Here is a 57671-nt window from a genome sequence, read left to right as displayed (position 1 = left end):
TTTTATTATAAAAGTTTCTATCGTCATCAACTTCTATCAATATTTTTGTCGAAACATTTATATACTTAAAATTTAGTTCGATATAATTTTATTTACTACGATACTGTTCGAAAAAACAAAAAGAAGGATGTTGTATAAGTCAAAGTTTGACTTATACAACATCCTTCTTTCAAAACTATTTATAGCATATTGATTAATATTTCAGGTCTTCCCCAATTCATTTCTTCACAAACGAATCTAAGTTTTTCTTCATCCATTGTGTGTAATCCTTCTTCTAGTGAACATGAAATTGGCACTTCACAGTGAATTTGTGCTAATTGTAATGAAATATTTAAGTTCTCTAAATCACTTTCAATCTTTGTACGCTGCGCTTTCGTTAATGATGCTACATTTTCTAGTACAGTTGCTACTGTTCCGTGCTCTTGAATCAGTTTATACGCTGTTTTTTCCCCGATACCTTTTACACCTGGGTAATTATCGCTCGTATCTCCCATGAATGCTTTCGCATGCACGATTTGCCAAGGCTCCACACCTTTTTCTTCCATGATCTTCTCTGGTGTATAATATTCGTAATTTCCAATTCCTTTGCGCAAGAGCATAACTGTAACGTTCTTATCAACAAGCTGAAGTAAATCCGTATCGCCTGTTAAAATATATACTTCTGCTTCATTGCAGTATTGTTTTGCAAGCGTACCGATACAATCATCCGCTTCATACCCTTTCATACCGATAACTGGAATAGACAATTTCGCAGTCATTTCTTGTACTAAATCAAATTGCGGAATTAATTCTTCAGGCGGCGCTGCACGATTCGCTTTATAATTTGAGAACGATTCTGTTCTAAATGTCGTACTACCCATATCCCAGCATGTTACGATATGTGTCGGTTCAATTGCTTGCATAGCTGTTAATAAATGTTTCATATAACCATGAATCCCGTTTGTAGGGGTACCATCTTGTCGTTTCATAAATTGTCCGTAGACGCTTGTTGCGTAAAAAGCACGAAATAATAGTGCCATACCATCAACTAATAATACTTTTTTCATAATCCCTCTCCTACTACAAAAAATAATAACCTCACGTCATCACGTAAGGTTATATAAATAGATTACCATTCTACGTTTTTTCAACTTTGTCTATTATACATTGTTTTTGTATATTTAGCATCATTTACACATTAAGACATTCTACTACAACAAGTATGAAGAATTCCTGAATACGTATTTTTCCCAGTCGAAACAACTACAGCCTTTGCATTTCCGCCAACAATATACGTCCCTTTGAAACATACATTTTCAAGTTCAAGTGGATTATAATCTTTCATTCGTTTTAAAGGAATAAACCTTTTGCGCTCAAGGTGATAGCAGCTTTCAAATTTCTCAATATTTGTATCTTTTCCTGTTAGCACAGATTCATTTACTAATAAATCATTCGCGTAAATGATACGTACATCCGCTGGTACTATATCACCTTCTGAAAGAAAAATCATGTCACCAGGAACAAGCTCTTGTACTGGCAAATTCATCATTTTTAATTCACCGTTTAACCCTGTTACACTAGAACACTCTACTCGAGACACAGTAATTTTCTCACATTGTGATCCATCACGCACATGTTGTTTTGAAAAACCTGGAATCATTCCACTTAGCTTCATCATTACTTCCGCAATACGCGCTCTTTTTGAAGTTAATTCATTTCGGCCGTATACTTGAATACGTTTTTGTGCCTCTTTCATAGATAATCCATCTCTTGTTGTTTTAAAATATGCAAATACAGATTTTACATCTCTCGTTGCGATTTCAATTAATAAATCTTTATTTTTTTGAAGCATTGTTTGTTCTTTCATTGATTTTTTACTTAATTTATATGACGTGTTACCCACAGTTTTGTTTGCATATAACATATTATCGTCTCCTCCTGTACAACATAGGAAGAAACGCTTTGTTTCTCAATTTATCCACTTTACCGTAACAGTGTCTAGCGCTTAAACATGCATATAAACGCTACATTATGATAAATATAGAGGGAGGAACAAGTCGTTTCCTGCCTACATCATATATTTTTGATTTGAAGTATATGGGTAACGGAACCGAGTCAGAATTTGACATGCTCCTCACCTCCTCGTTTAATTTTATAGTTTATTCTATGAAGTTACTCATAGCTTTGTAACAAAAAGACCCTTACTCCGAAAAGAGTAAAGGTCATGACATACACAAATAAACGATTCCTAATACAATTAGAAATCTACGGACCTCTCCCTCGCCGAGTTTTAGCACTGTATAGCATAGGTACATTACCAGCTACGTTAAGAAAAACCTTAATTCGATCATTCCTGTTGACCCATTGGCGTCTCTCGACATTTTTGGGCAGTAGCATTTCTCTATACAGGAGCCTCACCTAACAGAGACTTATTTTTATTACATAGAAAATGTTACTCTTATTTAAAATAGATGTCAACAGTAGCCTACAATTTTTTCAAAAGGTATGGCGAACTAACGTGTATAAAATAAAAAACTTCACGTTGTGACGTAAAGTTTTTAATAAGTTATACAACCAGCAATTACAATCCCAATGGAAAGCGATAAAAACATAAGAAAAAGACCGACTGCTTGATTATCTTCTTCGAGACTTTTGTTTATATTAAAGCGTGGTGTAAGCCACTCAGCTAAATAATAAACGATAATTTGAGCCAAAATACCAACTGCTCCCCACGAAACCATATCAAGAAGTGAAATAGAATTAGCTGCTGTCGAATATAAAACAATAGCTAACCCAAGTAATCGCCCTCCAAGTACATAGCTTACCGCCTTATTTCCTTGAGCCATTAACTTAAATTCTTTTACTTTCGTTGTCACTTCCATCAGGAAAAGACCAATGCATAAAAGTCCAAGTGTTACTGCTAAATATAATAAAAAATTAATCATATACTTTCCTCCTTTTTATCCCTACTGGTAAATAGTACGATTCATTCCCCGTAATTTTTTCCCCAGCGCGAATGCCGATACTACTCGCTTTTCCAGCAATTAAAAACGAACCAAACACATACGACAGTTTTTCCGTCCCTTTCTCTGTTTCCAAGGATACGACTGGAAGTTCTGTATACTTTTGAAATATTGGCAGTGACGCTTTATACGTTTGGTGTACATTTTGAATCATAATATTTTCGTCCTTATCGCGAACGGTAATTGTGTCCCCTTCTCTACCAAATGAAGGTTTTTGAACGAAAGAACTTTTTCCTAAAAATAAATCTGGTTCTAAATATGTAGGTAACATATATTCTTTAATCCACTGTTGTTCCTCATTTGTATAAAAAGCATCTTCTTCTGCTAGCCCCCAAATGAGACACTGAATTGATTTTGGCTGAAGTAAAAATGCCGATATAGGATTAACAATAAAAAGCTTCCCTTCTTTTACAAGTTGCAACAGTTCCACACCTACCAAATCTCCTGTTTCAGGATCTTGGTCCTCAATTAAATCTTCTATTGGATATGTTTGGCGATACAAAACATCAATCGGTACTCCATCGCTATCGACTAAAGCATCTTTTGTAATTCTAAGTTCTGTCATTGGCACTACTTTATTTTCAACATGGCATAACTGACTCAAATACATAGTCGTATTCCAATCCTCAATATGTTCATGATGTGCTGTAAAAACAACATTTGGGTTGTCTATTCCCTTTATCGCTTCCATAACAGCTTTTGTAACACCAGAAGATAGTAATCGTTCTCGCCCCAAGTTCGGATCATCATAGCCTTGCTTTTCACAAACTTTTCCATTCATTCGAAAGCATTCCATAATAAAAGTTGGTGTATCACTATTAAACTCAAGCATTTTAATTCGGTTATCACCTGTTAAAACGAAATCAAAACGCGAAATAACAGATTCAGGATATAATCCTTTCATTCTAATGAAGGATAAGCTCGCAGGAGGAAATCCAAGTTCAAGAAGCTGTTCGTCACTTAAATGACGTAAAAGTCTAGCAGTCTTGAAAAATATTTTCCCCATTCGTTCAGTTGCTACTTGTAATTGTTTCCTAGTCTCATTTGTTATCGAGAAAACATGAAATAAACTATACTCACATTCATATAAATCCGACCAGAAATCCGGATATATCGAATAAAACTCTTTTCGATCCCTTATGTATTGCGACATATGTTAGCCCCCAAATCCTCCCTTTGAACCGCTTCCAATTCCCCCTTTAAATTCCGCAGACGATTGATACGATTTAAACGCCGATGAATTTTTAAAAGTGGATTTATTTTGATAGTATCGCCCACCATAGAAATAATGTCCACGATAACCTGAACTACTATCATCACACTGCCATACCCCAAGTTCATCATCCCAATCCCAATCTGAACAACTATTATCATTCGGTTTTGGGGGAAGATCTTGTGCGCAGCCAAATAAGGTGCCAGTCATTAAAGACGTTACAACACCACTTACTAGCCATTTCGTTTTTTTCACCTTCGCACTCCCCTTTTTAAATTCTATTCCTATTATATAGGATGGCATGATAAAGTAGAAGAAAAAGGAAAAAGAGGGATAAAATGCGCTTAGAATATCGACTTAATGATGAAACGAAAGGGTATCCTGCTTTATGGAACTACGCAAATATTTCTAATCCTGAAATCATCGCACGCATGACTTGTGAATACTTTATAAAAGATAAAAATACATATGTTGTTACTGCAACTTCAGTAGATCCAGACGGCACAGCAGTTATATATATTCAACAAGAAACCTTTTCTAACGATCCTTCAGATCCTACTTACTTCCACATCGGTTTTGAAATTAGAGAGCTAAAGGATACGAGTTCAAACTTGATTGAAAGTAAAGATGTATGGAACTATGAAGAAATTTTGCCATCTCTTCATTCAGATATTATATATATTAAGCGCGACGGCACGCATATGGAGTTCACTTTAGATTCAAGAGAGATTGATGAAGACAGAAAGTGCTATATTTATTATGGAAACTTCACAGGTGAATCGAGATAAAGTGAAACTTTAATCAGTGGGGGTTTTCTTCATCCCCCACTGATTATTACCCCTCACCAATCGGACTTTTATGGGCAGCCCGCCCCCCCACCTAACTTCTTTGCTTTCGCTAAATTTTGAGGTGAGGGTCTTACTGCCCATTAAAGCGAGATAACATGGATATATTTATGCAACAAAAAAACCTTACGTATAAAACGCAAGGTTTTTATTTAGCCCCACATATGCCGTTCTCTCTAGATGTCCATAAACCTGCTCTCACAGGTGGATGCTCTCACAAATGTTTGTAACGTCCTTCTTAAAAAGATGGCATGTTAGCTACATTTAAATATTGAACTTCCATATTAAACTTATTGGTTTAAGACATACATAAGCTACGTACACCGTAGGAATTTTATATAATGTTAGTTGAAATAAGACCCCCGCACGTGCCGCTCCTCGTAAATGTCCAAAAACCCGCTACTCGCAGGTGGATGCCCTCACAGTTACCGTACATCTTCCTCCACAAGGAAGGCTTGATGATGGTCGCTAAATATTGAGCTTCCGTATAACTAACATCGGTTTTAGACATAAATAAGTTACGTACACCGCAGGATGTATTATTTACTTGTCGTTATATTATCACATTGTTTCCAATGTGTAAAATACAAAGTTTTTCGAGCAATTTCTTGCTTGTGACCTTATTTTAATACAAATTATTTTTGCATGCAAGTGATTAATCTTCTTCTTTTGCAATTTGATTTTCTGGATAAGAAATCCAATCACTCCAGCTACCTGCATACAATTTAACATTCTGGAATCCAGCTAATTTCAATGCAAGAATATTTGGACATGCTGTAACGCCAGAACCACAATATACAATTGTTTCCTTATCTTTCGAAAGATTTTGGAATCGTTCTTGTTGCCCAGCTTCATTCTTAAATTGTCCTGATTGGACAATTCCATCCTTCCAAAAATAATTTACTGCTGTCGGAATATGCCCTGCTTTTGGATCAACTAATTCCTCTACACCTGCATATCGTTTTGGCTCTCTAGAATCAATTAACGTAACATCTGCACCTGCATGAATATTCTCTCTGACCGTTTCCATCGTTACAACCATATGAGCTTGTACATTTGCTTTGAATGTTTTTCGTATAGCAACAGGAATTTCCGTTGTTATCGGTAGTCCATTCTCTTTCCAAGCTGGAAATCCGCCATCTAATATATATACTTTCTCATGTCCTACATAGTTTAATAACCACCAGAGACGAGAAGCATTTGCACCCGCTTGACTGTCATATGCAATTACTGTCGTATGTTCGTCAATACCAGCTTGCGAAAGCTTGTCTGCAAATTCCTCAATATTCGGCAATGGATGGCGACCACCATGTTCTGTTACAGGACTAGATAAATCTAAATTTAAATCAAAATATAACGCATGAGGAATATGTTCTTCCTCATACTTTTCTCTACCCCAATTAGGATTCGCTAAATCAAAACGACAATCGATTATACGGACATTCTCATCTTCTATATGCTCTCGTAACCATTCGACTGTAACTATCATCTTTAACGACCTTCTTTCTCTTGCAAACGACTTACATACTCCATAACCATTTCTTCTGTAACATATTTACGCTGCAAGGTAACACCATTTTTTGCAAGAGCATTAATTTGCTTTGTTACAACATTAATGACATCAACCGAAAATTCTTTCCCATTTGACGCAAGAGATACGGCTGCTTCAATAGCTGCTTCACGCTGCGCATCTAATTGTAAACATGCTTTTACACTTTCATTTTGTTTACGAGAATGTGCTGTAATTGCTTTATGTACTTCCATCTTCTCTTCCCCCTAAATAAGTTATACGTTCTGATTCAATTCCATTGCAAGCCGAATCATATCACGGCATACAATCCCATTTTCAATAATCTCTTCTTCATAATGCTTCGAAAAGTAATCAAAATCAATAGAAAAAATACGAAATCCACATTTTTGATATAAAGCAAGTTGTGAAACACTAGAATTGCCTGTACCAATTTCAAGCTTTGACATACCATATCCTTTAGCAGTTTCTATGGCATGACTCACTAGCTTCTTTCCAATCCCATTTCCTTGCAAATGCTCTACAACCGCAATATTCATAATTTCCATCGTCTTCGGCCTTGTTTCCAAAAGAACATATACACCGATAACTCTCTCCTCTTGCTTAGCTACATATGTTAAGCCTCTTTGTACATATGAATCAATTTGCTGCTCACTTGGATCAGCAAGCAATAATAAAGGTTTCGGTATAGCTTCTTGCGAAATATACTCTATTACTACATTCATAAAAAATTCCCCTTTCTCTATTGTTCTAATCCCTCCTTGTCTACCATAAGTAATAGAAAGGAGGGATTCACCATGGACAACAATGAGAAAAAGTGCAACGTCATCTCTATTGATGGAAAGAAGAAGAAAAGCGACACGTATTCCTATCCAAAATTAGTAGTAGAAAACAAAACATATGAATTTTCTTCATTCGTCTTATGCGGTGAAACACCAGACGGCAGACGACTCGTTCTTACTCATATGATTTCTACCGATGAATTTGCTGGGTTTGTCAAATCTTTAGATACAGTACTGCAAAAGAAAATTGAACGAATCTTTTTCTCATAACGACTAGATCACATAAATTTCTTTTTCAATCTCCACTAACTGCTTTCGCAATTGTTCTTTACTTTGTTCATATAGTGATACATCAATCGTTTCAGCCAATGCAAATAATATACTTTCATAATAGTTCATCACATCTTGCTGCATCACTTTTTGGAATAAGTTCCATTTCATATCCCATTCTTGCTCATAATGATGAACAAATAAATCTTTTTCATCAGCTACATAGTTTGATACGAAAGGCTCTAATACAACTTTAGCCTCTTCTTGCATGGAAGCTTTATCATTTTTTTCAAAAAAGCTTTTTTCATTTTTAAAATGTGCCAATGCTTTTTTGAAATCTTTTATTTCAACTGAAGGGAACGGTTCTTTATGTGTAATATCTTTATATTCATAATCCACTGTTCCATTCATAGAAATTGATTCATTTTCTACTTTACAGTTCACCACAATTTCATTCTTTGCACGTTTCATCGCTTCATCTATCCATTTTTCAAGACGTAATGATGTCGCACGCATTTCTTGTAATAAATCATGCTGAATAAATGCTACTAATTCCATAACGCACTGTTGCAACTGCACTTTCACATTTCCATCCGTTCGCAGCGATGCTGGATTAATAAATTCAGTAAACACATCGTTATAGCGTAGGAATAGACGCTGGTGCACGTAATACAGCAATTCTTTCACTTCATTTTGCATCGCCTGCTCTTCAGCAAGCACACTATATGATGAAATAATATGAAGTAGTTGATCACGCTCTGCTTCATATTTTTTCGTTTGCTTCTCTTTCTCTTCATTCCCTTGTTTTGCACCATTTATCATATTTACTAAAAGCTGATCTGCTCCTTGCAATGCACCATATAAAGCATGAACAGATACGAGCATTAAATCTCTCATCATAAAGGATGTAAATGATTCCTCGAACTTAGCAATCCCAGAGTTTTGTAAAATACCGTACTTCTCTTTTTCAATATTCTTTCCTTGTTTCTCTTCAAGCGCACATAAACTTGAAATTGCGAATAAACGTGGATTTCTAATACCGTATTGCAATAGCTGATCTGCTATATACCCTTTTACCATTTCAAGTTCTTCTTCAGACTCTGCTAAATCGGCCGCATTAATTAAGAAGAACATTTTATCAAGAGCAAACGTATCCTTTACACGACCAAGCTGAATTAAGAATTCACGGTCAGCACGAGAGAACACATGATTATAATACGTTACAAATAAAATAGCATCTGCGTTTTTAATATACTGGAACGCAACATCCGTATGGCGGGCATTAATGGAATCCGCTCCAGGTGTGTCTACAAGCGCTACTCCTTGCCTTGTTAAAGCACAATCATAATACAGCTCCATGTACTCGACAAAACATGATTTTTCTTCATTCGCTACATAATCAGAAAACTCTTCTAATGTAACTTGTACTTGCTCTCCTAAATGAGCAGAAACCGTACCATACCCTTTTTGTACCGCTCGTAAAAAGCTAAATGTTGTTTTTTGCTTCCCAGTTGGTGAAGGATATTTCATAACTTTATCAATTTGTGCTAACGCTTCATCTAACGTAGTAATCTCATAATGAAACAGCTTATAAACAGCTTTCATATCTTCTAATAGAGCTTGCTTTGATTTAAATTGCACGATTACTGTTCCGTGTGGTTTTTCCTCTGTAACTGGCAAAATTTGATTAATCGTTGCCGTCGTCGGATTTGGTGACACAGGAAGTACCTTCTCACCAAGCAATGCATTGGCAAATGATGATTTCCCAGCACTAAAAGCTCCGAATAACGCTACTGTAAATTGTTTCGTTTCCACACGACGCCTTTTTTCTATTACCTCTTGCTGTACGTGTTTCAGCGCTGGCAATGGCTCTAATATCGTTTCAGCTTTCTTCACTTGCTCTAATATACGCTGAATATTTAAAGCTGCCGTTCCTTTTATCTCTTCCTCACGAGCCATTACGTTACTGTTTACGCTTTCCTGTTCTTGTAGTGTGAATTTCTCACTAACAATTTGTGTTTTACTTTGCAATATCTCCTCTATTTGCAATCCTTCTGGTGTAGCAATACGCTCGTGCCAAACATTTTGCAAATAACTTTCATATGCCTCCAAATTGTTACTGTATTGCAACTTCGTTTCTTTTGCTGTTTGCAACATCGTATATTTTTCTATCTCTTCTTCAATACGAGTAACTTCTTCCTTCACCTTTTGCTTTAAAACCACTGCACTTTTATCAAAAATTTGCCGTGCTTTTGTAAAATAACGTTTCTTCAGTTCATTCGCTACATCCGCTGTATAAAGAAGTAAGTAATCACCTGTGAAACCTGCACCTTGTTTAATGACTTCAGCTAACATTTCTGGTCCAAAAGCAATTTCTAATGCATATATGTCTTTCCCAATTTCCTCTGTAAACAATCCTTCTTCTTTTAAGAAGGCAACAATAAATTCTTTCACATGGAAATCAAGTTGCGTTTCAACAGTCTTTTGCAAGGCAGAATAAAAATCATCTAAACGTCTCTGTTTTTCTTGCTCCGTCTTTCCTTTCGCAAATAGCAAACCGACCTTAAACTTAGTTAATTTCGTTTCTAAATACGCATTTGCCAATTCTCTCATTTCAAATGGCATTAAATACGCGTTATCTAATATAGCTTGTAATCCTTTTATAAATTCGTTTCTCACATGAGATTCTTTACTAGCCTCGCGATGTTTAGTTTCCGTTAGCTCTTCTTTCTTTTCAACTATCTCTGAAATGGAAAGCGGTGATGCTAATTCTTCCTCATATTTCAAAAGAGCTTTTTCATTTTCAGAAAGAATATACGAGAAATGTTCCCCCATTAAATATTCTGTTTCTCGCTCCATTCCATCTCTTACATACTGCTCTTTTTCTTTCATAATAGAAGTAATTAATGTTTCTAAGCTTCCAATTTCATTATGTGTATGGTTCATCATTCGTAATGAAGTATAATACACTCCATCTACTTCAATATCCCAGTTAGAGAACGATTGTTTTACACTATCTTTATAATCCTCAAACGATAATTCATTTTCTTTATGTTTATCTATTTGATTTACAACGAGATAAACCGTTTTATTACGTTGTTTCAATTCTTTAACAAATTGTAAATTCACTTCCGATTGGACGTGATTATAATCCATCATATAAAAAATTACGTCTGCTAGATGCAGCGTTGATTCTGTCGCTAGTTGGTGGGCATCATCTGTTGAATCAATCCCTGGTGTATCAACTAACATAACACCTTCAGGAATTGGCGCATCATTCCGATAAATATGAACACCAATTACCTCATCACCGTCTTTACAAATTTGTTTTAACTCTTCAGCTGAATATGCACCGTCATACTCGTACTGTTCTCCAGATTTAACTGTTACAACAACACGATCCATCCCTTTTTCAATTTTGACAACGTTAGCACTTGTCGGAATTGGACTTGTCGGTAATAACTGCGCTTTATATAGATGATTCATCATCGTTGATTTCCCTGCAGAGAAGTGACCGCAGAACGCTATCATAAGCTGCTCTTGTTTATATTTTTGAATCACCTCAAACAACTTTAAACTATTCTCTGCATCGCCGTGTTTTTGCCACTCTTCATAAAAACAAACAAGTTTTTTCATACCGTTTGTCTGTACTATGTTTGTCATCCCCTTGTTCCCCTTTATCCAAGATGTATATACTATACCCGCTATTTGCGAGCTCGTAATCAGTGAGAGTTACCCCTGCCCATTGATTACAGTTTCACTTTACTATCATACTAAATTTTCAGCATATTCTCATTAAAAATAAAAAATCCCTTTCATTCTTTTTACAAATGAAAGGGATTTTATGTCATATTACTCATTTTGCTGTTCCTACTCCATTTAAAACATACTTTGCAATAACTGCATATACAGCGACTGTACCTGCTACTAATGCATATACCATACTCATGCACCAACCTTTTTTGATAATGATTATCACTTTTGAATACATTTTATCATTAAAGAGAATCATTATCAACACTTTTCATAAAGAAAGCCCCTTATAAGAAGGAGCTTTACTGCCTGTTTTGAAGAAGGTTAAAACTTGTTGTGCACTCTTATTATATCTCATACTACGCAACTTAATAGTTAAAAAAAATGGAAATCTACCCTATACCCTCCATCTTACATTTTGTATAATAAAAGGGAATTAATTAACAAGGAGGAAAATAATGACACAAAATATTTCACAAGGCGAGAGGATACACTCCATCGATATTATTAGAGGAATAGCTGTACTAGGTATTTTTCTTGTTAACTGGCCTGTTATCGCTGGGATTGACTCACGTGATCTTTCAGGAGTTTATGAGGGGCTAGGTAGCTATATCCGTCTGTTCTACGATATGTTTATTCAAACAAAGTTTTATACTATCTTTTCGTTTTTATTTGGCCTAGGCTTTTATATTTTTATGACTCGTGCTGAAGCGAAAACCGATCGTCCAAAAACTTTATTTGTTCGTCGCTTACTTATTTTATTATTATTTGGTTTCTTACATTACGTTCTTTTATGGGACGGAGACATTTTACATACGTATGCAATCGCTGGATTTTTCTTATTTTTATTTTATAAGAGAGAACCGCGTACCATTTTAATATGGGCAATCGTTTTATTAAGTATTTTTCAGTTTCTTATGCTAATTGCTAGTATTGGTATTGCCTTCATGCCAAAGGAGGAACTTGGGTTATCCTTACCAATCATGCCACTTGAAGACTGGGTGTCACAAATACAAAATCGTTTCCATGCATTTTATGCTGATGGAATTGGACTAAACGTATTCATGCTCCCAGAAACAGTTGGGCTATTTTTACTTGGTTTATATGCCGGTAAAAAGGATATTTTCCGCCGTACGAAAGAGTTAGATCCAAAGCTTAAAAAATGGCAAATTATTATGTTCATTTTAACATTGCCAATGTGGTTCTTCATGGTCCGTTATTTCTTATCAAAACCATCTTATGAACCAATTTATATGCAGGCCTTTACAATGTTTAGCGGAAAGACATTATTCATCTTCTACATTTTCACGCTTATGCGTTTATTACAAAAAGAAAAATGGCAAACATTATTACGTCCGTTCCAATACGTTGGTAGAATGGCGTTAACAAATTACATCTCGCATACAATTGTTACGTTACTTGTATTCGGACTATTGTTCAAAAATGATTATCTTGCTCCATTATGGGTAGGACCACTATTCTGCATCGGTTTCTACACGTTACAAATCTTTATTAGCCGCTGGTGGCTGTCACGTTATCAATACGGGCCACTTGAGTACATTTGGCGTCTTGGTACGTACGGGAAAATGATGCCACTTAAAAAGAAAAGCAAGGTCTCATAACGAGACCTTGCTTTTTTTACGCTTCTCTTACTGCACTTTGTATAGAAACTGGCTCTTCTTTTACTTTCGCTTTACGCTGCGGCACCATATTAAATACAATATTTAAAAGTACTGCTGACGCACTTCCAAGTACAATTCCGTTATCTGTTAAAATACGAATATTTTCAGGAAGTTGTGAGAATAAAGTAGGAACGACTGTAACTCCAAGCCCAATCCCAACAGAACATGCAACGATTAATAAATTTTCTTGTCTTCCAAAATCAACACTACTTAACATTTTAATACCATATGCCATTACCATACCGAACATTGCTAACATTGCACCGCCAAGTACTGATTTCGGAATGATTGTTGTAATAGCTGCGATTTTTGGAATGAACCCAAGAACGATTAACATACCACCACAAGTATAAATAATAACGCGATTTCTTACTCCAGTTAATTGAACAAGTCCTACGTTTTGAGAATATGTTGTATATGGGAACGCGTTAAAAATACCACCTAACACCATCGCTAATCCTTCTGCACGATACCCTTTTGTTAATTCTTTTTCACCGATTTTTTTATTACAAATATCAGATAATGCAAAATAAACACCTGTTGCTTCTACAATCCCTACGCAAGCAACTAAAATCATCGTAATAATTGGCGTCAATTCAAATGTTGGTGTACCGAAGTAAAATGGCTCAATACCATGGAACCAATCAGCCTCTCCAACCGCTTGCAAGCTTACTTTCCCCATAAATGCTGCAACGATTGTACCAAATAAAAGACCTAGTAAAATAGAGATTGAACGGATAAATCCGTCAAAGAAACGATACATAATGATAATAAATAGTAACACACCAAATGCTAATGCTAAATTTTCTAGACTACCGAAATCCTTGCTTCCTACTCCTCCAGCCATATCATTAATTGCTGCTGGAACAAGTGTAACTCCAATTACGGTAACGACAGATCCTGTTACAACTGGTGGAAACAGTTTTACAAGCTTTCCAAATAATTTCGCAAAAATAACTACGAATAACCCCGCAGCAATAATTGCTCCATAAATAGAAGACACGCCGTATTGTTTTCCGATTGCAATCATCGGCCCAACCGCTGTAAATGTACAACCAAGTACAACTGGGAGTCCAATACCGAAAAAGCGATTTGATAATGCTTGTAAAATTGTCGCAACGCCGCACATTAATAAATCAATTGAGACTAAATATGTTAACTCTTTTTGATTTAAACCAAGTCCACCGCCCACAATAAGCGGGACGATAATTGCACCAGCATACATAGCAAGCATATGCTGCATACCAAGCGATGCGATTTTAAATGGATGTTGCTTCATCGCTTATTTCACCTCCGCAGTTTCATGCTGTACAAATGTAACTGTGCCGTTATCAAGTGATGCAATTTCTGCTAGTGACTCAACACGAACTCCTTGTTCACGAAGCTTCTTTCCTCCATCTTGAAATGCTTTTTCAATAACAATACCAATACCTGCAATACTTGCTCCTGCTTGCTCTACTAAACTCATTAAACCTAAAGCAGCCTGACCGTTTGCTAAAAAGTCATCGATAATTAAAACGCGATCAGTTTCATCGATATGATTTCGAGATAATGAAATTTCATTCGTTTCTTGTTTCGTAAATGAGTATACGTTTGCAACGTACATATTATCTTGTAACGTTAACGATTTACGTTTTCTTGCAAAGATTACTTTTACACCAAGCTCTAATGCAGCCATAACTGCTGGTGCAATGCCTGAAGATTCAATCGTCACGATTTTTGTAATGTTCTCTTCTTTAAAACGTTTAGCAAATTCTTTTCCGATCTCTTGCATAAGTACTGGGTCAATTTGATGATTTAAAAATGCATCTACCTTTAATACGTCACCAGATAAAACCTTTCCTTCGTTCAAAATCTTTTCTTGTAATACTTTCATGTTTGTTCCCCCTCTTATGCAATAAAAAACTCCAAAAGCCGCCACCACTCGTTACAAGTGAGAGACGCGCTTTTGGAGTTTCGCAAAAAAGAATGCTAAACAAGCAAATATATTCGTCCTCACTCATAGTCAAAGTATTTACGGTACTTCGGTAGAAACTTGCAGGCCATATCCCCGCGATTATATGAGTGTAGCTAACTATTTATTTTATAGAAGGATTATAACGCACTTTTTAATTTTCGGAAAGCATTTATTAAAAAAACACGTACAAATTTTATAAAAACACTATTTTCGTTCGAGTTTTGCAAACTCTTACATTTCTTATTAAAGCTTCGTTAAAATGATCGGACCATCTTTCGTAATCGCAATTGTATGCTCATATTGAGCTGATAATTTACCGTCCATCGTTCTTGCAGTCCATCCATTTAAATCTACTTTAGAATAGCGCATACCTACATTTACAATGGGCTCAATTGTAATGACCATTCCTTCTTGTAGCTCAGGTCCTTGCCCTTGTTTACCAAAATGAAAAATTGCTGGTTCTTCATGAATCTCTTTACCGATCCCGTGCCCTGTAAAGTCTCTTGCAACAGAAAAACCTTCATTTGCTACATAACTTTCAATTGCATAGCCAATGTCCCCTACATGATTACCGATTACCGCCTGGTCAATCCCTTTATACAAAGCATTCTCTGCTACTACTAATAACCTTTCTGCTTCATCAGAAACTTTTCCAACTCTATACGTCCAAGCAGAATCTGAAAGACCACCATTTAAGTTTACTACCATGTCAATTGTTACAATATCACCCTCAGTTAAAGGAATATCATCCGGAAACCCATGACACATTTCATCGTTTACAGATGCACATATCGCATATGAATACCCGTTGTAACCTTTCTGCTGAGATATTGCACCATGCTTTTCTAAATACGCTTCAACAAACGTATCAATTTCTTTTGTCGTAATACCTGGTTTCATCATTTTCGCAATTTCCCTATGACATGAAGCAAGTAATTTCCCAGATTCGTGCATCAAATCTATTTCATTTTTCGTTTTAATTGTAACCATGCTATCTCTCCTTGCTAAACTACTATTTGCTACTAATACAAATCCTCTTCCAAAACTTCCGAATTATAAATCCAAACATCATTTCCCCTATTTTCTGAATGTAAATTTTTATTTCATTCGTTTTTTAGGTATTACATCTAGTATTTTTTATTGATGTTTATTTATAAACAAAGTATATTGTAACTATACTATTAAAAGGAGGATTGTTAAAGATGATGCACGCAGGAAGACTACGTCAGCAAACTTTGAACAATAAGTAACTTAATATGTTCAAAGGCTCTGTTTTCATAAAGCAGAGTAAACGGGATTAGTCTGCACATTTTTAATAATCTTCAACGGAAGAGTACACTTTCCACATGAAGAAAGGGAGATATACGTCTGTCTTTTTTTCGTATATTTTTTCATACAAAGAGAGGCGTTTATTCATTATATCCTCGTTTACTCTTAACCACAGACAGAAGTCCGTCTGTGGTTTTTTTATGATTACATTTTCTTATATCTCGCTACTTTAATCATATTGATGTAGTTAGAAACAATTAGTAACAGAAAACATTAAAATTAGAATAAACATTTGGAGGAAATGAAAATGAATACACTTAAAGTTAAACAATTAGCAAATAAGGAAGGCCTAAATATATTAGAAGATTCAATAGTAATTAATGAATCTGGCGTTGACTTTCAAGTAGCACACGTTAAAGAACAAAATGGGGATAAATGGATACTAAGAATTCCTCGTAGACCAGAATCTATGAGACATGCCCAACGAGAAAAAAAAGCATTAGAACTCATGAAAAAACATGTAGAATTCCAAGTTCCTGATTGGTCTATATTCTCTGAGGAACTAATCGCTTATAAACAACTAAGTGGCGTTCCTGCCGCTACTATCGATATAGAACGACAAGAATATGTATGGAACTTTAATGAAAAGAATGTACCAACTGAATACAATATTTCATTAGGAAAAGTTCTAGCGAATTTACACTCATTACCTCAGCAAAAATTTAACAATATAGGTGTTGAATTGCTTACTGCTAACGAAGTAAGAACTTCTATGAAACAAAGGATGAATCGAGTGAAGAAACAATACGATATCAATCAAAACTTATGGGATCGTTGGCAAGCATGGCTAGCTGAAGACTCTTTTTGGCCATCTCATGTAGGAGTAAAGCATGGGGATATACATCCAGGTCATATCCTGATTGATAATAAAAATAATGTAACGGGCTTAATCGATTGGACAGAAGTAGGGATTGCTGATGTTTCAATCGATTTCACATCTCATTATCTGCTCTTTGGGAAAGATGGACTAACAAATTTAATTCACTCTTATGACAACGCTGGCGGTAAAACTTGGTCAAAAATGGATGAACATATTATCGAACTTCTAACAACGAGTGGTATCACTGTTGCTGAATACGCTCAAGTGTCAGGTTTGAAAGACATGCATGAAATAGCTGTACACATGCTAGCAACTGAAAGTTAATGAAGTTACAAACAAAACAGAAGAAGATTCTTCTGTTTTGTTATTTTTTACATATATAACTCATTCTCAAAAACTCAAAACAACTACCATTCGTCTTCTGGACAAACGTTCCAATTGCTTCAAATCCTGCTCTTTTATACACTTTTATTGCTCTCTCATTAAATGTCGCTACTGATAATGTTATATAATTGCAACCATATTGTTCTCTACTAAAATCTAGTCCAGCGTTTATGAACTGTAATCCTAATCGATTTCCAGTTATATCGGGTTTCATTCCAAGACCTATATCAACCGCTCCATCATTTATTTTACAAACAGTTAAAAAACCAATGAGAGCGCCATTTTCCTTCACAGAAAATGTATGATTTCCTCTACTGTCTCCCGCTAAAAACTCAGCTAAATCTCCTTCATCTGCCTCTATATCGTAAAAGGAATATTTCCCTTCATAATGCCAGTTATATGCAATTTCTTCTGCTTCTTCTTGCGTCATTACTGTATATGTATAAGTCATTCTTCTATCCCCTTTAAAAAAAGAGCTGCAAGTAAGCAGCTCTTTTTTATAACTCATAAATTTCTTTATACTTCGCTTCTAAATAATCCGCTAAGTAGTTTGCATTTAACCCTTCACCTGTCACATCTTTTAAAATTTCAAGTGGCTTTTTCGTTTTACCGTATTGGTGAATATTTTCTGTTAACCATTCACGAATTGGCGTTACGTTTCCTTCTTCTAATAATGCATCAAAGTTCGGAATGTCTTTTAACATTCTTTGCTTAAATTGCGCTGCATACATATAACCAAGAGCATAAGATGGGAAGTATCCAAATGAACCACCAGCCCAGTGAACATCTTGCAATACACCTTGTGCATTGTTTTCCGGACGAATTCCTAAATATGCTTCCATCTTATCATTCCAAGCCGCTGGCAAATCCTTCACTTGTAATGTACCATCAAATAATTCTTTCTCAAGTTCATAACGAACCATAACGTGAAGCGGATACGTAAGCTCATCTGCTTCTATACGAATGAATGATGGCTTCGATTCGTTAATCGCATCATAAAACTCGTCTACTGATATATCATTGAATTGGCCATCGCTATACTCTTTTAATAAATCATAATTTTTCTTCCAGAATGATTTATTACGACCGATAAAGTTCTCAAAGAATAATGATTGTGACTCATGAATCCCCATAGATGTTCCACTACATAGCGGTGTACCTTCAAATTTCTCAGCAATATTTTGTTCATATACAGCATGACCACATTCATGAATTGTTCCAAACACAGCCATACGGAAATCTTTTTCGTCATAGCGTGTCGTAATACGAACATCCCCTCTATTTAATGTAATCTCAAATGGATGTACCGTTTCGTCAAGACGACCTGCTTCAAAGTCATAATTTAATTGCTTTAATAGCTCTAATGTAAAGTTTTTTTGTTTTTCTTTTGAAAAATGTTCTGATAAAGCACTTGTCTTTAATCTCTTTTGTGACTCCGATATTTCTTTTACGAGCGGAACAATACGCTCACGAAGCTGACCAAATACGTGATCTAACACTTCTACTGTAATACCCGGCTCATACATATCTAATAATGTATTATATTTATATGTTTCGTAACCCCAATATGTAATGAATTTCTTTTTAAATTCAACTATTTGTTCTAAATACGGACGGAACATTTCGAAATCAGATTTTTCGCGAGCTTCTTCCCACACACTTTCCGCTTTCGCTTCTAATTTCACATACGCTTCATATTCCGCTTGTGGAATTTTTTTATTTCTATCATATTCTTTACGACACTCTTCAACCATTTTCTGCGTCGTTTCAGGAATTTTATCTTCACGTATTAAAGCTTCAAGTTCTGTTAAATAGTTCCCCATCTCATCTGAAGTCGACATTACAAATACTTCTGATGAAAGCATACCAATTACTTCTGAACGCTGGTCTACACCTTTTTTAGGCGCACCTGTTCTTAAGTCCCAAAACATTAAGCTTAATGCTTCTCCGTAATTTTGTATCTTCTTCACATATGTTAAAAATTGTTTTTCTACTTCATATGTAGCTACTGTCATCGTATAAAACCTCCCTTTCCTACCTCGAAACTTAATTCGACATGGAAATCTAAATTCCTTTTATAATAGAAAAAAAGCTTGGCAAGCGCCAAGCTTTCTCCTTATAATTCTTTACCTTCTACTGGTAGTACGTTTTTCACCGCTTCTACCACTTTCTCATCTTCTGTATTAGATAAGAAGATTGATATAGCACCTTTATCGTCGCTCGTACGAATTAAACGTCCAATCCCTTGACGAAGACGTAAAATCATATATGGTACATCTACATCCCAGAACGGATCATTTACATGTTTACGCTTCGCTTCAAACACAGGATCGTTTGGAGGGAATGGTAATGACCAAATGATAACATGTGATAACGATGAACCAGGAATATCTAAACCTTCCCATAAATGAACGGCACAAAGTACAGTCTCTTCTTCATTTTGGAAACGAGAAACGAGCTGACTAATTTCTTGATCCCCTTCATATAGGAACGGAACGGACATTTGTTCTTTACTTACATATTCTTTAAACGCTGCAAGTTCTTGTGTTGTACGGAATAATACAAGTGTACGTCCATTTGTTTTCTGTATATTTTCAAGTGTATATTGACACTTTCTTTCCCATTCATTTTCTTTCGTATGCGATAGTAAGTTTACTGCCATTTGCTCCTCATAATCAAACGGTGAGGCAACTGAGAATGATAAGTAATCTTTTACCCCTAGGCTATTTGCTGTAAATGCGAATGAATCGTTATTAGATAATGTAGCAGACGAGAAAATATACGGGATTTTCTTCGAGAATACTTTCTCTTGTAATACTTCTTCTACCGCACGTGGCATAATCACTAACGTGAAGGCTCCATCACCTTCTTCACCCCATGTAATTACATTTTTCTCGTGCATGAACAGACGAAGTGAATGTTCTAATACATCTAAATGTTCATCAACGATATTTAAGTCATACGTGTTTACTGTATGCATTTCACTTTCAAATACTAATGCATCACCGACTTCACCAATTTTCGCATAAAGTCGCTTCGCTTCAGCAGTTACTTTTTCTGTCACAGTAATTTCTAAACGATCAGAACCGGCAATTTCTTTTTTATTTTCTTGTAACACATCAAAGAATCGCTCTGTTTGCCAAATTGTTTCTTCTACTAAATGCGCAAACTCTTCACGAATATCGTTTTGCAACAATCTCGTTAAAAGTTGCTCCATCATCGTTTGCTTTAAACGATACGTTAAAGCTTTTTGAGCTGCATATTCTACAAGATGTCCTTCATCGAATACCACGCAGCTACTTTCTGGTAATAACGGAATTTGTCCTTCACGTTTACGAGCATCATACGTCCAAATATGATCCATATAGAAATCTTGAGAACAAATAATTAAATCTGCTGCTTTACGATAATGTTCACGCGAAAGAGTTTGACCACAACGATGACGAGAATCACAAGTGAAGCAATCTTGGAAGTAATCCCAATTTACTTTTGACCATTCCTCATCATTTAAAAGCGGAAATTCTTTTCTGTCACCGTAGTGAGTAAAGTTTTGCATCGTACCATGGTCGAATACAAACTGCGGTAATTCGTAGTATACATCTTCAATTACTTCTGGAGCTCGTCCACTCATAACATCTTCAAGTTTACGTAAACATAAATAATTATCCATTGATTTCGCAAGTCTAACATCAACAGATAGTCCTAATGCTTCAGATAACTTAGCAATGTCCCCTTCTTCTTTCACAAGCTGCTCAATTAACGTTTCATCAGCACAAGCGATAATAGCTGGTTTTCCAGTATAACGTGCATAGCAAATTGCATATAGAAGATATACAATTGTTTTCCCTGTTCCTACACCCGCTTCTGCGAACATTACTTTCTTTTCTTGGAAAGCACGTTCTAATTGAAACGCCATAAAAATTTGTTCATCACGCTCTTCAAAACCTTTTTCCGGAAGGATGTCGTAAAACACATCTCCAATCCACTCATTCAACTTATCATAAAAATTATCTTGTTTCCCTACTTCAAATGGTAATCTCTTCTCAGTAAACATCCTTAGCCTCCAACCAAAAAGTTTTTCTATAAAAAGATATAGCAACTGCTACTCATATGTGTGCAGCCACTTTCCCCTGTTGCCATACATAGAAATACACGAAAAAAAATTTTCCTTTCGAAAAAGGAAAATTTTCTTCTATATTAATGACTTTAAATACCGTTTATCAATCGCTGTTTCATGCGAAAGAGCTGACAAATATTCATCTTGTGCTTTTTGTATTTCATCTACAATCACACCTTGACTATCCACTTCTTTTCCGAGCTCGTCATACGTACGGTGAATAGCTTTTTGAATCATTGATAATTGGAAACTATCCATACCACTTCCTCCTTTACGCACTACATAATAGCCAGTATATGCGTGCTGGAGGAGTTTTATACTACGAGTTACGCGGTGGACGTTTTCCGAAGTATTGGTAGTAATCTGTACGGATAAATCCATTAAACAGTTTACGTTTCTTCGATGCATCTTTTCCGTAACACTTTTCAAATGCTTCGTAACTTGTTAATACATACGCTGACCATGTGTCTAATGGGCGGAATACTTGTCCCATTTCTTTGTACAATTGTTCAACGAGTGCTTTTTCACTTAAACGTTCTCCGTATGGAGGATTCGTTACAACATATCCATAATCCTCTTTTGTCGTGAAATCTTTTACTTGCATTTGTTTAAATGTGATCAAATCACCTAAACCTACTTCTTCAGCGTTATCTTGAGCAACTCGAATCATACGATGATCGATATCTGATCCAATGATTTGTAGTGGTTGATTGTAATTCGCTAAATCTTCAGCTTCTTGACGAGCTTCACGCCAGTTTTGTTTACCAATCCAGCCCCACTCATCTGATGCGAAGCCACGGTTAAATCCTGGTGCAATATTTTGGCCAATTAATGCTGCTTCAATCGGAATTGTACCTGATCCACAGAAAGGATCCACGAAAGGACGATCTGGCTTCCAGTTTGTTAACTTAATTAAAGACGCAGCCAATGTTTCTTTTAATGGCGCTTCCCCTTGATCCATACGGTATCCACGTTTATGAAGTCCAACACCACTTGCATCAATTGTTAACGTCGCAATATCTTTGAGCATTGCGATCTCAATACGGAATAACGGACCATCTTCTTCAAACCAAGTTGTACGTTTATATGTTGTTTTTAATTTTTCAACGACAGCTTTTTTAACGATACGTTGGCAATCCGAAACACTGAACAACTCAGATTTTAATGATTTACCGATTACTGGGAACTCTCCGTTCTCTGGAATATAATCTCCCCAGTTTAATGCTTTCGTTTTTTCAAACAGCTCATCAAATGTTGTCGCTTTGAATTCGCCAACTTTAATTTTCACACGGTCCGCAGTACGTAACCATAAGTTCGTGCGACAAATCGCCTTTTCATCTGCTTCAAATGTTACTTTGCTGTTTTCCACTTGGCATTCATAACCAAGATCACGAACTTCTCGGGCAACTAATGCTTCAATACCCATTGCCGCTGTTGCGATTAAAGTAACTTTTCCCATTTGCATTCACCTCTTATGTATAGTCAAACAATGATTAATAGCAATTTGTCCTATTAATCATTACATTTTACGAAAAATTTTCTCATTAACCATTTTAACTCATAATTTATAACTTCATACAAATAAAAAGCCCTCCTCTAACAAAGGAGAGCTGAGTTATTTCATAGTTGGTTCATAACGTTCTGTAAGCCATGTTCTGTTCCTTTGTACTGCAAACGGCCCACGCCTCGTACTCCGGTGGCAATCATCTATCTACAGGTTATACAACCTGTCCTTTCCCATCGTTCATTTCCTTGGAAAAGATTCCCCTACCATTATTTGGGTTTCTCGCTCGTGGGGTTTACCTCGTTCCACTCCTATCATTTCTTCAAGGACTTCGTCACTGTGGCACTTTAAAGGTAGTCAAACCATATCCGAAAGGACTTAGGTTTTTTCCCTGCCGTTAAACCAGCCTCACAGCCAGAATACCCTAGCTTATGAATTGGCTAGGCACGAACACTACAGCCATCTCAGGCCGTGCGAGCATGGACTTTCCTCTACAACGTTGGCGTTGCAGCGATTACCCAAACGTTATGACATCCATTAGTATAGTGGAAACAAAAAGATTTTGCAATGTTTTTTTCTATGTAAAATGCTTTAACCTTTTTACCACTAGAAATTATTCGTATAACTTACTTCCAAATACAGCTTTTTCTAAATTAGATAGACGTTTTAAAATGTCCGTATTCGTGTTGTTATATACAGGTTGTGCAACTGGTGTTTGTACAACTGGTTGTTGTGGCACTTGCGTTGCTACTAGTTTTTGTTCCTCTAATTCACGCTTTAAACGAGCGTTTTGTTGCTTTAATTGGTCAAACTCCTTGTGGAAAGCTTCATAGTCTTTAATGATCATATCAAGGAACTTGTCTACTTCTTCTTGTTGATAACCTCTCATGCCTGTTTTAAATTCTTTTTCTAAAATATCTTTCGCTGTTAATTTAATTTTATCCGAAATCATTTTCTTCACCTCAAATTTTTGCCAAAACTTTCATTACCTAAATTTTTTCAGAAACAATGCCTTTTGTCAATCATATATACGAGTACTATATTACATATTACTCAGCATTATTCCACTGTTCCTCTTCTATTATATCTTGTAAATCGGAAAAAAGAATAAAATAACTGTGATAATTTTCTATTTCTCCTTTTTTCTTTGCTGCTTCTACAATATATTTAGGACTCCCTGGTTTTTCTTCATCATATACAGCTAAAAGTGCATCACTTTTTTCAATAAAAAATTGATTTTTTAATTTAAATTGCTCTGGGCTTTCGTACTTCCGTTTCGTAATACTATCAATATGGTCTGCTTGAGAGAGAATAAATTCATAATATTCACGGTTGTCTTCTTTCCAGCTTTCTTCTTGTTCTAAAAACGGAGTAAATACCGCTAATTTTAAATCCGGATATTCTACTTGAATGTCAAAAACAACTTCAGCAGCCCATAATTCGACCCCTAACTGTCCACTTATTATCACCCATTCCAAACCTTCTTCTACAAAAGTAGTTAATTTTCGGTGCAATGCTTTTTTTATACATTCCACCCCTGGATGATCATTTTTAAATATACCAAGTTCAAATGGCTTATATCCCGTTACAGCAATAACTTTCATATCAACACTCCAATTACAAAAAAAGAACTAGCATTTCGCTAGTTCTAACATATCATTTACTTTTTAAACATTCCACCAACGTTTGGTCCAATATTTGGACCGAATGGTGATACGTTTGGTCCAATATTCGGTCCGAATGGTGATACGTTCGGTCCAATATTCGGTCCGAATGGTGATACGTTCGGTCCAAACGGAGATACATTTGGTCCTGGACCAAATGGAGATACGTGATGTCCATGGTGTCCATGACCACATGGTCCACATCCGCCGCCAAATCCTGGATCAACCGGGTCTACAACATTTACATTCGAGTTTGTTTGTGGGAAGAAGTTTTGGTTTTTAATTTGTTGATGGTGTACATGTGTTGTATGTGTCGGGAAAATATGTGGCACCACCGTTGTTGAAAAAGAATGTGTTACACACTGTTTCGTCGGATGAATGACAGGAGCAGTTGTACAGATAGGTCCTACAGGCTTATGCCCTCCAAAACAAGGATGACAATGATGCATAGTTTTTTCTCTCCTCTCTCGTTAAAAAAATCTGATTACACTTTACAATATGAGAAAAGAGGGAAAGCCGCTTGTTATATATACCCATTTATTCCAAGGAAATTTGTCTAGTCCCCACTTCCTATACAATACTTTTTATAGACAACCATCCAAAATTACTTACCAAAAAAACCTCCAACTTGCTTTACAATACCTGTCACTTGATTCATCGCATTCATCATTTGTCCAGCTGTATTCATCATTTTATTTACATCATAGTTACCATCTGACGTTTTAAATTGAGAAACAAAACTAGAAAATTGACTCGGTTGCTGTTGTTGTTTTTGTTTATTCTGCGTCGGATACGGTTGCTTTGGTGGATAAAACATCGCTTGTTGATTTCCATAGGGAGATGGTGGTGGCATATAGTATTGTGAATTCATATAAGGTTGCTGTTGTTGATCCATATAGGGCTGCTGTTGTGGATTCATATAAGGTTGCTGCTGCTGTTGTTGCGGTTGGTTCATAAACGACACTTCAAATGGCTGGTAATAATTTTGATTTCCATAATGAGGCTCGAAAGGATACATATTATACCGTAAATATGTATCTGTATTATATTGGTACATATTTTGCTGTGCATACGGATTAGATTGCTGGTATACGTTAGATTGTTGAAACATGCATTCTCTCCTCCTTCACATAAGTTTCTACATATATAATATGTACTTGTAAAATAATTTGTGTGACGGAGTATCTGTCTATTTTTGTCGGAAGTTTAAATTTTTAAAAAATTAAAAAAGAAAACCCTTCCATGCTATGATAATGAAGAAGAAGATTCTCATGGGGGAGGAATCAACATGGTATTAGGGGATTTAAAACAAGCGTTTTCTCAAAAAAAGGGGTATTACACAGAGAATGTAAATGAACTGTTAGACTTTGCGAGACATTGGTATCTCGAAGGAAAAATATGCATTTCAGATTACCGAACATTAATAAAAGAATTAGAAATAAACGGTGCAACAAAACCTACAACAATGACAGAAGCATAAAAAAACAAGAGGGCTTTCCCTCTTGTTACTTACATTGCTCAATTATATTTTGCAAAGTATACGAAATAGCTTGATGTGTTTCAAAGAATCGCTTACCTTTACCTTTATTTACAAAACATTGCAACACATTTGTCTGTAAATTATCGTACACTTGATCAATTTGCTGTACATGTATATACTTCGGTTTTTCTTCCTTAATCCATTTATAAGCTAATTCTTTCCACACCTTTAATTCCTCATCTACCATATCAACAAATGGTTTCATATCCTTATAAAAGTCGTATTCAATCATTTCTCTTTTTTTCTCATTTGCTTCATTATTATGCTGCATAAGTTTTTCTGAAGACTGTATTAATGCTTCATACTTCATTTCATTCCCACCTTATTATGCACTCACTACAACGTTTTGAAATGCCTTCACCCAATTCCCTTTTTCTTCGTGATGCACTAATTTATTTTCCATATGCTCAATATGCATTTCTGTTATTTCTATCTTATTACATATTTTTTCACTCTTATCCTTCAATGCATGATTCATTCTAATCCCTATATTCATTTCCAGCAAATCGAGAGAACTTAACATTTGATCCATTGTTTTCATTACATCTTCCTTCTGAACCATCGCCATATACAAAACGCCCCCTTCTTTGCTTTTCCTTTGTCATGTAATTTCGCCGAATGATTCCTCACTCCTGCCCACATGACAAAACTAGTTGTTATTCGTCAAAGAAATCATTTTGTATGTCATCAATAGAAATGGTAACAATACAAAAAGGAGGTGTATGAAAATGGCAAAGAACAAAAACGAAAAAAAGAAAAAACAAAACAAACAAAATAAGCCCGAGACTGGCAATCCAAAGTTAGATGGCCCAAACTTCCCTGCTACATAAAGTGAAACTTTAATCAGTGGGGTTTCGTTCATCCTCCACCAATTGTGCTTTTACAAAAAAGCTAATTTCTGAAGCATCCTTAATCTCTTATGTTCATTACGTTTTGAGATTAAATTTCTCGCACACATGGCAGGATTACTTTACATTAAGAAGTCCCGTCTTCATAAATGAAGACGGGACTTCTTTTCTATTATATCACGAACTCACCCATCCTTTTAACAAAACGATTTACAATAGAAGCAACATAGATTTGCTCCCTCTTTCTTTTATACCATTTTGTTATATCAACTTCCCCCTTATACTCTTCCAGTAAAAACAACTCATTTATTTCCGTATCTCTACAAAACCAATCTCTCATGCTTATTTCCTTATGTGCAACGACAGGATAAACCTCTCTAAGGGCTGGGGTACAAGATTTTCTAACTTCTCTTACATAGCATTCATAGTCTGCTCTTGATCCTGTGTGTATAGTTTGCAATGCAAACCTATGGAATAAACTTTTATAATTCGGATGAAACAGTAAATCCGCTAATTTCTTCCCTAGTTCTATACGCTTTTGTAACGTTTCAAATTGATATACTGAAAACCCATACATTCCCCCTTCAACGGTTGGAAAAATAACAGCACTTATATGAAGCATTTCTTGCAATTTAAAAAATGCAGTATGAAATACATGTTTTTTAAAATATGCATTCTCAATAACTGGTTTTTGAATTTTATTTTGCTCATTTATAATAAGCGCTGTCATGAGCCTATCTCGATCTTTTTTCTCCCAAAAATAACTCCATTCTTTTTCCATAAAAATTGATACGTTGAAATATTGTAACAAATGGAATAGCGGTACCTGTCTCCTCTTACTTTCTTCGTATAACAATAGCTGAGGAAATGCATCTAAAAAAATAATCCAATTCGCTTCTTCATAAGTCAGAAACAAATGTTTTTTTACTGTTTGAGGTAAAACAGTAGCATAATACCTCCCTTTTAAATCAGTCATATTCCATCCCGCATTTCTCGAGACCATACTTGCTAAAAAAGCCCACCTAATTTCACTATTTCTCACATAATATTCTTGATAGGACTGTGTTCGAGAAATGTTGTCCATATTAGCTATTTCTATTTCCCTCTTCATGTTGTAAACGATTGTTTTTTCTTCTTTTGTACAAACCATATTTTTACGATATTGTTCAATTTTTTTATAATCATTCCATGTAAACATGAGCTAGTCATCATACCTTTCTTCAAAAAGGTCACATCTTTTTTCATTTTTTGTTATAATCACCTTTGTAAGTAATTCTTAACAAGTTGGGAGTGGACACACTATGACCATTCGTTACCCAAATGGAAAACGGTACAATCAAGCTTCACAACCTCATAAAACACCAATTAAAAAACATACTTATAGTAATAGAGGTATGTCCCTTGAAGAGGAATTAAATGAAACAAATGAATATTACTTAACCCATAATATTGCATGTGTACATAAAAAACCTACACCTCTTCAAATTGTAAAAGTAGATTACCCCGCTCGAAGTGCTGCAGTGGTAAAAGAAGCGTATTTTAAACAACCTTCTACAACAGATTACAACGGTGTATATAAAGGGAAATACATCGATTTTGAAGCGAAAGAAACAAAAAATAAAACCAGCTTTCCACTTCAGAACTTCCACCTCCATCAAATTGAACATATGAAGCAAGTAATCGCTCATAATGGGATTGCATTTGTTATTATTAAATTTACACTTTTTGATGAACTTTATTTATTAGATGCAAAACATATTATTGCATTTTGGAATCGTCAAAATACTGGTGGACGAAAATCGATTACGAAAGAAGAAATAGAAGAGCATGGATCTTTATTATCATGCGGTTATCACCCTCGGATTGATTATATCCGTGTACTAGACACGGTTTATTTTTCGTGATAGAGTCATCACTAAGGCTCTTTTTTCGACTTTTGGGGGAGAGAATGAAAGGTAGGAGAAAGTATAATGTCAGATAATTATCGTTCTCGTACAGAACGAAATCATGTAAAAAATCAAAAGGAAGAAACAAATAAAGAGAAAAAACCAAAGAAAAAAGGCTCCTTTTTTAAAAAATTCCTTATAGGTTGTCTACTTCTTGGTATCGTTGGTCTTGTAGCTGGCGTTTCCGCTTTCTTTGTTATGGTGAAGGACGCTCCAAAATTAGACAAATCAAAACTTGTCAATCCTTTATCAACAAAGTTTCTTGATAAGAATGGGAATTTTTTCTATGAATACGGTGCTGAAAAACGAACCCACGTTACGTATGATCAAATTCCAAAGGTAGTTGAAAGTGCATTCCTTGCAACTGAGGATTCACGTTTCTATGATCATAATGGAATTGATTTTAAACGAACTACAAAAGCAGTTATGGAAAATGTCACTGGAGGATTCGGATCTCAAGGTGGTAGTACGATTACACAACAAGTAGTCAAAAACTATTTTCTAACGATGGACAAAACTGCAAAGAGAAAAGTACAAGAATGGTACCTATCTTACAAATTAGAGCAACAATACTCTAAGCATGAGATTTTAGAAATGTACTTAAATAAGATTAACTTAGGTAACCGTTCATACGGTATTGCAACAGCAGCCAAAAAATATTATGACAAAGATTTAAAAGACTTACAGTTACATGAAGCTGCAATGCTTGCAGGTTTACCCCAAGGTCCTAATATTTATGATCCAACAAAAAAAGACAACGTTGAACGAGCTACCCAACGTCGTAACGTCGTATTATCATTAATGAATCGACATGGTTATATAACAAAAGATGAAATGAATAATGCAATGAAAATCCCTGTAACTGAGGGTCTTCAACCGGCTTCAGAAGTAACTGAGATGAAGTATCAAGCATTTTTAGATGCTGTTGTAAAAGAAGTTGAAAAAGAATATCCGGATATAAATATCGGTTCAGATGGTTTAACGATCCATACAACACTTGATCAAGATGCTCAAGATTACGCAGATAAAATTATGGATGGCAATCTTATTAAGTATCCGAACGATCAATTCCAAGGATCATTCGTATTTATGGATACACAGTCTGGAGAAGTTCGAGCAATTGGAGCTGGGCGTAAAGAAAGTAAGTCTACTTTCAAAGGTCATAATATGGCCATTGATTTAAAACGCCAAGTTGGTTCAACAATGAAACCAATTTTCGACTACGGTCCAGCAATTGAGAATTTACAATGGTCTACATACCATCAATTAAATGACTCAGAGTATACGTATTCCAATGGTAAAAAAATACGAAATGCAACAAATAGTTACAAAGGTGACGTTTCACTACGTGAAGCTTTGAAAAAATCATTAAACATTCCGGCTTTAAAAACAGCCCAAGCGGTTGGTCTTCCTAAATCACAAGCGTTTGCTGAAGACTTAGGCATGACATTTAAAGACGGCAAAACATATGAATCAACAGCAATTGGTAGTAACGATAGTTCTCCTTTACAAATAGCAGGGGCGTATGCCGCATTCGGTAATGACGGTGTGTATAATAAGCCTCACTTCGTAAAAGAAGTCATCTTCCCAGACGGGAAAAAGAAAAGCTTTAAACCGAAAGAACAACGTGCAATGCACGACTATACAGCTTACATGGTGACTGACGTTCTTCGTGACGTAGTAAAACCTGGTTCTGGTGGTACAGGTCCAACAGCATACGTTTCAGGTATAGACGTAGCAGGTAAAACAGGTACACAAAACTTTGATGAAGACGTTATTAAAAAATATGGTATTCCAGCTGATGCAAACAGAGATAGCTGGTTCGCTGGATATTCACCGCAATATACAATGGCTGTTTGGACTGGTTACGAAAAGGATGGTCCAGAAAATTACATTGGCGATCGCTCTACTAGAATTGCGCAACAAATGTTCCAAGTAATGATGAGCAAATTCGCTACAGATAAATCTCGTTTCGAACGCCCTTCTTCTGTACAAGAATTATATGGTGAATTGTACGTAAAAGGTGCTAAGAAAGATGCGGTTAAACAAATTAAAGTAGATGCACCTAGTGGTCTTAATGTCGCTTTCGATGGCGCTAGCACAGTTACACTAAACTGGTCTGGACCAGCAGAAGTTGATGCGTATGCAGCAAGCTATAAAGCAACTGATGGTTCAAGTGGTAGCCTATCAATAAGTGGTACGAAAGCTACTCTTAGTGGTATTAAACCAGGCGTTACTTACAGCTTCTCTGTAGTAGCGAAAAAAGGTAATGGAACAAGCCCTGCAGTTGGTGCATCCTTCACTGCACCTGGCGGAACTCCAGACCCGAAGAAAGCTGATGAAGAGGCTAAGAAGAAAGCTGACGAAGAGGCTAAGAAGAAGGCTGACGAAGAAGCTAAGAAAAAAGCTGATGAGGAAACTCAGAAAAAAGCTAATGAAGATAAACTAAAACAAGAAGAAGTTCAGAAAAAGGCTGCTGAAGAACAGCGTAAACAACAAGAGCAACAACAGCAACAAGAACAACAACGTAAACAACAAGAAGAAGCTCAGAAAAAGGCTGCTGACGAAGAAGCCGCTAGAAAGAAAGCCGAAGAAGAAGCTGCTAGAAAGAAAGCTGAAGAAGAGGCTGCTAGAAAGAAAGCTGAAGAAGAACAACACAACCAACAAGAACAACAACAAAATACCGGAGGAGATACACCTCACGCAGACGGAAATGTTGTTACAACAGAGTCTTAATGCAAAAAAGAAGTCCTTTCTCTTAACGAGAAAAGGACTTCTTTTTTGTTATCATTTTCTTTACATATAGCTTTTCTATTTCAATGTACAACTGCGCTAACTGAATGTAGGAATGATAATTATTCGGTTTCTTTATAATGAACGAATATCGCTCCATAAAATTAACTGGTTGTACTTCTAAATTACTCGTATAAGCTTCTAGTTCATTCAAACTATGAACAGGTTGCTCATTTAGCCAATATACAATCGATAACAAATGTGCCGCAAAAAGAATCATTGGACCTTCAGCTTCTTGCTTATTTCTGTTTCGAAATAATATAGCAATGTCTTCATGCTTACTTTTCCACACTTTCAACAGTATAGGAATACTATTTCCAATTTCACTCCACGGCTCATCTTGTCTTTCCATATCATATATAAAGTAAGTATTTTGTATGATTTCTTCAAAAGATTGTTCTGTATGATATGCAACCGAATTTATACTTTCTTTAAAAAATGGTAAGCACCGAAATTCTTTCGGTATTTCTATCACTCGCTCCATCCTTTATTTCCCCTTCATTCGCTTCTTTCCTTCACGACATACTTCTAGTAATCGGCACTCTTCACATTGTGGTCGCTGTGCTTTACAGTGATAACGTCCAAAGAAAATCATACGGTGGTGTGTAACTCCCCACTCATTCATTGGAATTTTCTTCATCAGTGTCTTTTCCACTTCTAACACAGAATCTTTCCATCTACAAATCGCTAACCGTTTACTAACTCTCTCTACATGCGTATCAACAGCAATCGCTGGAATTCCAAATGCAACCGAAACAACTACATTCGCTGTCTTTCTTCCTACTCCTGGTAACTTCGTCAGCTCGTCACGGTCTTCTGGAACTTTCCCATTATAATCATCTAGCAACATTCGGCACAATTTTTGAATGTTTTTCGCCTTATTTCTAAACAATCCAATGGAACGTATATCTTGTTGTAATTCTTCTAAAGACACACTTAAATAATCTTCTGGTGTTTTATATTTTTGAAATAAATTTTTCGTCACTTTATTTACAAGTGCATCTGTACATTGTGCAGATAATGCCACCGCAATTACTAATTCAAACGGATTATCATGAATTAATTCACAATGTGCTTCTGGATACATATCCGCCATTGTATCTAAACAATAGCGAATTTGCGTTTTATTTAACATATACTTCCTCCTACATTACTGCTCCAACCAATTATAAAAAGGCACTTTCCCAGTAAATTTCGTCTCTTGTTTTGTCGTTTGCTGCGTTCGTTGCTGATTTTCTCTAAATTTTCGTCCTTGGTTTTGGGCTTGATCTACTGTTTTAATACCATTCTTTTTCCACTCAAATAAAATACGATCAATATATCGAAAATTAAGCTTACCACTCATTACAGCTTCCCTGAGGGCCGCTTGAATTAAATTCGGATGGTGTTGATCTTGATCTTCCCACATACCCAACGTTTCACATTCAAACGGAGAAAGTGGTCTTCCAAATTCTTTTTCAAATACTGTATATAAATTTACTTGCAGTTGTTTTATTTCTTTTTGTTCTTCCTCTACTGATTCATTCATTAAGAAATGTAATATTTTTTCCCACAGCGGTTGTAAAGAATAACTTTCACACATCATTGCTTCTGATTTTTGTCCACCTTCTAGTGATAAAAAACCTTTTTGAATCAATGCCTGAATGACTTCCATACATTTCATTTCAGTAATCGTCATCCGTTCTGAAATCTCTGACGGAGTCGGAAACGAATTGCCCGATTCTAAAAATGTGTGTACATGAAGTACAACCATAAATTCCATTTCATTTAACCCTAATTTTTTATAATGCATCATAAGTAATTTTGGAATTGCAATGCTTCCCTGCTCAAACCACTGTAACATCATTTTCTTTTTCATCACCAAACACCTCGTTCTCTAGTATAACACACCTTTTACTATTTCTTTTTGCCACAATTCGTCAAAAAAACCTCCCTATTATGTAGGAAGGTTTTTTGTATTGCGTTAATAAAATATACAATTAAGCTTGCACTTTACTTTTCATAAACGTATGAATGCGTTCTAATGCTTTCTCTACTTGTTCAAGAGATGTCGCATATGATAAACGAACGTTATTTGGCGCACCGAATCCTGTACCTGGTACAAGAGCCACTTTTTCCTCTTCTAATAGAGCTTTTGCCCAATCATCAACATTTTCGTATCCTGATAAAACTACAGCTTCTTTTACATTAGGGAATAAGTAAAATGCACCTTGTGGTTTAATACAAGTAAAGCCAGGGATTTGAATTAATTTATCATAAATAATGTTTAATCTCTCTTCAAATGCTTGACGCATTGTTTCTACAGGTTCTTGTGAGCCTGCATATGCTGCAATGGCACCGTATTGAGCGATTGACGTAGGGTTTGACGTACTATGACTCGCCAAGTTCGTCATCGCTTTAATAAGCTGCTTATTTCCTGCTGCATATCCAATACGCCATCCTGTCATAGAATGAGATTTAGATACACCATTAATAATAAGTGTTTGTTCTTTTAATGCATTAGAAAGCTGGGCAATCGAAGTATATTCTGCTCCACCATAAATTAATTTTTCATAAATTTCATCTGAAACGATTAATATATCATGCTCTAAACATACTTCTCCAAGCTGTTGTAATTCCTCTTTGCTATAAATCATTCCTGTTGGATTGCTCGGTGAATTAATAATAACTGCTTTCGTTTTCTCTGTAATTGCCTCACGTAGCTGCTTCGCTGTAATTTTGTACTCATTGTCTTCCATGCCTTCTACGTAAACTGGCTTACCTCCAGCGAGCTTTACTTGTTCAGGATAACTTACCCAGTAAGGCGTTGGGATGATAACTTCATCTCCTTCATCAAGTAATACTTGGAATAATGTATATAATGCATGCTTTGCACCGTTACATACAATAATTTCAGATGGATCATACGCAATTCCTTGATCACGTGTAAACTTTTTCACAATTTCTTGTTTTAACGTTTGTAATCCACCTGTTGGTGTATACTTCGTATGTCCTTCTAACATCGCTTTATGTGCAGCATCCATAATATGTTCTGGCGTATTAAAGTCAGGTTCTCCTGCCCCTAATCCAATTACATCATGACCTTCTGCTTTTAATGCTTGTGCCTTTGCTGTAATTTCTAAAGTTGCAGATGGTGTTAAAGCAGCTACTCGCTTTGCTAATTTCATTTGTAGTTCCCCCTACATCTATTTTTCAATGCTGTAGTGACCAGCATAATCCCCATTTTGAAACTCTAAATAATAATACGTATAACGATCTTCCTGATCAATATATGTAATTTCCCACAACGGAATATCGTTTTGAGCACCTAATTTTACTTTTATAATTTCTTTTGGCTTTGGCTTCGGCTCATCGCCTTTTCCTGTAGCTTGTTCAGCCAACTTTTGCAAAGCTTCTTTTTCAGGAATACCTTCACTCTTTTTCTTCACAAGGACATTCCCTTTTTTATTCGGCACCCAAACAATAATTTGTTCTCCTTTTTCGTCTACACCTTGTACGACCGTATATGAAGAATTTCCGTTATAATAATCAACAGATTTTACTTTTGTAAGCTTTGCCTTTTCTTTTGCAATTTCTACAGATTTTTCCTCTTTAGAGATTTTCTTTTCCATTGCTTTATTATAAACATACGCCCCATATATTCCGCTAGCAACGATTACGATAACGATTGCAAAGATCCACTTTTTCATTGTATCACTACGTTCTGTATATCGTAAATACAGCTGTTTCTTTGTCTTTTTCGTCTAATGCTAATCCGAACATGAGGTCCTGCTCTTTTAACGTACGATTCAAACTATCAACGACTTTATACAAGTCAGACGAATATTTAAGACGCGTCGTTGATAGGACTTCGATTTTCTTATCCATGAAAAAACTCCTCCGTTACACAAAAATTTCTAATTATAGAAGAACGCAATGCGGTTACAATAAGAGTACATTCTTTACAACCCCTGCTTCATCACCCATCTATTATAGCAGGACATGTACTGCAAAAAAAGGTTTCAAGTCGAAAACCAATACATTTTGTATACAAGAAGTAAGAAAAATAAAATTCCTCCTACCCACATTTTTTACGCCTGAAGTTTAAATGTACTTCAGGCGTATTTTTCTTCCAATTTTATTCAGTTGGCCGTTCTTTTAATTGTTCTAACAATTCTTCTAAAGGGCCTTCATAAAGCGGAACAGTTGGGATTGATTGTAAAAAACGTTTCCCATAAGAAGCGCTTGTCAAACGACGATCTAATACAAATACCGTTCCGGTATCTGTACTTGTTCTAATCAGACGACCAAACCCTTGTTTGAAACGCAAGATTGCTTGCGGAAGTGCTAACTTAGCAAATACGTCTTCTCCTTGATTTTTTAACCACTCTCCTTTTGCTTCCATCATTGGTTGATGAGGAGGCGTAAAGGGAAGCCGGACAATAACAAGACAACTAAGGGCATCTCCAGGTATATCTATCCCTTCCCAAAAACTACTTGTTCCTAACAAAATCGATTTGTCGAACTCTTGAAATTTACGAATGAGACGACTTCGGCTCTTATTATTCACACTTTGTGTTAATAATAAATAACCTTCTAATTCCTCATCATTTTTCAAATTCGTATACGCTTCTTTCAACATTTCATACGAAGTGAATAAAACGAGCATTCTGCCTTGTGTAGCTTTTGCTATTTTTGCAATATGTGCCGACACAGATTCAATATATTCTTCATTACTTGCTTGCTTTATAAACGGCACATCAGTTGAAACCATTAATTTCATCTGTTCTTCAAAACGGAATGGTGACGGGACCTGTAATGTATTTGGAGCAAAATCATGTAAACCTAGCTCCTCTTTTATATAGTCAAATGAATCGTTTACTGTTAACGTTGCTGATGTGAAAATAACACTCTTTTTTTGTGTTAAAAATTCATCCGCAAATCTTTCACCAATATGAACAGGCTGTGCATATAAAACCGTTGAATGAATTGTTCCCTTCGTTTCAGTCTCCATCCATGTCACGTATGAATTTTTTTCTAAAATGAGTAATTGTAAAGATTGTTCCATCTTTCTCAACAACTCAATTAAATGCATAAATTCACCTGTAACAACATGCATCTCCCATTCTAATTTACTTTGCAATATGTCAACTTGCTTCTCAAGTATAGTCAACAATTTTCTTATATCGTATCCAAAACGATTTGTTAACTCGGTAATGCTATCCCATAACTTACCTTTCTCTACTTCCGTGTTATATCGATAAATGAGTGGCATATTGCTTATCCCTTGTTCCTGCTTTGTTTGCTTAAAGATAAAAGCACGTAACATTTGGAATAGCTCATCCGCATCAAATTTCAATTCCTTCAAACCATGACTCACCATACGGAAAGTTGAACGAGAGGCTTGCTCTGATTTTTTCATCATTTTATATACTTTAGAAAGTACATCATCTGTTTCTAGCGTACCAAGTCGAGATAAAACTAGCTGGAAATACATACAGGAGAACTGTTCACCTAATGTCCTACTCGCCGCTTCCTCAATATGATGAGCTTCATCAAAGATAATATGTTCACATGAAGCAAAAAGTGGTTCTTCACTTGAAAAATCTTGAAATAATAACGCATGATTTGTAATAACGATATCTGCAAATAATGCTTTATTCTTTGCTCTTTGGTAAAAACAACGACTATACCAGTTGCTTTGCATCCCGCCTGGACTATGTACATCACTACAAATACGGTTCCAAAGTAACTTTCCGCCCTCAGGAATATTTAACTCATCCCGATCACCAGTTTCTGTTTGCAATAACCACACTAAAATTTTTGCCTTTGTGAGCGCCATATCATAATTTTTCTCTTCCTCTTGCAAAGCATATTCAAATTTATGTAGACAAAGATAATGCTTTCTTCCTTTCAAAAGAGCTACTTCAAATGAAAATGGCATTATTTTCTGTAATAATGGAATTTCTTTTTCTAATATTTGTTGTTGCAGTTGTACTGTTTGTGTACTTATGATGACAGGTTCTTCTTTTTTCGTTGCAAAATAAATACTTGGAAGTAAATATGCAAGAGTCTTCCCTGTTCCTGTTCCTGCTTCAATTAGTGAAAACCTAGAATCTCTTAGTGCTGTATATATTTCCTTCATCATAATCTGTTGGCTTTCTCTTTTTTCAAACTTTGGCATATTCAATGCAAGTTTATCGATTGTCTTATGCAAGAAAGCATCAAATTTAGATGAACATGTTTCACTGAGATCTAAAGAATAATTCCGTTTTCGAAGCGCAATATTTCGATACACTTCATACCCCTCAGCCGCTTTTTTACCATGCATCATTTTCTTTAAAATATTTTCAGAAATTACATCCGCTATATCACTTTGAAAAACATCGCTTAATTCATAGAGCGATTGCAAGGTGACAAGTGGTAACTTTTCAATTTCATTTAAAAATTGTAAAAACAATTCAGCTGTTGCAAGAGCATCACTATCCGCACGATGCGGTTGATCGTGCTCTAGTTCATGTTGTTTAGCTAAATCACGTAATTTATAACTATCAGCCGTCGGCAAAAGAATTTGCGCCAACTCAACTGTATCAACTTTAGGACAATGTACTTCTGTATATCCAGCCTGCCTTAATTCTTCCGTTAAAAAATTCCAATCAAAGTGAACGTTATGTGCAACGAAAGCTGCACCTTGTAATAGCTCAACAACCATCGGGGCTACATCTTGAAATAACGGGGCTTGCTTAACCATACTCTCATCAATCCCTGTTAGTTCTGTAATAAATGGCGGAATCTCTCTCTTCGGATTAATAAAAGATGAGAAAATCTCTAATATCTCTCCATCTTCCACTACAACAGCTGCAATTTGGGTAATTTTATCCTTCCCATCCTTCCAGGAGTTCCCTGTCGTCTCTAAATCCACAACGACATAACGCTTACTCATATATGTAACACCTCAATTTCTTACCTATCAAACACAAAATTATATAATGTTACTATACCACGTTTTATCTCATCTTAATGAAAAGATACACAAAAAAGCTATCTCCGTAATAGAGATAGCCTTCTTACTTATAATATCGTACCCGCTTTTTCAGCACCTAACATTTCAATAATTTGATTCTCATCGTCTAACACTGCAATTTTCGGCTCTTGTTTATGAATATTTTCTTCTGCCACTAAACCGTAGCAAATAATAATAACTTTATCCCCTGGCTGTACAAGCCTTGCAGCTGCACCATTTAAACAAACAACACCGCTACCACGTTCGCCCTTAATAACATATGTCTCTAAGCGAGCACCATTATTATTATTTACAATTTGTACTTTTTCATTTTCTACAATATTTACTGCATCCATTAAATCTTCATCAATTGTAATACTACCTACATAGTTTAAATTTGCTTCTGTTACTGTTGCGCGATGTAACTTCGCTCTCATCATTGTGCGAAACATAGATGCTCCCCCTTATTTAACCGTTACTGTTATATTGTCAATTAATCGTACATTCTCAAATTTAACTGCAATCGCTAAAATGATTCGTCCTTCAATTCTATCCATTACTTGAAGTGAAGGATAAGCATATAAATCAGCATAATCCACAGTGCCTTTCGTATACGTCTCAATATACTCCTTCACAAGAGTTGTAATGATTTCTGCATTCCGTTCGCCTGCCTCAATTTTTTCTTTCGCTATACATAGACTGCGGTATAATTGAGGAGCCTCTTCACGTTCTTCTTGTGATAAATACACGTTACGAGAACTTTTCGCTAATCCATCTTCTTCCCTTACAATATCCACTGGTACGATCGTAACCGGAATATTAAAATCAGCGACAAATCCTTCAATGACAGCAACTTGTTGTGCATCTTTCATACCGAAATAAGCACGCGTTGGTAATGTAATATTAAATAGTTTCATTAGTACAGTCGCAACTCCAGCGAAATGACCAGGTCTTTGTTTGCCACATAATACATCGGTACGCTTCACAACTGCTACTGTTGTCGTTTGTTCTGCTGGATACATTTCTTCTACACTCGGATAAAATAAATAATCTACACCGTTTTCTTTTGCTACATTTTCATCTCTATCAATATCACGAGGGTATCGATCTAAATCTTCATTCGGGCCAAACTGTAGCGGATTGACAAACACGCTTAAAACTACAATTTCATTTTCTGCTCTTGCCTTACGTAATAAAGTCGCATGACCTTCATGTAAATAACCCATTGTTGGAACAAAACCAATACTTTTTCCACTTGCATGCAGTTCGTTTGTAATTTGCTGCATCTCTTGCACTGTAGTTACGATTTTCATTATTGTTTTCCTCCGTACAACGCTAAGCATTCTTCTTCTTTCATTGTGAATGAATGTTTTTCTTCTGGAAATTGCCCTGTCTTTACTTCCGTAACGTATTGTGAAATCCCTCGCACAATCTCCTCTTGAACAGACGTATATTGCTTCACAAATTTTGGAACACGATTTACGCCGTATGAGATAAGATCATGATAAACAAGTACTTGCCCATCTACTTTTTTCCCTGCTCCAATTCCAATCGTTGGAATTGTTAGTTGCTTCGAAATTAATTCCGCTAACTGCATTGGCACACATTCTAACACAAGCGCTATCGCACCAGCTTCCTCACATCTCTTCGCATCTTCTATTAATTTTTTTGCACTTTCAGCATCTTTTCCTTGTACTTTATACCCACCTAGTACTCCTACAGATTGAGGAGTTAAGCCTAAGTGCGCCACGATAGGAATTCCCGCGTTCGTCAAGTAATGAATCGTTGATACTACTTCTCCTGCACCTTCTACCTTCAGTGCATGGGCACCACTCTCTTGAACCATGCGGCGTGCATTCACCATCGTATCTTGAGGCGACACATGATACGACATAAATGGCATATCAGTTACAATAAACGTGTCTTTCGCTCCTCGGCGTACAGCTTTCGTATGATGAATCATATCCTCTACTGTTACAGGTACTGTTGAATCGTATCCAAGCACCACCATCCCAAGTGAATCTCCAACTAGAATCATATCAACTTCAGCTTCTTCTGCTAATTTAGCAGATGGATAATCATACGCCGTTAGCATTGTAATCGGCTCACCTTGCTCTTTCATCTTCAAAAAATCTGTTTTTGTTTTCAAAAACTACTCCTCCTTTACGCAGGAGAGAGGAGATGGCCGAAATCATATAAAAAACCCCTCTGGCCATAAAAGGGCAGAAGGGTTGTGTGTTAGTCGGCATTATTCATCCCTCTGTCCCAGTCCGCTATTGGATCAAGGCAGAATCCAAGTTATTATTTTTTCGTATTGCTTCGAATGATGGTGCAGTTCAATCTGATACTGCCCACATTCGAACTAATTATAGCAAACTCCAAAACGGAATTACTACATTTTTTCGAAAAAATAATTTTTTATTCTCATTACGGTATGTGAAATTTTTTATAAATAACTCAATCATAGAAAGATAAGTGCCTCGTATAACTCTTAAACTTATGATGCAAGTTAATTGTGGAACATACTTAACAAAAGGAGAATTGCGAATGTCTATGAACAAATGGTTATTTCGATTCACCGTTCTGCCTGTGATGATTGCAGGGATGATAACTTTTAGCTCCTTCCATGCATTTGCCTCAGTTAACGTCGTAACACAACCTATCGATTCAACGAAAGTAATTGAAGTTGAATTAAACGATGATTACTTTCAGCCAAACGTCATCACGATTCCAATTGAAAAGTCAACAACATTGTTATTAAAAAACAAAGGTAAGAATGAACACACCTTTACAGTGAAGAAACTTGGCATTGACGTCGTAGTCGAGTCAGGAAAAGAAAGAAATATTACCGTGAAACCTAAAAATACTGGTACATATGAATTAATATGCCGGTACCATCTTCTTAAAGGAATGGAAGGCAAAGTAATCGTCAAATGAAAAGAAGTTCCAAAAAGGAACTTCTTTTACTTAATTTCGATATCCGCAGAATGAATGTGATGTACTTTCCCTTCATGATCCTCCAGAAGCAATACACCATCCTCTGTAATTCCTTTTGCTACCCCTATAATTGTCTCTCTCATCGTTCGAGCGGTAATTTCTTTCCCGATGCTCACAGCGTAACTTTCCCAAAGAATTTTAATAACAGAGAAACCATTTTGTAAATACTCTTCATATAATTTTTCTAGTTGTAAAAAGATTTGTTGCATAAGCTCTGCACGAACAATGGGCTTACCGGACTCAATCGCTAAAGAAGTAGCAATATGCTGAATTTCCTCATCAAAATGTTCTTGCTTTTGATTCGCATTAATACCAATACCCATAATGACAGCATTAATTTTATCAGGATCAGCCTGCATTTCTGTTAATATACCTACAGCCTTTTTACCTTGAATCAAAATATCATTCGGCCATTTTATTCCTACGTTTACACCCGTGCACTTTTCAATTGCTTGTGCAACGCTAACAGCCGCTAACAAAGTAAGTTGTGGTGCATGATGAACAGGGATTGATGGACGTAAAATAATACTCATCCAAATTCCTGTTCCTTTTGGTGAATACCATTTCCTGCTTAAACGACCTCTGCCCGATGTTTGTTCTTCTGCCACAACAATCGTTCCTTCTTCTGCGCCTTCATAAGCAAGTTTCGCTGCAATATGCTGCGTAGATTCAACAGATTCTTCAAAATATACCGTTCTACCAATATGTTTCGTTTGTAACCCTAACTGAATTTCATTAGCAGTTACTTTGTCTGGCTTACCCGCAATGCGATAACCTAATCGACGCACAGCTTCAAGTTCATATCCCTCATTCCGAAGGTCCTCCATATGTTTCCACACAGCGGTTCTTGAACAACCAAGTTTATCACTAATCGTCTGGCCAGATACAAACGCGCCATCCGCTTCCGAAAAAACTTGCAATAACTGCTTTCTTATAGTAGATTGCATTCTTGCAGCCACTCCCTTATACACTCTTTCTCATTAACTACGTTTCCTTGTACGATTGCTTCCTCAATGTTTTGAATCATTTCAGCAACCCACGGACCGGGCTTTTTATTTGCCCAGTTTAATAAATCATTCCCAGTCACATTCATTTCTTGTCGACTCTTGATTGGCAATGCTTCAAACAACGTTTGTACTCGTTTCACAGATGTATTGTCATAGCTTTCAATCATCGCCTCATATACTCTTTCTGCCATTTCAGCGATATGAATTCCCGTTTTATAAAGAAGGACTGTATCCCAATCCTTCTCCTTTCTCGTACGGATTGTTAATAAAACTGCGACGATATCTTTTATTTTTTTATTCGAAAACTTCCATTGACGTAAAAAGACAGATGGATGCTCTTCTCCGATACAATATAAGAAAAATGCCCATGCCTCAATGTCTGTTTCAAAAGAATCCCATTTATACTGCGTAGCTTTTACCAATCTCTCTTCTGACATTTGTAAATATGGCAGATGAGCGAACAGCTTCGTTTCTACTAATTCTTGCAAACCCTTCACACAATATGTGCCAGTTAACAGTTTCTCAAACTCCACTGTAATTCTCTCAATTGCTATATGTTCCAGTAAATGTCCATACGTTTCAATTGCTTGTTTCGTTTTCGTTTCTAAAGAAAAACCTAACGTACTTACGAAACGAATACCACGCATCATCCGCAAGGCATCTTCTTGAAAACGATCCGCAGCATTTCCAACTGTCACAATTTCTCTCTTTTGAATCGCTTCCTGTCCAGCAAATAAATCAACCATTTCGCCTTCTTCTGTCATAGCAATTGCATTCATTGTGAAATCACGACGTTTTAAATCCTCTTCTAATGAACGAACAAATTGAACACTACTAGGTCTTCGAAAATCTTCATATTCGCTCTCTGTTCGAAAAGTGGTTACCTCATAAGGTTCACCATTTTCTACCACAATTACAGTTCCATGCTCAAGACCAACAGGAACATGTCTTGGAAATATAGCCATCACTTCTTCTGGTAAAGCAGATGTCGCAATATCAATATCTCCAATCGGCCTATCGATAATAAGGTCTCGTACGCTTCCACCGACAAAGTAGGCCTCATGTCCTTGTTGTTTTAAAGTCTCAATAATAGAACTAGCTTTTTTAAATCTTTTCATTTTTGTCATCCCTTAGTACATCATAGTAAATCGTTTCATATTGTGAGACGATTTTTTCAGAGCGGAACTGCTCGTAAACACTTGCTCTTGCTCGCTCTCCCATATTACGGTGAAGTTCTTCATCCATTAATAGCTGAATGGCCTGATTTGCCACTCCTGTTGGATCACCAACTTCACATAAATATCCTGTTTCACCATGTTGAATGACTTCTGGAATACCTCCAACCCTTGTTCCGATACAAGGTACACCACACGCCATCGCTTCTAATAAAACAAGACCAAAACTCTCCTTCTCTGATAAAAGCAACATTAAATCACTCATCGCAAGTAGCTCTGCAACATTATCTTGCTTCCCTAAGAATAAGACGCGATCTTCAATATGTAGATTTTTGACTAACTGTAAAATCGTGCAAAATTCTGGTCCATCTCCAACAAGAAGCAACTTCGCATCTACTTCTGTAACAATTTTAGCAAATGCCTGAACAACATCTTGCACACGTTTCACTTTACGGAAATTCGAAATGTGAATGAGTATCTTTTCACTCTCACTTATACCGTATTCTTTCTTTAATTGAGACATATCACGCTTGAAATATACACGTTCGTCTATAAAGTTATACACCGTTTGAATGTCTTTATTTGGTTTTACAAGCTCATGCGTTTCGTTAATTAATGAATGCGAGACAGCCGTCACAACATCAGATTGCTCAATCCCAAAACGAATTAAATTATTTAGCGAAGGGTCGGAACCTAACACAGTAATATCTGTTCCATGCAAGGTTGTAACAATTTTAATACGCTCTCCAATCATTTGTTTTGCTAAATAAGCACAAATTGCATGTGGTATTGCGTAATGCACATGTAAAATGTCTAAGTTTTCTCTTTGTGCAACTTCTGCCATTTTACTTGCTAATGCTAAATCGTATGGTGGATATTGAAATACAGAGTATTGATTTACCGTCACTTCATGAAAATAAATGTTTGGATACACTTTGTTTAACCGGAATGGTAAACCCGATGTAATAAAATGAATTTCATGCCCGCGTTCCGCTAATTGCTTTCCTAATTCTGTTCCAACAACTCCAGAACCACCTACAGAAGGATAACATGTAATACCTATTTTTAATTTCATTTACATCCCCCTATTAAATCAGCATGTAATAAAACCGGTTTCTTACTCATAAATCCCTCGGCATATAAAACTCCAACTTCTTTTCCAAACATTTTCTCACGAGCAACCACAGTTTCAACATAACCTTCTGTTAACGGCGTTTTCACACCATCGCTCCCTGTTGAAAACTGACTTTCATATGCTTCTAATGCTTCCACTTTTATAGAAAGGTACTCACTTATATCTATACAAAAATTCGGTTTATGAAAACCATTAATCATATAATGATAAAAAGACTCTACACGATGTGGTGGAACCTCTGGCATATATTTACGAATTCCCGCTGAAAAAATAGCTTCTTCCACAAGTTTTGCACAATTTGCATGATCTGGATGACGATCTTCATAATACGGTGCAAAAACTAGTTTTGGTTTATATGTACGAATCACCTTTACAATTTCACGTATATACTCTTCTTTCATATACAAACCACGGTCTGGCATCGCTAAATTCAGTCTCGTTTTTACTCCCATTATACGAGCTGCCGCCTTTGCTTCTTCTTTTCTCAACTCTATCGTTCCATTAGAAGAAAGATCAGCTTCTGTTAAATCACAAATACCTACTTCATACCCTTGTTTCGTATATTTAGCAATGGTACCAGCCATGCCGATTTCAACATCATCGGCATGAGCACCAAACGCTAATATATGTAATCCACTCATAATTGTTCCCCTCATTTTCTTAACTTGCGGTAATCTAAATCTCCTCGCTCTAATGCGTGCATTAACATTTCAGCACTTGCCATATTCGTTGCAAGTGGAATCGCATATACATCACATAGACGAAGCAATGCATTTACATCTGGTTCATGCGGCTGAGCAGTTAGTGGATCCCGGAAAAAAATCACCATATCCATATCATTTTTTGCAATCATTGCACCAATTTCTTGATCGCCACCAAGAGGACCCGATTGAAATCTTGTTACAACTAAACCGGTCGCTTCCATAATACGAAGTCCTGTCGTTCCTGTTGCAAATAATTCATGTTGTTCAAAAATTGGTTTATATGCGTATGCAAACGAAACCATGTCATTTTTCTTTTTGTCATGTGCGATTAAGGCAATTTTCATCCGTTGTCTCCCCTTTAGTCGATAATATTTTCTAAACCGTACACAAGATGATCTAGATTCATTACTGTATCAATTGATAGTTTTACACCCGACATAAATGATTCACGATTGAATGAATCATGACGAACCGTTAACATTTGTCCATTTCCACCAAACATTACTTCTTGATGTGCAATAAGTCCTGGTAAACGTACACTATGAATGTGAATGCCGTCTACATTTGCACCACGAGCTCCTTCTAGTTGCTCTACTTCATTTGGATGACCTTGCTGCTTTGATTCACGGTTTTGACGAATTAATTCTACTGTTTTTACCGCTGTACCAGATGGTGCATCTAACTTTTGATCATGATGCAATTCAATTACTTCAACATCTTGGAAATACTTCGCTGCCATTTGTGAGAATTTCATCATAAGAACTGCACCAATTGCAAAGTTTGGAGCGATAATAGTTCCTACTGCTTTTTCTTTTGCAGTCTCTGTTAATTGCTTTAGTTCTTCCTCTGTAAATCCAGTTGTACCAATAACAGAACGAAGTCCACGCTCAACTGCAAGTGTAACGTGTTGTTTCCCAACTTCTGGCGTTGTTAAATCTAATAACACATCAGCTTCTACTTCCTCTAAACAAGTATGTAAATCTGCGTAAATAGGTGCATCTAGCGCTGGCATACCCGGTAAATCAGAAATTTTCTCTCCGCCATGCTTATAATCCACCGCTGCTACTAAATTAAAATGTTCCGTTCTTTCCATAAGAAGGACTGCTTCATGTCCCATACGTCCTCTTGGTCCAGCGATAATTACTTTAATTTCTTTCATTATTCTTTCTCTCCCTCATCAATACGTGTCCAGCGATCTTTATCGCGAGTATTAAATTTATTCATTACAATGTTATGTGCTGTTTCTAAATCAATATTTAAACTATTTGCCATACAAATCATAACAAATAATACATCTCCAAGCTCTTCTTCAATACTACGTTCTGTTTCAGTTGTTTTCTTCGGTTTCTCACCATAATAATGATTAACCTCTCTTGCAAGCTCCCCCATTTCTTCCGTTAAACGAGCCATCATTGCAAGTGGACTGAAATAACCTTCTTTAAACTGACCAATATATGCATCTACTTCTTTCTGCATATCCCTCATCGTTTTCGCTTCCATACAATTCACCTCTAATCCTTCCTCTTTCATGTTAGCCAATTCATCGCGATTTGACAAATATTATTCCCCGCCAAACACCCATTTGCGACCCTTTTTTGGATAGACTATAATAAAGTGAAACTTTCTTTTGCGTTTTTTGCAAAAGATCAGCCCGAACCAATCGGGTTCCTACGGCTGGTTTGCCCTACTTCAGAGCTTTATCCCCTACCAGCCGTTGGAACGGGGTAAAGTGAAACTTCTTTTGCGTTTTTTGCAAAAGATCAGCCAAAATCAATCGGATTTTTTAGCCTTCACTATTTTCACTAACAACTAGAAATTACTTATCATTATGTTTTACCGTATCAGCGGAACAATGCAATCTACATAATTAGGGGGATTTCTATATGTCATCAAATTTGAAGATTCGAAATATCATTTTCATTTTAATTGGTTCTGCTATTTTTTCTTTCGGTATTGTGAATATCAATATTGAAAATCACCTTGCAGAAGGTGGATTTACCGGTATTACACTATTATTGTATTTTCTATTTAAGTTTGATCCTTCTTACTCAAACTTAATTTTAAATATCCCTATATTTATTATTGGTTGGAAGTTGCTTGGAAGAACGACATTTATCTATACATTAATCGGCACCTTTAGCGTATCTTTATTTCTATGGATTTTTCAGCGTTACGGTGTTCTCAACTTACATTTAAACTTACAAAATGATATGACACTCGCGGCTTTATTCGCCGGGGCATTTATCGGTATCGGTCTTGGAATAATATTTAAATACGGCGGGACTACTGGCGGTGTAGATATTATCGCGAGACTCGCTCATAAGTATGTTGGCTGGAGTATGGGGAAAACGATGTTTATGTTTGATGCTATCGTCATTATCGTCTCAATTCTTACCTATTTATCATACCGCGAGGGCATGTATACGTTAGTTGCTGTTTTTATCGGGGCGAAAGTCATTGATTTTATGCAAGAAGGAGCCTATGCGGCGAAAGGAGCAACTATTATATCCGATAAAAATGACGAAATTGCTGCTAAAATTTTATCGGATATGGAGCGCGGAGCTACTTTTTTAAAAGCTGTTGGATCATATACAAAAGTGGAACGGAACGTATTGTATTGCGTTGTTGCTAAAAATGAAATCGTGAAATTAAAAAATATTATTACTTCTGTAGACCCTCATGCTTTTGTTGCTGTAAGTGACGTACATGATGTAGTTGGTGAAGGTTTTACATTAGATGAAAATAAAAATCCGTTACATACATAAACCGAACTAGAAAAGCTCTTTAGCTTTTCTAGTTTTTTATTACATATTTTTTAAGTTCCTCTAAATCTTCATAAATAAGCTCCAATAAACTGCGATTATAGAAAATGGAAGCAGGATGAAAAGTCGGGAAAATATGATATTCTTTCTCTGACCATGTAAATGCTGCACTTTGCATATCCTTTAATTTTTGAATCGGCTGTGTTAATAATTGTCCGTGCACATCAGTTATTTTTTTATTTTTTCCTGTTAAACGTTGAAGGCCGATATTTCCAAGTGTGACGATAAGCTTTGGGTTTATTTTCTCTAATTCATAATCTAACAAAGGGGCATGTGCAAGTATTTCTCCTTGATTTGGCGTTCTATTATACTTTTTCTGTACGATCTCACCATTTCGTTCTTTTTTCTCTCTCCACTTATAAGGTCTACTCCGAACAGCGCTCGTAATATATACTTCTTCCCTTGTAACATCAATCCGTTCTAAAAAAACCATTAATTGTTTTCCAGCCCTTCCGCTAAACGGAATCCCATTATGAATTTCTGTTTCACCAGGCGCTTCTCCTAATAACATAAATTTGGGATTTTCAGGACCTTGTCCACTTAAAAAGCCTTCTAACTGATAAAGAGCACTACGTTCTTTCACTTGTTTTACTAAATGGCTTGGATATTTCATTTCCCTCACCACCTTTCCGCATTACTTCTATTATTTCTATTTACAATACATTATATAATTCAATCCACAAAACAAAAAAAGACTATCAAATGATAGTCTTTAGTCGTCGCTACGCTGCATACCAGTATACATTAATACGAGACGTAATAATTCAAATACCGCTACAGCTGCAGCTGCTACATATGTTAATGCTGCCGCATTTAATACTTTACGAGCTTGGCCATATTCATCTGTTGATACGATACCTAACGCTTCAATTTGTTGCATTGCACGCTTTGATGCATCAAACTCAACTGGTAATGTAACGAGTTGGAACACAACACCTGCTGCCATTAAAATAATTCCTAATAACAATAGTTTTGACATTGTTGCAAATATACCAATCATAATAAATACCCATGATATATTCGATCCAAAATTCGCCACAGGCACTAACGAATGACGAATACGCATAAAGTTATAATCTTTTGCATCTTGAATTGCGTGTCCTACTTCGTGTGCTGCAACTGCTGTACCAGCAACTGAATGACCGTAATAGTTATCTGTTGATAATCTAACTGTTTTGGCAGTTGGATCATAATGGTCTGATAAATGGCCTGGTGTTTCTTCTACAGCTACGTTGTATAATCCATTTTCATCTAAAATTTTTCGAGCCACTTCCGCTCCTGTCATACCTGATGTTGAATAAACTTGTGAATACTTGCTATAAGCACTACGTACTCTTGACTGTGCATACAACGGTATGATCATTATGATCGCGAAGTAAATTAAATAAAACATCATGAACCTCCATTGAAGTTTTAATTATAGTACTTCTCATTCTATTTTCTTCTGCCATCATTGTCAATGAATAAACCTTACAATCCATATCTTTATTTATTGCATTATCTATTCTTAGAGTGTACATTACTTTTTCTTTTTTCTCTCTCCCCTTTATACTTTCTCCACCCAACATAAGTTAATGTGAATAAAATAAGACCTCCAGTAATTGTCATAAACCAAATGAGCGAGGGTGCAATTTCATCTTTTTTTACTGTGTGAAATATTTTTTGCAAATCCCCTTTAATGATTCCTAATTGCATTTGCCCACCTTTCGTTTTTAACATAACGTTACGAAATTCATCCAAATAAGATAAATGGGCATTTACACGCTGCACTTCGTTTTCTGGCAAAGCAATCATTAAGCTTGGATAAATAATATTAAATTCATGTAAAAATGTGTTTAACGTTTGTTGAAACTGTCCGGTATCTTCTTTTTTCATCGCTTTTTCCATTTGAGAAAAGGCACCCATTATTTTTGTTTCTCTTTCCATCCAAAGTGGTTGATATTTCGACACTTGCGCATCAACAGCGAGCTGCAGGGCTAACACATTATCAATTTTAACTTGTTTACCTAAATCTGTTTCCACGAGAGATTGTTTCGCCTTGTCGTAAGCTAAAGAAATAACTCTAACTTGATCTGGCGTTACTTCTTGCTTCTTTTCATTCCCCTTTATTACAAACTGCTCCGAGAAATGTTGTAATACTTGTACTGCTTTTTCATCTTCATTACGCTTCACTAATTGTAATGAGTCGTCTAACAACCCTGTTAGTTCACTCCACTCTTCAGCATATATACGTAACGGAAACATTATAATTAGAAATGCTATCAATCCAATTAATGTTCTCTTCATCACGGTCCCCCCTATAACTACTAGTACAAAATATGTTAATTGGGACAAGAATAGAACAGAACTGAACTGAACTGAAAAATATATTATCGTTTTACAAACAAAAAAATTCTCTTTAAGCAGAGAATTTTTCCTTTGAAATCCTTTTCTTTTTTACGAAATATCTATACAAGCTATAACAAAGTATGCTGCCGCATAAAATAAATAGTAAAATAGCACACGCAGCATGCATAAAGAATTCTTCTGGTAGCATTAATATAATCGGATCCGTTTCAATATCAAACATCCAATAATCATTACTGAATAAAAGCTTATGGAATAATACAAAACTTTTTTCAAAATTAATAGCAATCGGTAGCATCAGCGCGATTGGAAAGATAATTGTTAAAATTGATCCATGCAGTAAAAACTTTTCATTTTTCTTTTTTAATAAATAAATCCCGCCTATTATGGCAATCATAATTGTCGCATACATCACATATTGAATCTTTACTAAAATATTTTTAACATCTACAAAATGAATACGTCCATTTGTAGACATATCTAATGTTGGCAACTGCAATGCACCATCATAAAACGGCGATAAATATGTGATAAGCACATCATAATTTCTTTTAATATCACCCTTCGTCATATCCGCTAAATCTGGAATGTTTAAAAAATCAATTTCAAAATAATACAGCCATTTTCCGTATACAACCGCCGTTGTTGCAAGTGCAAATATAGAAAATGCTATGCTATACGAAACAACTATCGTAATCAATCGATCCCATATTTTTGTACCACTCTTATTTTTCTTCATTTTCTCCCCCTACATGTTTTAACTATCATAAAGAAAACTGTTTTCGGTTCTCACGCAAGCAAGAATAATATGTAATACATAGTGTAGCGATGCTTAGCCAGAACGTAAAATAACCAATTTCTTCTACAAACAAATGCATAATTCCATATCTCGGCATTTGCCAAAATAAATAATCAATTGCATCATTATGTAATGTCCATATAGCCGCTACCGCAAAATGCCATTTTTTTATACGATAAAACGGTGCATATAACAATCCTTGTACTGCCATCGCAAAATGCGAAAGCATTAACATATACCCCATAACACCAATAGGACCTTTTACATAGATCATAATTGCATTTACAACAACAGCCCATATACCATATTTTATTAAAGTAACAATCGCTAGCGCCTCTATTAATCCCCAATTTCTCTTTATTAAAAAAGCAATTAAAACAAAGACAAAAAAAAGACTCGCCATCGGGCTATCAGGTACAAACGGCCAAAATATAGGTGAAGTTTCTTTTAATTGATTTCCATACCATATAAATCCGTATATTGTACCTAATATGTTAACAACTAATAAAAATAATAATACGGAGCGTTGTCTTAACATTGCATACAAGTAAACCAAGCTGTATGTCCAACACCTTTCAAACAAAGTCATTCTTTCCTCAAACTCTACTCTATTATATAGTAAACTTTCTCTCATCAAAATAAAAAGCTGACTACAATTTTTTGTAGTCAGCTTTTTATTATTTTTTATTATACTTTGCAACGAATTCCGAAAGTTTCTTCAGTTCCTCATCTGTACCTTTAAATACACCTTTAGGCATTGAACCTTTTCCATCTTTCGCAATTTTAGCAATTTCTTCTGGCTTTAAAGTTAAGTTTTGCAGTGCAGGCGCTGCTGCCCCACCCTGTAAATTGTCACCGTGACACGTTAAACAAGTATTTTTTTGCATTAATTTATAGCCATCATCATTTTTATCAACTGGTGCTGTTTTTACAATTGCTCCTTGTTTTTTTGCAGCTTCCCAGTCGTGGTGTGCTACAGATTCCCAAGTTAAAAAGATAATCGATGCAATTGCTAAAAGCATAAATCCAGTTGCTACAGGACGCTTCAACGGGCGTCTTTCTGGTCCTCGATCAAGAAATGGCGCTAACAGTAATGCACCAAACGCAATCCCTGGCATAATAAACGCTCCAATTACAGTGAATGAACCAGAAGCATATGAATACTTTAATAACTGATACAAGAATAAGAAATACCAATCTGGAAGTGGTATATATCCGGCATCAGTTGGATCCGCCATTCTCTCAAGTGGTGACGGATGCGCCACTGTTAAACATAAATAACCGATTAAAAAAACTGCACCAACCATCCATTCTTTTAACAAGAAGTTCGGCCAAAATGCTTCTGTTTTTCCTGGGTATTCAGAATAGTCTTTTGGAATATTTGGTTTCCGAGCTACTGGTACCCGAGAATCTCCTACAAACTTCATCCCTTTGCCGCGATGCATAATCTCCCTCCTTTAGTTCTTTCTCCTTTTATTTAGCAATCTCTTATAGCGGACCGGAAATACCTTGTTTGCGAATCATGATGAAGTGGAAGGCCATTAAACCTAGAAGTGCTGCTGGTAAGAAGAAGACGTGAATAGCAAAGAAGCGAGTTAATGTTTGAGCGCCAACAATTTCGGAATGACCAGCGAGTAATGTTTTAATATAAGGACCAATGAGCGGTGTTTGCTCTGCAATTTGAATCCCTACTTTCGTAGCAAATAATGCTTTCATATCCCACGGTAATAAATATCCGGTAAAACCAAGACCTAACATAACAAAGAAAATAAGAACACCAACAATCCAGTTTAGCTCACGAGGCTTTTTATACGCACCCTGGAAGAAAACTCTAAGTGTATGTAAAAACATCATTACAATGACGAGACTAGCACCCCAGTGGTGCATACCACGAACAATTTGCCCATATGCAACTTCATTTTGTAAATAATAAACCGATTCCCAAGCATTTTTAATATCAGGCACATAATACATCGTCAAAAACATTCCAGATAAAATTTGAATTACAGTAACGAAAAAGGTAAGTCCTCCAAAGCAATAAACGAATGCAGAAAAGTGATGTGCCGGGTTTACATGTTCAGGTACTTCATGATCAGCAATATCACGCCATATTGGTGTAATATCTAACCTTTCATCTACCCAATCATAAATTTTATTTAGCATCTACTTTGCACCCCCTCTTGGCTTCGCTTTTCCTAAATACAGCGTTCCATCTTTCACTTTAGATTCGTACACATCAAGTGGAGCAAGGGGCGGCGTGCCTTTAATGTTCATCCCGTCTTTTGTGTAACGGCCCCCGTGACATGGACAAAAGAATTGATTCGGATGTGCTTTGTCCGAATTCCAGTTTACTGTACATCCTAAATGTTTACATACTGGAGAGAACGCCACAATGTCTCCGCTTTCATCTTTATGAACCCAAGCTGATTTTGGCTCTTCGGACTTGTACCAACCATCAACCTGCTTCACCTTAAAGTCGAAACGTTTCGGCTCTGTTGTAATATCCTTTACTTGTGCAACAGCAACCATATCCGTTCCCGCTTCTTTTCTTAACACCGGATCAAGCGCAAATCGCGTCATCGGCATTAAAATACCCGCTGCCATAAAGCCTCCTACCCCTGTAAGGGTGTAATTTAAAAACTGTCTTCTTGATACACGATGTTCTTTCTCGCTCACGAAAATTTCCCCCCTCTATCAGAAATTGTCCCCTCGTGATAAATTATATAAAAAATAAAAACTAGGACACTATCATGATATAATACGCTTATGCACAGGTCAATATCATACTACTCATAATAATAAGAACTTTCTGTTTATTATTACTTTCCCCATTTTCCTTCTAGCATTACCATTATATTTTTTATATGCGCATGAATAACTTCTCTTTTCGCTTGATCACTAAATTGTTCTAACGCCAATGAAGGAAACCAAAATAAATCTCCTTGTAATTCTTGCATATCTTCTTTCCATGAAAAATCACTTGTAACATAAGCAATATGCTTAAAACCTTGCTCTTGTAAATGATTTGTCCATTCTTGCAAACGACCTTTTTCATTTTTTTGACTTTCTACTAAATACGTAAATGCAGGTAGTAAAAGCACTCTTCCTTTATATTCTCTTTCCAGCTCCATACTCAACAATTCGATAAATTCACCTTGTTCTACTACCATTTTCATTTCTTTTGCTGCCGAAATTGATAAAAGTGGTATAACACCTGTATCTACATACTCTCTTGCTTGCTCAAACTGTTCCACATCTTTTACAATCCATTTCAAATTTCTTCCCTCCCCTCACCTACAAATGACAGAACTTTCACTTTATATATATTAAACCATACTAAAAGAGGTAAAAAAAGAAAAACTACCTATATTAAGGTAGTTTTTCTTAAAAAGTCTGAAATTTGTAAAATTTTATGAATCCAAATGAATTCTACAGCATCTTTAACTCAGCTGTTAACCTATGAAACGCTTCCTGATCCTGCTTATCTAGCGCTTCATCAATTTGTTTCAAAAGACGTTCTCTTCTAAAAGAAAATACACTTTCTTCTAAAAATCTTTCTGCAAGTAAACGATCTTTTTCATTTACTTCAATATGCTTTGGTAAATACGGGTTTTCTTCTAATACAGCTACATAATTGGCATTTTGAAATGATGATTTAAAATTGAGTTGAATATAAATATCCTCATCTCGATTTAAACGAATATCATGAAACGATTTTTCAGCATCCGTTGTCATAACATTTTGTTTAAAAAAGTGAAACGGTGTATCTTTTACACAATTCGCGGACATCACTAAGCCACGCGGACAATATTTTGCATGCTCTACGAAGTGGACTTTATGCATCAATTGGTCGTGACTCATTAAATAATTCAAAATCCATACACATTCACGCTGTTTCAGTTGGTAATTATTCAAAAACCACTTTACAAAATCCTTCTTCTCGTTTACAGAAACAGGGGTATTCATAGCAATTAAGTCCCTCCTCTGTCTTTCTCTTTTCTTTTTAGATTCAAGAAGCGGCATTCAGTTTCCTTCCAACTTATGAAAAATCCTCTAAATTATATAACAATTCTTCAATATGAATTTGTGTTGGGTCTAGTTGTATTAACTGAGTAAATACTTCTTTCGCCTCTTTTCTCATACCTTCTTCCAATAAGAAATAACCGTACTCTTCCAAGAAGTCTGGATGATTCTTAAAAGAAGTATATGCACTTTCATAGTGTTTTAATGCATCCGAATACATTTCTAATTGTTTTTTTGCAAACGCAAGATCCCAAAGTAGTTGTGTATCTGGTTCTCCGCTATCAATCGCACGCTCTACAACGGCAATTAGCTCTTCATACTTTTCTTGTTCTTTTAAGATATACGCATATTTTAATATCGCACCTAAATGTCCTGGATCTAACTCAAGCGCTTTTTGAAGCACTTCCTCTGCTTCCGCTATTTTCCCTAATTTCGCTGCAATGTTCGCTAATTCTACATACAATGGTACAGAAAGCTCATCTACTTTAATTCCTTCTTGAAGTGTTTCATAGCTTTCTTGAAGCATTCCTTCTTTTTCATAGCTTTTCGCTAAATACATGTAAAGCGACGCATACTCCGGATCCAATTCTTTTAGTTCTTGCCAAGCACCAATTGCTCTTTGGTATTCTTCGCCTTGGTATAATGTGAAGGCATATCCAAATAATGAGTGAATATCTTTTTGTTCCTCTAAACCTGCTTCGTAGTAAGAGATCGCTTCTTCCCAATTTCCAATCGCACTTAACGTTTCTGCGAGGCGAAGTGCAATGACAACACCACCCATTACTTTATGTTCCGCTAATAGCGCCTCATAATAAGTGATTGCCTTTTGTTCTTCCCCTTTACTACTATATAACTCTGCTAATCCAAACGTAATAACAGGCTCATCAGGCATCATTTCTTTCGCCTTTAATAGTTTTTGTTCCGCTACATCATCGAAACCTTGCATTTGGAATAAATCTGCAACAAGTAATAACGATTGAACATATAAATCATCATTTTCCGGAATATCATGAAGCACTTCAATTGCTTCATCTTCTTTGTCTAAATCAATATATAATTCTGCTAAAAATACAGTGAATTCACTTTCTTCCGGGTACAATAAACGCAAATCTTCTGTAATTGCTAACGCTTCATCCATAAATCCAAGTGTATGATAATAGCGAGCGATATCGTACTTCTCTTCATCATTCGCAATTTTTAATTGTTCTTTTAATAATTGTAATCCTTTTTCCGCTTCACCATTTTCAATATATGAAACAGCTTGTTCAAAGTTTTGCATAAACGTCTCCTTTAATTCTAACAAATATTATTTTCTGGTCATTTCCCCCGATTTATGCGGGCTAATAATCAGTGAAGATGAACATCCCACTGATTAAAGTTTCACTTTATCATAAGCAACTAGGTGTAAGAACGCAACCTTTAGAATGAGCATACTTCTTCTTGTACTTTCACTGATAACGATTCGAATATGACACCGATACCGCATTACTACTTTCTATTGTACCGTTTTCTTTCATTACCGTGCAAATAACTTCCCTTATTAATTATTAACACGCACGGATCGAGTCATTTAAATAAAAAAGACTCCTATAATAGGAGCCTTCACACACTCTTAAGAGTATGTTTCTTCTTTCTTTACTTGCTCTTTTACAAGCTCTTTCAATAATTCTATAATTTCATCATTTTCTTCTTTCAAACCGACAG

At 35.9% G+C, this 57671-nt stretch carries 63 protein-coding genes, 3 other RNA genes and 2 riboswitches (1 of these 68 only partly in view); of the genes, 10 read left to right on the top strand and 56 right to left on the bottom strand.

Going from position 1 to position 57671, the window contains the following annotated elements:
* Positions 1-179: 179 nt before the first annotated feature.
* The 5 genes from PDL00_RS14935 to PDL00_RS14915 all read right to left on the bottom strand — a co-directional run bounded on the left by PDL00_RS14935 (position 180) and on the right by PDL00_RS14915 (position 4470).
* Complete coding sequence (locus PDL00_RS14935) at positions 180-1046, bottom strand: 5'-3' exonuclease (protein ID WP_048527107.1); 867 nt, start codon at positions 1044-1046, stop codon at positions 180-182.
* 131 nt (positions 1047-1177) lie between these two features.
* Positions 1178-1903 carry a P-type ATPase gene (locus PDL00_RS14930; protein WP_063263214.1) on the bottom strand — a complete coding sequence of 242 codons (726 nt, stop codon included), beginning with the start codon at positions 1901-1903 and terminating at the stop codon, positions 1178-1180.
* 343 nt (positions 1904-2246) lie between these two features.
* Positions 2247-2412: riboswitch (M-box (ykoK) riboswitch) on the bottom strand.
* A gap of 125 nt (positions 2413-2537) precedes the next feature.
* Complete coding sequence (locus PDL00_RS14925) at positions 2538-2924, bottom strand: DUF350 domain-containing protein (protein ID WP_000606861.1); 387 nt, start codon at positions 2922-2924, stop codon at positions 2538-2540.
* The gene (locus PDL00_RS14920) at positions 2917-4155 is read right to left on the bottom strand and encodes a glutathionylspermidine synthase family protein (protein WP_270729795.1); all 1239 of its coding nucleotides are present in this window, start codon (positions 4153-4155) and stop codon (positions 2917-2919) included. The genes PDL00_RS14925 and PDL00_RS14920 overlap by 8 nt, the downstream gene beginning before the upstream one ends.
* A 3-nt stretch (positions 4156-4158) precedes the next feature.
* On the bottom strand, positions 4159-4470 hold the full coding sequence (locus PDL00_RS14915; protein ID WP_270729793.1) for a hypothetical protein: 312 nt from the start codon (positions 4468-4470) through the stop codon (positions 4159-4161).
* Between the two features lie 83 nt (positions 4471-4553).
* On the opposite strand from PDL00_RS14915, the gene PDL00_RS14910 reads away from it, so the two are divergent.
* A complete protein-coding gene (locus PDL00_RS14910; protein ID WP_242250765.1) occupies positions 4554-5003 on the top strand; it encodes a hypothetical protein in 450 nt (149 codons plus the stop codon).
* A 208-nt stretch (positions 5004-5211) separates the two neighbouring features.
* On the opposite strand, the gene ssrS (PDL00_RS14905) is transcribed toward PDL00_RS14910, so the two are convergent.
* From ssrS (PDL00_RS14905) to PDL00_RS14885, 5 genes are all read right to left on the bottom strand, one after another.
* A non-coding RNA gene (ssrS, locus tag PDL00_RS14905) (6S RNA) lies at positions 5212-5395 on the bottom strand.
* 21 nt (positions 5396-5416) lie between these two features.
* A non-coding RNA gene (gene ssrS, locus PDL00_RS14900) (6S RNA) lies at positions 5417-5599 on the bottom strand.
* A gap of 116 nt (positions 5600-5715) precedes the next feature.
* Positions 5716-6549, bottom strand: coding sequence for a sulfurtransferase (locus PDL00_RS14895; RefSeq protein ID WP_242250764.1), 834 nt, complete (start codon positions 6547-6549; stop codon positions 5716-5718).
* 2 nt (positions 6550-6551) lie between these two features.
* Entirely contained in the window at positions 6552-6824 is a 273-nt protein-coding gene (locus PDL00_RS14890; RefSeq protein ID WP_016088583.1) for a YpbS family protein, read from the bottom strand.
* Positions 6825-6845: 21 nt separating this feature from the next.
* Positions 6846-7313: a GNAT family N-acetyltransferase gene (locus tag PDL00_RS14885; protein WP_270729787.1), complete on the bottom strand. Its 468-nt coding sequence runs from the start codon at positions 7311-7313 to the stop codon at positions 6846-6848.
* 72 nt (positions 7314-7385) lie between these two features.
* On the opposite strand from PDL00_RS14885, the gene PDL00_RS14880 reads away from it, so the two are divergent.
* Positions 7386-7640 (top strand): DUF3931 domain-containing protein, encoded by a 255-nt coding sequence (locus tag PDL00_RS14880; protein ID WP_000369740.1) that lies wholly within the window; start codon positions 7386-7388, stop codon positions 7638-7640.
* A 3-nt stretch (positions 7641-7643) separates the two neighbouring features.
* Here PDL00_RS14880 and PDL00_RS14875 read toward each other — a convergent pair whose 3' ends face one another.
* Entirely contained in the window at positions 7644-11303 is a 3660-nt protein-coding gene (locus PDL00_RS14875) for a dynamin family protein (RefSeq protein WP_242250762.1), read from the bottom strand.
* A 548-nt stretch (positions 11304-11851) separates the two neighbouring features.
* Here PDL00_RS14875 and PDL00_RS14870 point away from each other — a divergent pair.
* On the top strand, positions 11852-13015 hold the full coding sequence (locus PDL00_RS14870; protein WP_270729785.1) for a DUF418 domain-containing protein: 1164 nt from the start codon (positions 11852-11854) through the stop codon (positions 13013-13015).
* A gap of 16 nt (positions 13016-13031) precedes the next feature.
* Here the strand turns inward: PDL00_RS14870 and pbuX are convergent, their stop codons facing one another.
* From pbuX to PDL00_RS14855, 3 genes are all read right to left on the bottom strand, one after another.
* Positions 13032-14354: a xanthine permease PbuX gene (pbuX, locus tag PDL00_RS14865; RefSeq protein ID WP_242250760.1), complete on the bottom strand. Its 1323-nt coding sequence runs from the start codon at positions 14352-14354 to the stop codon at positions 13032-13034.
* 3 nt (positions 14355-14357) lie between these two features.
* Positions 14358-14951: a xanthine phosphoribosyltransferase gene (locus tag PDL00_RS14860; protein WP_000866491.1), complete on the bottom strand. Its 594-nt coding sequence runs from the start codon at positions 14949-14951 to the stop codon at positions 14358-14360.
* A gap of 106 nt (positions 14952-15057) precedes the next feature.
* Positions 15058-15159: riboswitch (purine riboswitch) on the bottom strand.
* A gap of 116 nt (positions 15160-15275) precedes the next feature.
* Positions 15276-16022 (bottom strand): type I methionyl aminopeptidase, encoded by a 747-nt coding sequence (locus PDL00_RS14855; RefSeq protein ID WP_242250759.1) that lies wholly within the window; start codon positions 16020-16022, stop codon positions 15276-15278.
* A 586-nt stretch (positions 16023-16608) separates the two neighbouring features.
* Here PDL00_RS14855 and mphL point away from each other — a divergent pair.
* A complete protein-coding gene (gene mphL / locus PDL00_RS14850; protein WP_270729781.1) occupies positions 16609-17505 on the top strand; it encodes a macrolide 2'-phosphotransferase MphL in 897 nt (298 codons plus the stop codon).
* Positions 17506-17545: 40 nt separating this feature from the next.
* Here mphL and PDL00_RS14845 read toward each other — a convergent pair whose 3' ends face one another.
* The 10 genes from PDL00_RS14845 to PDL00_RS14800 form a co-directional block, all read right to left on the bottom strand.
* On the bottom strand, positions 17546-18016 hold the full coding sequence (locus PDL00_RS14845; protein WP_270729780.1) for a GNAT family N-acetyltransferase: 471 nt from the start codon (positions 18014-18016) through the stop codon (positions 17546-17548).
* Positions 18017-18062: 46 nt separating this feature from the next.
* Positions 18063-19580, bottom strand: coding sequence for a carboxypeptidase M32 (ypwA, locus tag PDL00_RS14840; protein ID WP_242250756.1), 1518 nt, complete (start codon positions 19578-19580; stop codon positions 18063-18065).
* 101 nt (positions 19581-19681) lie between these two features.
* Positions 19682-21619, bottom strand: a complete 1938-nt coding sequence (locus PDL00_RS14835; RefSeq protein WP_088065974.1) for an ATP-dependent DNA helicase — start codon at positions 21617-21619, stop codon at positions 19682-19684.
* Positions 21620-21757: 138 nt separating this feature from the next.
* A complete protein-coding gene (locus PDL00_RS14830) occupies positions 21758-21940 on the bottom strand; it encodes a DUF3921 domain-containing protein (RefSeq protein WP_242250755.1) in 183 nt (60 codons plus the stop codon).
* A 61-nt stretch (positions 21941-22001) separates the two neighbouring features.
* A complete protein-coding gene (locus PDL00_RS14825; protein WP_000521222.1) occupies positions 22002-23141 on the bottom strand; it encodes a THUMP domain-containing class I SAM-dependent RNA methyltransferase in 1140 nt (379 codons plus the stop codon).
* A gap of 180 nt (positions 23142-23321) precedes the next feature.
* Positions 23322-23712: RNase P RNA component class B (gene rnpB, locus PDL00_RS14820), an RNA gene on the bottom strand.
* Positions 23713-23799: 87 nt separating this feature from the next.
* Positions 23800-24138, bottom strand: a complete 339-nt coding sequence (gpsB, locus tag PDL00_RS14815) for a cell division regulator GpsB (protein ID WP_000622425.1) — start codon at positions 24136-24138, stop codon at positions 23800-23802.
* 97 nt (positions 24139-24235) lie between these two features.
* Positions 24236-24790, bottom strand: a complete 555-nt coding sequence (locus tag PDL00_RS14810) for a DUF1273 domain-containing protein (protein WP_098259180.1) — start codon at positions 24788-24790, stop codon at positions 24236-24238.
* Positions 24791-24846: 56 nt separating this feature from the next.
* On the bottom strand, positions 24847-25299 hold the full coding sequence (locus PDL00_RS14805) for a spore coat protein (protein WP_270729770.1): 453 nt from the start codon (positions 25297-25299) through the stop codon (positions 24847-24849).
* Between the two features lie 155 nt (positions 25300-25454).
* Positions 25455-25961: a YppG family protein gene (locus tag PDL00_RS14800; RefSeq protein WP_242257403.1), complete on the bottom strand. Its 507-nt coding sequence runs from the start codon at positions 25959-25961 to the stop codon at positions 25455-25457.
* A 177-nt stretch (positions 25962-26138) separates the two neighbouring features.
* On the opposite strand from PDL00_RS14800, the gene PDL00_RS14795 reads away from it, so the two are divergent.
* Entirely contained in the window at positions 26139-26330 is a 192-nt protein-coding gene (locus tag PDL00_RS14795; RefSeq protein WP_000242661.1) for a YppF family protein, read from the top strand.
* Positions 26331-26355: 25 nt separating this feature from the next.
* Here the strand turns inward: PDL00_RS14795 and PDL00_RS14790 are convergent, their stop codons facing one another.
* Entirely contained in the window at positions 26356-26700 is a 345-nt protein-coding gene (locus tag PDL00_RS14790; protein ID WP_242257402.1) for a YppE family protein, read from the bottom strand.
* Between the two features lie 15 nt (positions 26701-26715).
* Positions 26716-26958, bottom strand: coding sequence for a hypothetical protein (locus PDL00_RS14785; protein WP_001252039.1), 243 nt, complete (start codon positions 26956-26958; stop codon positions 26716-26718).
* Between the two features lie 85 nt (positions 26959-27043).
* Here PDL00_RS14785 and PDL00_RS14780 point away from each other — a divergent pair, with 85 nt between their 5' ends.
* Positions 27044-27220, top strand: coding sequence for a phage portal protein (locus PDL00_RS14780; protein ID WP_242257401.1), 177 nt, complete (start codon positions 27044-27046; stop codon positions 27218-27220).
* A gap of 190 nt (positions 27221-27410) precedes the next feature.
* On the opposite strand, the gene PDL00_RS14775 is transcribed toward PDL00_RS14780, so the two are convergent.
* Positions 27411-28436, bottom strand: coding sequence for a DUF2515 domain-containing protein (locus PDL00_RS14775; RefSeq protein WP_242257400.1), 1026 nt, complete (start codon positions 28434-28436; stop codon positions 27411-27413).
* A 103-nt stretch (positions 28437-28539) separates the two neighbouring features.
* Between PDL00_RS14775 and recU the strand changes: the two genes are divergently transcribed.
* The gene (gene recU, locus PDL00_RS14770; protein WP_000155592.1) at positions 28540-29142 is read left to right on the top strand and encodes a Holliday junction resolvase RecU; all 603 of its coding nucleotides are present in this window, start codon (positions 28540-28542) and stop codon (positions 29140-29142) included.
* A 66-nt stretch (positions 29143-29208) separates the two neighbouring features.
* Entirely contained in the window at positions 29209-31920 is a 2712-nt protein-coding gene (locus PDL00_RS14765; protein WP_270729764.1) for a PBP1A family penicillin-binding protein, read from the top strand.
* A gap of 22 nt (positions 31921-31942) precedes the next feature.
* On the opposite strand, the gene PDL00_RS14760 is transcribed toward PDL00_RS14765, so the two are convergent.
* From PDL00_RS14760 to panB, 10 genes are all read right to left on the bottom strand, one after another.
* Positions 31943-32461: a YpoC family protein gene (locus tag PDL00_RS14760; RefSeq protein ID WP_242257156.1), complete on the bottom strand. Its 519-nt coding sequence runs from the start codon at positions 32459-32461 to the stop codon at positions 31943-31945.
* A gap of 3 nt (positions 32462-32464) precedes the next feature.
* A complete protein-coding gene (nth, locus tag PDL00_RS14755; protein ID WP_242257155.1) occupies positions 32465-33112 on the bottom strand; it encodes an endonuclease III in 648 nt (215 codons plus the stop codon).
* A gap of 15 nt (positions 33113-33127) precedes the next feature.
* On the bottom strand, positions 33128-33835 hold the full coding sequence (gene dnaD / locus PDL00_RS14750) for a DNA replication protein DnaD (protein WP_000728533.1): 708 nt from the start codon (positions 33833-33835) through the stop codon (positions 33128-33130).
* A 121-nt stretch (positions 33836-33956) separates the two neighbouring features.
* Positions 33957-35144: an aspartate transaminase AspB gene (gene aspB, locus PDL00_RS14745; RefSeq protein ID WP_242257154.1), complete on the bottom strand. Its 1188-nt coding sequence runs from the start codon at positions 35142-35144 to the stop codon at positions 33957-33959.
* Positions 35145-35162: 18 nt separating this feature from the next.
* On the bottom strand, positions 35163-35666 hold the full coding sequence (locus PDL00_RS14740) for a cell wall elongation regulator TseB-like domain-containing protein (protein ID WP_061679510.1): 504 nt from the start codon (positions 35664-35666) through the stop codon (positions 35163-35165).
* 7 nt (positions 35667-35673) lie between these two features.
* Entirely contained in the window at positions 35674-35844 is a 171-nt protein-coding gene (locus PDL00_RS14735; RefSeq protein WP_061679511.1) for a YpmA family protein, read from the bottom strand.
* 250 nt (positions 35845-36094) lie between these two features.
* On the bottom strand, positions 36095-38899 hold the full coding sequence (dinG, locus tag PDL00_RS14730; RefSeq protein WP_242257153.1) for an ATP-dependent DNA helicase DinG: 2805 nt from the start codon (positions 38897-38899) through the stop codon (positions 36095-36097).
* A 128-nt stretch (positions 38900-39027) separates the two neighbouring features.
* Positions 39028-39411 carry an aspartate 1-decarboxylase gene (gene panD, locus PDL00_RS14725; RefSeq protein ID WP_099683866.1) on the bottom strand — a complete coding sequence of 128 codons (384 nt, stop codon included), beginning with the start codon at positions 39409-39411 and terminating at the stop codon, positions 39028-39030.
* 12 nt (positions 39412-39423) lie between these two features.
* On the bottom strand, positions 39424-40272 hold the full coding sequence (gene panC, locus PDL00_RS14720) for a pantoate--beta-alanine ligase (RefSeq protein WP_242257152.1): 849 nt from the start codon (positions 40270-40272) through the stop codon (positions 39424-39426).
* Positions 40272-41108, bottom strand: a complete 837-nt coding sequence (gene panB, locus PDL00_RS14715) for a 3-methyl-2-oxobutanoate hydroxymethyltransferase (protein WP_270729757.1) — start codon at positions 41106-41108, stop codon at positions 40272-40274. Before panB ends, panC begins: the two co-directional genes overlap by 1 nt.
* A 398-nt stretch (positions 41109-41506) precedes the next feature.
* Between panB and PDL00_RS14710 the strand changes: the two genes are divergently transcribed.
* Entirely contained in the window at positions 41507-41896 is a 390-nt protein-coding gene (locus tag PDL00_RS14710) for a cupredoxin domain-containing protein (RefSeq protein ID WP_270729754.1), read from the top strand.
* Between the two features lie 26 nt (positions 41897-41922).
* Here the strand turns inward: PDL00_RS14710 and PDL00_RS14705 are convergent, their stop codons facing one another.
* From PDL00_RS14705 to PDL00_RS14675, 7 genes are read right to left on the bottom strand one after another with little or no spacing between them, the layout of a single operon-like run.
* On the bottom strand, positions 41923-42903 hold the full coding sequence (locus PDL00_RS14705; RefSeq protein WP_001192030.1) for a biotin--[acetyl-CoA-carboxylase] ligase: 981 nt from the start codon (positions 42901-42903) through the stop codon (positions 41923-41925).
* On the bottom strand, positions 42888-44081 hold the full coding sequence (locus PDL00_RS14700) for a CCA tRNA nucleotidyltransferase (protein ID WP_242257149.1): 1194 nt from the start codon (positions 44079-44081) through the stop codon (positions 42888-42890). Before PDL00_RS14700 ends, PDL00_RS14705 begins: the two co-directional genes overlap by 16 nt.
* The gene (bshA, locus tag PDL00_RS14695; protein ID WP_242257148.1) at positions 44068-45213 is read right to left on the bottom strand and encodes an N-acetyl-alpha-D-glucosaminyl L-malate synthase BshA; all 1146 of its coding nucleotides are present in this window, start codon (positions 45211-45213) and stop codon (positions 44068-44070) included. The genes PDL00_RS14700 and bshA overlap by 14 nt, the downstream gene beginning before the upstream one ends.
* A complete protein-coding gene (bshB1, locus tag PDL00_RS14690) occupies positions 45210-45914 on the bottom strand; it encodes a bacillithiol biosynthesis deacetylase BshB1 (RefSeq protein ID WP_073517783.1) in 705 nt (234 codons plus the stop codon). The genes bshA and bshB1 overlap by 4 nt, the downstream gene beginning before the upstream one ends.
* Before the next feature lie 11 nt (positions 45915-45925).
* Positions 45926-46321 carry a methylglyoxal synthase gene (locus PDL00_RS14685; RefSeq protein ID WP_000684763.1) on the bottom strand — a complete coding sequence of 132 codons (396 nt, stop codon included), beginning with the start codon at positions 46319-46321 and terminating at the stop codon, positions 45926-45928.
* Between the two features lie 14 nt (positions 46322-46335).
* Positions 46336-47136, bottom strand: coding sequence for a dihydrodipicolinate reductase (gene dapB / locus PDL00_RS14680; protein ID WP_242257147.1), 801 nt, complete (start codon positions 47134-47136; stop codon positions 46336-46338).
* Positions 47136-47477: a nucleotide pyrophosphohydrolase gene (locus tag PDL00_RS14675; protein WP_270729976.1), complete on the bottom strand. Its 342-nt coding sequence runs from the start codon at positions 47475-47477 to the stop codon at positions 47136-47138. Before PDL00_RS14675 ends, dapB begins: the two co-directional genes overlap by 1 nt.
* A gap of 383 nt (positions 47478-47860) precedes the next feature.
* Between PDL00_RS14675 and PDL00_RS14670 the strand changes: the two genes are divergently transcribed.
* Positions 47861-48742: a YitT family protein gene (locus PDL00_RS14670; RefSeq protein ID WP_270729750.1), complete on the top strand. Its 882-nt coding sequence runs from the start codon at positions 47861-47863 to the stop codon at positions 48740-48742.
* Positions 48743-48770: 28 nt separating this feature from the next.
* On the opposite strand, the gene PDL00_RS14665 is transcribed toward PDL00_RS14670, so the two are convergent.
* From PDL00_RS14665 to hisC, 12 genes are all read right to left on the bottom strand, one after another.
* Positions 48771-49412, bottom strand: a complete 642-nt coding sequence (locus PDL00_RS14665; RefSeq protein WP_242251126.1) for a uracil-DNA glycosylase — start codon at positions 49410-49412, stop codon at positions 48771-48773.
* Positions 49413-49511: 99 nt separating this feature from the next.
* Positions 49512-50195, bottom strand: coding sequence for a zinc metallopeptidase (locus PDL00_RS14660; protein WP_073517780.1), 684 nt, complete (start codon positions 50193-50195; stop codon positions 49512-49514).
* Positions 50196-50296: 101 nt separating this feature from the next.
* Positions 50297-51085 carry a sporulation protein YpjB gene (gene ypjB, locus PDL00_RS14655; protein WP_242251124.1) on the bottom strand — a complete coding sequence of 263 codons (789 nt, stop codon included), beginning with the start codon at positions 51083-51085 and terminating at the stop codon, positions 50297-50299.
* A 112-nt stretch (positions 51086-51197) separates the two neighbouring features.
* The gene (lit, locus tag PDL00_RS14650; RefSeq protein ID WP_242251122.1) at positions 51198-51884 is read right to left on the bottom strand and encodes a lipoprotein intramolecular transacylase Lit; all 687 of its coding nucleotides are present in this window, start codon (positions 51882-51884) and stop codon (positions 51198-51200) included.
* Positions 51885-51909: 25 nt separating this feature from the next.
* Positions 51910-52533, bottom strand: coding sequence for a DUF1405 domain-containing protein (locus PDL00_RS14645; RefSeq protein ID WP_176539374.1), 624 nt, complete (start codon positions 52531-52533; stop codon positions 51910-51912).
* An 88-nt stretch (positions 52534-52621) separates the two neighbouring features.
* The gene (gene qcrC / locus PDL00_RS14640; RefSeq protein ID WP_000554601.1) at positions 52622-53389 is read right to left on the bottom strand and encodes a menaquinol-cytochrome c reductase cytochrome b/c subunit; all 768 of its coding nucleotides are present in this window, start codon (positions 53387-53389) and stop codon (positions 52622-52624) included.
* Between the two features lie 43 nt (positions 53390-53432).
* On the bottom strand, positions 53433-54107 hold the full coding sequence (qcrB, locus tag PDL00_RS14635) for a menaquinol-cytochrome c reductase cytochrome b subunit (RefSeq protein WP_000932700.1): 675 nt from the start codon (positions 54105-54107) through the stop codon (positions 53433-53435).
* Entirely contained in the window at positions 54108-54620 is a 513-nt protein-coding gene (gene qcrA / locus PDL00_RS14630; protein WP_001290420.1) for a menaquinol-cytochrome c reductase iron-sulfur subunit, read from the bottom strand.
* Positions 54621-54763: 143 nt separating this feature from the next.
* Positions 54764-55219 (bottom strand): YpiF family protein, encoded by a 456-nt coding sequence (locus PDL00_RS14625; RefSeq protein WP_242251120.1) that lies wholly within the window; start codon positions 55217-55219, stop codon positions 54764-54766.
* Between the two features lie 154 nt (positions 55220-55373).
* Positions 55374-55910: a ReoY family proteolytic degradation factor gene (locus PDL00_RS14620; RefSeq protein WP_001095929.1), complete on the bottom strand. Its 537-nt coding sequence runs from the start codon at positions 55908-55910 to the stop codon at positions 55374-55376.
* A 73-nt stretch (positions 55911-55983) separates the two neighbouring features.
* Positions 55984-57246 (bottom strand): tetratricopeptide repeat protein, encoded by a 1263-nt coding sequence (locus PDL00_RS14615; protein ID WP_242251119.1) that lies wholly within the window; start codon positions 57244-57246, stop codon positions 55984-55986.
* A 333-nt stretch (positions 57247-57579) separates the two neighbouring features.
* Positions 57580-57671, bottom strand: partial view of a histidinol-phosphate transaminase gene (gene hisC / locus PDL00_RS14610; protein WP_242251117.1) — the end only. The gene runs 1021 nt beyond the window's last position; 92 of the gene's 1113 nt are visible here — the last part of the coding sequence; its start codon lies beyond the right edge, outside the window — the gene reads right to left on this strand; the stop codon is at positions 57580-57582.

The organism is Bacillus cereus group sp. TH152-1LC, from assembly GCF_027710505.1.
Taxonomy (GTDB): domain Bacteria; phylum Bacillota; class Bacilli; order Bacillales; family Bacillaceae_G; genus Bacillus_A; species Bacillus_A mobilis.
The sequence above is the reverse complement of the archived record's forward strand: the minus strand, read 5'-3'. Positions and strand labels throughout refer to the sequence as shown.

What these genes read in the sequence shown, in the direction of transcription:
- PDL00_RS14935 (WP_048527107.1), bottom strand. Translation starts at nt 1,046, where the DNA reads ATGAAAAAAGTATTATTAGTTGATGGTATGGCACTATTATTTCGTGCT.
- PDL00_RS14930 (WP_063263214.1), bottom strand. Translation starts at nt 1,903, where the DNA reads ATGTTATATGCAAACAAAACTGTGGGTAACACGTCATATAAATTAAGT.
- PDL00_RS14925 (WP_000606861.1), bottom strand. Translation starts at nt 2,924, where the DNA reads ATGATTAATTTTTTATTATATTTAGCAGTAACACTTGGACTTTTATGC.
- PDL00_RS14920 (WP_270729795.1), bottom strand. Translation starts at nt 4,155, where the DNA reads ATGTCGCAATACATAAGGGATCGAAAAGAGTTTTATTCGATATATCCG.
- PDL00_RS14910 (WP_242250765.1), top strand. Translation starts at nt 4,554, where the DNA reads ATGCGCTTAGAATATCGACTTAATGATGAAACGAAAGGGTATCCTGCT.
- PDL00_RS14895 (WP_242250764.1), bottom strand. Translation starts at nt 6,549, where the DNA reads ATGATAGTTACAGTCGAATGGTTACGAGAGCATATAGAAGATGAGAAT.
- PDL00_RS14890 (WP_016088583.1), bottom strand. Translation starts at nt 6,824, where the DNA reads ATGGAAGTACATAAAGCAATTACAGCACATTCTCGTAAACAAAATGAA.
- PDL00_RS14885 (WP_270729787.1), bottom strand. Translation starts at nt 7,313, where the DNA reads ATGAATGTAGTAATAGAGTATATTTCGCAAGAAGCTATACCGAAACCT.
- PDL00_RS14880 (WP_000369740.1), top strand. Translation starts at nt 7,386, where the DNA reads ATGGACAACAATGAGAAAAAGTGCAACGTCATCTCTATTGATGGAAAG.
- PDL00_RS14875 (WP_242250762.1), bottom strand. Translation starts at nt 11,303, where the DNA reads ATGACAAACATAGTACAGACAAACGGTATGAAAAAACTTGTTTGTTTT.
- PDL00_RS14870 (WP_270729785.1), top strand. Translation starts at nt 11,852, where the DNA reads ATGACACAAAATATTTCACAAGGCGAGAGGATACACTCCATCGATATT.
- pbuX (WP_242250760.1), bottom strand. Translation starts at nt 14,354, where the DNA reads ATGAAGCAACATCCATTTAAAATCGCATCGCTTGGTATGCAGCATATG.
- PDL00_RS14860 (WP_000866491.1), bottom strand. Translation starts at nt 14,951, where the DNA reads ATGAAAGTATTACAAGAAAAGATTTTGAACGAAGGAAAGGTTTTATCT.
- PDL00_RS14855 (WP_242250759.1), bottom strand. Translation starts at nt 16,022, where the DNA reads ATGGTTACAATTAAAACGAAAAATGAAATAGATTTGATGCACGAATCT.
- mphL (WP_270729781.1), top strand. Translation starts at nt 16,609, where the DNA reads ATGAATACACTTAAAGTTAAACAATTAGCAAATAAGGAAGGCCTAAAT.
- PDL00_RS14845 (WP_270729780.1), bottom strand. Translation starts at nt 18,016, where the DNA reads ATGACTTATACATATACAGTAATGACGCAAGAAGAAGCAGAAGAAATT.
- ypwA (WP_242250756.1), bottom strand. Translation starts at nt 19,580, where the DNA reads ATGACAGTAGCTACATATGAAGTAGAAAAACAATTTTTAACATATGTG.
- PDL00_RS14835 (WP_088065974.1), bottom strand. Translation starts at nt 21,619, where the DNA reads ATGTTTACTGAGAAGAGATTACCATTTGAAGTAGGGAAACAAGATAAT.
- PDL00_RS14830 (WP_242250755.1), bottom strand. Translation starts at nt 21,940, where the DNA reads ATGGATAGTTTCCAATTATCAATGATTCAAAAAGCTATTCACCGTACG.
- PDL00_RS14825 (WP_000521222.1), bottom strand. Translation starts at nt 23,141, where the DNA reads ATGGGAAAAGTTACTTTAATCGCAACAGCGGCAATGGGTATTGAAGCA.
- gpsB (WP_000622425.1), bottom strand. Translation starts at nt 24,138, where the DNA reads ATGATTTCGGATAAAATTAAATTAACAGCGAAAGATATTTTAGAAAAA.
- PDL00_RS14810 (WP_098259180.1), bottom strand. Translation starts at nt 24,790, where the DNA reads ATGAAAGTTATTGCTGTAACGGGATATAAGCCATTTGAACTTGGTATA.
- PDL00_RS14805 (WP_270729770.1), bottom strand. Translation starts at nt 25,299, where the DNA reads ATGCATCATTGTCATCCTTGTTTTGGAGGGCATAAGCCTGTAGGACCT.
- PDL00_RS14800 (WP_242257403.1), bottom strand. Translation starts at nt 25,961, where the DNA reads ATGTTTCAACAATCTAACGTATACCAGCAATCTAATCCGTATGCACAG.
- PDL00_RS14795 (WP_000242661.1), top strand. Translation starts at nt 26,139, where the DNA reads ATGGTATTAGGGGATTTAAAACAAGCGTTTTCTCAAAAAAAGGGGTAT.
- PDL00_RS14790 (WP_242257402.1), bottom strand. Translation starts at nt 26,700, where the DNA reads ATGAAGTATGAAGCATTAATACAGTCTTCAGAAAAACTTATGCAGCAT.
- PDL00_RS14785 (WP_001252039.1), bottom strand. Translation starts at nt 26,958, where the DNA reads ATGGCGATGGTTCAGAAGGAAGATGTAATGAAAACAATGGATCAAATG.
- PDL00_RS14775 (WP_242257400.1), bottom strand. Translation starts at nt 28,436, where the DNA reads ATGTTTACATGGAATGATTATAAAAAAATTGAACAATATCGTAAAAAT.
- recU (WP_000155592.1), top strand. Translation starts at nt 28,540, where the DNA reads ATGACCATTCGTTACCCAAATGGAAAACGGTACAATCAAGCTTCACAA.
- PDL00_RS14765 (WP_270729764.1), top strand. Translation starts at nt 29,209, where the DNA reads ATGTCAGATAATTATCGTTCTCGTACAGAACGAAATCATGTAAAAAAT.
- PDL00_RS14760 (WP_242257156.1), bottom strand. Translation starts at nt 32,461, where the DNA reads ATGGAGCGAGTGATAGAAATACCGAAAGAATTTCGGTGCTTACCATTT.
- nth (WP_242257155.1), bottom strand. Translation starts at nt 33,112, where the DNA reads ATGTTAAATAAAACGCAAATTCGCTATTGTTTAGATACAATGGCGGAT.
- dnaD (WP_000728533.1), bottom strand. Translation starts at nt 33,835, where the DNA reads ATGAAAAAGAAAATGATGTTACAGTGGTTTGAGCAGGGAAGCATTGCA.
- aspB (WP_242257154.1), bottom strand. Translation starts at nt 35,144, where the DNA reads ATGAAATTAGCAAAGCGAGTAGCTGCTTTAACACCATCTGCAACTTTA.
- PDL00_RS14740 (WP_061679510.1), bottom strand. Translation starts at nt 35,666, where the DNA reads ATGAAAAAGTGGATCTTTGCAATCGTTATCGTAATCGTTGCTAGCGGA.
- PDL00_RS14735 (WP_061679511.1), bottom strand. Translation starts at nt 35,844, where the DNA reads ATGGATAAGAAAATCGAAGTCCTATCAACGACGCGTCTTAAATATTCG.
- dinG (WP_242257153.1), bottom strand. Translation starts at nt 38,899, where the DNA reads ATGAGTAAGCGTTATGTCGTTGTGGATTTAGAGACGACAGGGAACTCC.
- panD (WP_099683866.1), bottom strand. Translation starts at nt 39,411, where the DNA reads ATGTTTCGCACAATGATGAGAGCGAAGTTACATCGCGCAACAGTAACA.
- panC (WP_242257152.1), bottom strand. Translation starts at nt 40,272, where the DNA reads ATGAAAATCGTAACTACAGTGCAAGAGATGCAGCAAATTACAAACGAA.
- PDL00_RS14710 (WP_270729754.1), top strand. Translation starts at nt 41,507, where the DNA reads ATGTCTATGAACAAATGGTTATTTCGATTCACCGTTCTGCCTGTGATG.
- PDL00_RS14705 (WP_001192030.1), bottom strand. Translation starts at nt 42,903, where the DNA reads ATGCAATCTACTATAAGAAAGCAGTTATTGCAAGTTTTTTCGGAAGCG.
- PDL00_RS14700 (WP_242257149.1), bottom strand. Translation starts at nt 44,081, where the DNA reads ATGAAAAGATTTAAAAAAGCTAGTTCTATTATTGAGACTTTAAAACAA.
- bshA (WP_242257148.1), bottom strand. Translation starts at nt 45,213, where the DNA reads ATGAAATTAAAAATAGGTATTACATGTTATCCTTCTGTAGGTGGTTCT.
- bshB1 (WP_073517783.1), bottom strand. Translation starts at nt 45,914, where the DNA reads ATGAGTGGATTACATATATTAGCGTTTGGTGCTCATGCCGATGATGTT.
- PDL00_RS14685 (WP_000684763.1), bottom strand. Translation starts at nt 46,321, where the DNA reads ATGAAAATTGCCTTAATCGCACATGACAAAAAGAAAAATGACATGGTT.
- dapB (WP_242257147.1), bottom strand. Translation starts at nt 47,136, where the DNA reads ATGAAAGAAATTAAAGTAATTATCGCTGGACCAAGAGGACGTATGGGA.
- PDL00_RS14675 (WP_270729976.1), bottom strand. Translation starts at nt 47,477, where the DNA reads ATGGAAGCGAAAACGATGAGGGATATGCAGAAAGAAGTAGATGCATAT.
- PDL00_RS14670 (WP_270729750.1), top strand. Translation starts at nt 47,861, where the DNA reads ATGTCATCAAATTTGAAGATTCGAAATATCATTTTCATTTTAATTGGT.
- PDL00_RS14665 (WP_242251126.1), bottom strand. Translation starts at nt 49,412, where the DNA reads ATGAAATATCCAAGCCATTTAGTAAAACAAGTGAAAGAACGTAGTGCT.
- PDL00_RS14660 (WP_073517780.1), bottom strand. Translation starts at nt 50,195, where the DNA reads ATGATGTTTTATTTAATTTACTTCGCGATCATAATGATCATACCGTTG.
- ypjB (WP_242251124.1), bottom strand. Translation starts at nt 51,085, where the DNA reads ATGAAGAGAACATTAATTGGATTGATAGCATTTCTAATTATAATGTTT.
- lit (WP_242251122.1), bottom strand. Translation starts at nt 51,884, where the DNA reads ATGAAGAAAAATAAGAGTGGTACAAAAATATGGGATCGATTGATTACG.
- PDL00_RS14645 (WP_176539374.1), bottom strand. Translation starts at nt 52,533, where the DNA reads ATGACTTTGTTTGAAAGGTGTTGGACATACAGCTTGGTTTACTTGTAT.
- qcrC (WP_000554601.1), bottom strand. Translation starts at nt 53,389, where the DNA reads ATGCATCGCGGCAAAGGGATGAAGTTTGTAGGAGATTCTCGGGTACCA.
- qcrB (WP_000932700.1), bottom strand. Translation starts at nt 54,107, where the DNA reads ATGCTAAATAAAATTTATGATTGGGTAGATGAAAGGTTAGATATTACA.
- PDL00_RS14620 (WP_001095929.1), bottom strand. Translation starts at nt 55,910, where the DNA reads ATGAATACCCCTGTTTCTGTAAACGAGAAGAAGGATTTTGTAAAGTGG.
- PDL00_RS14615 (WP_242251119.1), bottom strand. Translation starts at nt 57,246, where the DNA reads ATGCAAAACTTTGAACAAGCTGTTTCATATATTGAAAATGGTGAAGCG.